Source organism: Caballeronia zhejiangensis (genome assembly GCF_000698575.1).
Classification (GTDB): domain Bacteria; phylum Pseudomonadota; class Gammaproteobacteria; order Burkholderiales; family Burkholderiaceae; genus Caballeronia; species Caballeronia zhejiangensis.
On record NZ_JFHD01000035.1, the window covers coordinates 1 to 57,671 of the forward strand.

The following is a 57,671-nucleotide window of genomic DNA, read 5'->3' on the forward strand; positions in this document are numbered from 1 at the left end:
AAAAAAACACCCCAAATCGTTGAACGGGTGTCCAACTTTTGGGGTGCAGTTCATTTCGGAAGCGGGGCTTTTCGATGATGTCAGCGCCGATCAGTTCGACGACGGTGCCGGCGCCTGGCTCAGCTTGACCTTCGAGCGAGCCTTCAGCGAGTTGAGGTACGCCTCCATGTCGGCCTGCGCGTAGACCTGCGCGACTTGCTGCTGTGCGCCGGCGAGACGATCGGCGGCGACCGGCGCGGCCTTCTCGATGCCGTTCACACGATAAATCGCGTAGCCTTCCGCACCGAGATCGACGCCGACATACGACGGCAGCTTCGATGCATCCGCTTTGAAGATCGCGCTCAACGCGACGGGCGGCAAGCCTTGCGCGTCATTGCGCGAGACGGTGATCGGCGACGTGAAGCCGTCGGTCGACTTCGACTTCTGCAGATCCGCGAGCTTCGCCTCGCCTTCCTTCTTCGCCATCGCCGCAGCCATTTCCGCGACGACCTTCTTGCGCACGTCGTCCTTCACGACGTCGAACGCGGGAACGGTCGAGGCCTTGTAGTCGGTGACGCGCGCGGCGATCAGCGTGTTGTTGCCGACGTCGATTGCCTGCGTGTTGTTGCGGTCCTTCACGGCATCCGGCGCGAACACGGCCGCGAGGAACTTCGGATTGTTGAGCGGATTGTCTTGCGGCAATTGCGGATTCGGCTTCGGACCGACCGTTGCGCTCTGCACCGTCAGCTTGTACTTGTCCGCGGCCGGCTGCAGCGACTTGGCCTTCTCGTAGACGAGATCGGTGAAGCCTTGCGCGTCGTCGGCGAAACCCTTCGTGCCCTGTTGAGCCGCGTAATCCTTCGCGATCGAGTCCTTCACTTCGTCGAACGGCTTCGTGACGGAAGGCTTCACGTCGGTCGCCTGAATGATGTGATAGCCAAAATCCGACTCGACGATATTGCTGACTTCGCCCTTCTTCAGGCCGAATGCGGCGTCGTCGAAAGCCTTGCCGCCCGCGATCTGACCGCGCGCGAAGTAGCCGAGATCGCCGCCCTTGCCTGCAGAGCCGGGATCGTCGGAGTTCTTCTGCGCGATTTGCGCGAACTGATCCGGATGCGCCTTGACTTGCGCGAGCAGGTCTTCGGCCTTCTGCTTGGCCTTCGCCTTGTCGGCCGCGCTCGCGTCCTTCGGTGCGTTCACGAGAATGTGGCTCGCGCGCACTTGCGCTTCGGTGCGATAGCGCTGGATGTTGTCGTCGTAGTACTTCTTGAGATCGGCGTCGCTCGGCTTCGATGCCGCCGCGATCGTCGACGGCGACAGCAGCAGATACTGGATCGTGGCGGTTTCGGGCGTCGCGAAATCGTTGCGATGCGCTTCGTAGTAGGCGGTGAGTTGCGCGTCGGTCGGCTGGACCTTCGCGGTGTAATCGGCCGCGCGCAGCGACAGACCCTGCACCGAGCGCTTCTGTTCCGCGAGTTCGGTCAGGCTTTGCGCGAGCGACTTCGACGTGAACGCCGTGCCTTGAATGCTGCCCGGAATCTGTCCGGTCGCGATCGTGTAGCGCATGCGCTCGTCGTACTGCGCGGGCGTCATGCCCTGCATCGCGAGCAGTTGCTTGTAGCGATCGAGGTCGATGCTGCCGTCGGGCTTCTTGAGCGACGAGATCACCGGATCGTTCAGCAGCGCCCGGCGCACGGCGTCGTCGGAGGCGGTCAGATGCAGACGCTGCGTTTCGTCGGCCATCGCGCGTTGCTGCACGAGACTATCGACCATCGCGGCGCGCGCTTCGGGCGTGTCGAACATCTTGGCGTCGAATTGGGAACCGAGCATCGAGCGGGCGCGGTCCACCTGCTGGCGGAAAGCGCTGTCGAATTCGGCGCGCGTGATCTTGTGGCCATTCACGCTGGCGACGTAGGAACTTTCGTCGAAATAGTTGCTGAAGCCCTGAATCCCGACCATGCCCAGACCGGGCACGATGATCAGGATCAGCAGAGCCATCATCAGGCGCTGGTGATTACGGAAGAAGTCGAGCATGCGTAGCGCTGCGTGGTTATAACAAAACGCTCGATATTACAACAGTGGACGAGGAAAAGGCGAAAGGCGGGCGGGATTTGCACCGCCCGATGTGAAATTCTCGCGTCCCCTTTTCGTAACGGGCGATGTTTCAGTTGAAAGTTCGCTTCCAGCGAGCATTCAATGGCGTGAAGCAATGATTAGCATTCTTAACGAGCACGCGCCAAAACAAAATCCCGCAAGCCGCGAAGCTTACGGGATTTCTTGTCGAATCTGGCGGAGCGGACGGGACTCGAACCCGCGACCCCCGGCGTGACAGGCCGGTATTCTAACCGACTGAACTACCGCTCCGGGTAGCGCGCAATGAACTGTGACCTGGTGGGTGCTGAGAGGCTCGAACTCCCGACCTACGCCTTGTAAGGGCGCCGCTCTACCAACTGAGCTAAGCACCCGGTCCGCAATTCACTCGGTTTGCGCTGCTGCTGGATTCACACTTCGTTTTGCGAAGGTCCGTATCCAGCGAGTCCGCTAGTTTAGCGCATCCTTCAGCGCTTTGCCAGGGCGAAATTTCGGCACTTTCGCGGCCTTGATCTTGATCTCATCGCCCGTGCGCGGATTGCGCCCCGTGCGCGCGGTGCGCTTGCCGACGGCAAACGTGCCGAAGCCGACGAGCGTCACGGTGCCGCCCTTCTTCAGCGTCGCGCTTACGCCGCCGATGACCGCATCGAGCGCGCGGCCGGCGGCGGCCTTGGAGATATCGGCTTGCTGCGCGATATGGTCGATCAATTCCGTCTTGTTCATTGTGATCCCCGAATCAGTATTGGCAAGTTTTAATCGATGTGGTCCGGCATCGAAGCGGATGGCATCTCGATAAGATTGGATGCGGCGCTCATTTAACTTAGCCGAAAGACACGTGTCAACCGGGGTTGAGCCTTATTCGGCGCGGCCTTCGGGCGTTTTAGAAGTTCTCTTCGAAAAGCCGCGCGCAAAAAGAAAACCCGCGGGTGGGTTGCCCGCGGGTTTTTAGCCTCGTTCACGCAACACGGCGTTAAAACCGTGCCGCGACAAGCGTTCAGTGCTTTACGACTTCGCCCGTTGCTGGCGTGTCCTTCTGCTGTTCGGCTGCGACGGGCGTTGCCTTCGCTTCGTCTTCGGGCAACGACTCCGGCGCACGTTCGAGCGCCAGTTCCAGCACCCGATCGATCCAGCGAACCGGCACGATCTCGATGGCGTTCTTCACGTTGTCGGGGATGTCGGCCAGATCCTTCGTGTTTTCTTCAGGAATCAGCACGAGCTTGATGCCGCCGCGATGCGCTGCCAGCAGCTTCTCCTTCAATCCGCCGATCGGCAGCACTTCGCCGCGCAGCGTGATTTCGCCCGTCATCGCGACATCCGCGCGAACCGGAATGCCGGTCAGCACCGAGACCAGCGCCGTGGTCATCGCGATACCGGCGGACGGACCGTCCTTCGGCGTCGCGCCTTCCGGCACGTGGATGTGGATGTCCTTCTTCTCGAACGACTCATCCGTGATGCCAAGCCGGCGCGAACGTGAACGCACGACCGAGCGCGCCGCTTCGACGGATTCCTTCATCACGTCGCCGAGCGAACCCGTGCGGATCACGCCGCCCTTGCCGGGCATCACCGCTGCTTCGATCGTCAGCAGATCGCCGCCCACTTCCGTCCACGCAAGACCCGTCACCTGACCGATCTGGTTTTCCTTCGCGGCCAGACCGAAGTCGTACTTGCGCACGCCGAGGAAGGTGTCGAGGTTGGAGCCGTCGACCTTCACGGCGCCTTCCGCCTTCTTGAGCAGCAGCATCTTCACGACCTTGCGGCAGATCTTCGATACTTCACGCTCGAGCGAACGCACGCCCGCTTCACGCGTGTAGTAGCGAATGATGTCGCGGATCGCTTGCTCCGTGACATCGATCTCGCCGTCCTTCAGGCCGTTGTTGCGCTTCTGCTTCGGCAACAGGTAACGCGTCGCGATGCTGACCTTCTCGTCTTCCGTGTAACCCGACAGGCGGATGACTTCCATCCGGTCGAGCAGCGGCGGCGGAATGTTCAGCGAGTTCGACGTCGCCACGAACATCACGTCGGACAGGTCGAAGTCCACTTCGATGTAGTGGTCCGCGAACGTATGGTTCTGTTCCGGATCGAGCACTTCGAGCAGCGCGGATGCCGGATCGCCGCGGAAATCCATGCCCATCTTGTCGACTTCGTCGAGCAGGAAAAGCGGATTGCGCACGCCGACCTTCGTGAGGCTCTGCAAAATCTTGCCGGGCATCGAACCGATATACGTGCGACGGTGGCCGCGAATTTCGGATTCGTCATGCACGCCGCCGAGCGCCATACGCACGAACTTGCGGTTCGTCGCGCGAGCGATGGACTGCCCGAGCGAGGTCTTGCCGACGCCCGGAGGCCCGACCAGGCACAGAATCGGTGCCTTCACCTTCTCGACGCGTTGTTGCACCGCGAGATACTCGAGAATGCGTTCCTTGACCTTTTCGAGACCGAAATGGTCTTCGTCGAGCACGCGCTCGGCATTCGAAAGGTCGTTGTTGACCTTGCTCTTCTTACGCCATGGCAAGCCGATCAGCGTGTCGATGTAGTTGCGCACGACAGTCGCTTCCGCGGACATCGGCGACATCAGCTTGAGCTTTTTCAGCTCGGCATCGGCCTTCTTCTTGGCTTCCTTCGGCATGCGCGCGGCGGCGATGCGCTTCTCGAGCTCTTCGAGATCCGCGCCCTCTTCACCTTCGCCCAATTCCTTCTGGATCGCCTTGACCTGCTCGTTCAGGTAGTACTCGCGCTGGCTCTTTTCCATCTGGCGCTTCACGCGGCCACGGATGCGCTTCTCGACCTGAAGAATGTCGATTTCGGCTTCGAGCTGGGCGAGCAGATGCTCCAGACGCTCGATCACAGGGAACATCTCGAGGATGTGCTGCTTTTGATCCAGCTTGAGCGGCAGATGCGCGGCGATAGTGTCGGCAAGACGACCCGCCTCGTCGATGCCCGACAGCGACGTCAGGATCTCCGGCGGAATCTTCTTGTTGAGCTTCACGTACTGATCGAACTGCGACACGATCGCGCGGCGCAGCGCTTCGGTTTCGGCGCTGTCGGCGTGATCCGGCTCGAGCGGCATCACATCGCAGGAAAATTGCGTTTCCTGCTCTTCGATCGACAGCGTTTTCGCGCGCTGCAGGCCTTCGACGAGCACTTTCACCGTGCCGTCGGGCAGTTTCAGCATTTGCAGGATGTTGGCGACACACCCTACTTCATACATGTCCTTTTCGGTCGGCTCGTCCTTCGCCGCCGTTTTCTGGGCGACGAGCATGATGTGCTTGCCGCCTTCCATCGCGGCTTCGAGTGCCTTGATCGACTTGGGCCGCCCGACGAAGAGCGGAATCACCATATGCGGGAAAACGACTACGTCGCGCAGCGGGAGCAGCGGCAGCGTAATGCGTTCCTGCGGGAGGAGTTGGGTTCCTGACATTTCATTTCCCCATTAGTGGAATCAGTTCAGTCGTAAATAAGGCCGGTCAGAGCTATTGCAAGCCTTTATCGGAAGGGAAAAGTCGTTAGTCAAAGATCGCGTCAGTAACGTCCACAAGATAAACCGACAAAAATAAAAGGCCGTTCACGTCGCCATGAACGGCCTTTCGCCGACACACAGCCTGCTTCAGTTCGATCCTGCTACTTTCGGTGCGTCTTCGTAGATGAGCAGCGGCTTGCCGTCTCCGTCGATCGTGTTGTCGTCGACGATCACCTTCGAAACGCCCTTCATGGTCGGCAGTTCGTACATTACGTCGAGCAACGCCTGTTCCAGAATCGAACGCAGCCCGCGCGCGCCGGTCTTGCGGCGAATGGCCTTCTGCGCGATGGCCTGAAGCGCAGCCGGACGGATTTCCAGTTCGACGCGCTCCATTGCGAAGAGCTTGTGATACTGCTTCACGAGCGCGTTCTTCGGCTCGATCAGGATCTTCACCAGCGCGGCTTCATCGAGCTTGCCGAGCGTCGCCACGACGGGCAGACGGCCGATCAGCTCCGGAATCAGGCCGAACTTGATCAGGTCTTCCGGCTCGACTTCGCGCAGCACTTCGCCCGCGTCGCGATCCTGCTTGCTCTTCACGCTCGCGCCGAAACCGATGCCGGTCTTCTCGGTGCGATCCGTGATGACCTTTTCCAGTCCGTCGAACGCGCCGCCGCAGACGAACAGGATGTTGGTCGTATCGACCTGGATGAAATCCTGATTCGGGTGCTTGCGTCCGCCTTGCGGCGGCACCGACGCCATCGTGCCTTCGATCAGCTTCAGCAACGCCTGCTGCACGCCCTCGCCCGACACGTCGCGCGTAATGGACGGGTTGTCCGACTTGCGGCTGATCTTGTCGATCTCGTCGATGTACACGATTCCGCGCTGCGCCTTGTCGACTTCGTAATTGCAATTCTGCAGCAGCTTCTGAATGATGTTCTCGACGTCCTCGCCGACATAGCCGGCTTCGGTCAGCGTCGTTGCATCGGCGATCACGAACGGCACATTCAGCATGCGCGCCAATGTCTGCGCGAGCAGCGTCTTGCCCGAGCCGGTCGGCCCGATCAAGAGAATGTTGCTCTTCGACAGCTCGATGTCGTCCTTCTTGTCGAGATGCTTGAGCCGCTTGTAATGGTTGTACACGGCCACCGCGAGAATTTTCTTCGCGCGTTCCTGGCCGATCACGTACTGATTGAGGATATCGCTGATTTCCTGCGGGCTCGGCAGGTCGGACTTGGTCAGCCCGGCCTCCTCCGCCGCACCGGCTGCCTCGTCGCGAATGATCTCGTTGCACAGGTCGATGCATTCATCGCAGATGAACACCGACGGCCCAGCGATGAGCTTCTTCACCTCATGCTGGCTCTTGCCGCAGAACGAGCAATACAGCAGCTTTTCGCTACTGGAACCTTTTTTGTCCGCCATAAATGTGTAAGCCTCCGGACACTCTTGTTACATGATACGCGCTTCGATTCCGCGACGCAGATTCGCACCCGCGAGGACCGCCGGAGCGCGTTTTGGCGTGGCGCCCAATGCGCGACTTCGCACGCTTCGCCGGCTTCGTCTCCGAGCGCCGGCGCGGCGCCGCTCCGGACGCCTCAGGGACGCTTGTGAAGCACCTGGTCGACGAGGCCGTAAGCCTGCGCATCGTCGCCCGACATGAAGTTGTCGCGATCCGTGTCGCGCGCGATGCGCTCGACCGGCTGACCCGTGTGATGCGACAGCAACTGATTCAAACGTTCCTTCAGATACAGGATTTCCCGTGCCTGGATCTCGATGTCCGACGCCTGGCCGCGTGCGCCGCCGAGCGGCTGGTGGATCATCACGCGCGCGTTCGGCAGCGCGACGCGCTTGCCCTTCGCGCCGGCCGCCAGCAGGAATGCGCCCATGCTTGCGGCGAGGCCCATGCACAGCGTCGAAACGTCCGGCTTCACGAACTGCATGGTGTCGTAAATCGCCATGCCGGCCGAGACCGAGCCGCCAGGACTGTTGATGTACAGGCTGATGTCCTTGTCCGGGTTCTCGCTTTCGAGGAACAACAACTGTGCGACGACGAGATTCGCCGACTGGTCGTTCACTTCACCGACGAGAAACACCACGCGCTCCTTGAGGAGACGCGAGTAAATGTCATAGGCACGCTCGCCGCGGCCGCTCGTTTCCACGACCATCGGAACGAGGCCGAGCGCCTGGGCTTCGAAATCCCGCGGTGCGTGGGACGCCAACGTGTCGAGCAATTCAGCGCGAAAGGTCATGCAATTTCCTTGTTCGGAATAAGGGTACTGAACGACAAAGGAACATCCACTAGAACGGCATGCAAACGCCCAACTTTAATGCAAAAAAGGCGTGCGAGCCGTCAGTCCGACGACTCCGCACGCCCCTTGCCTAACGCGTCAGGCTTGCGCCGTTGCGCTGGCCAGTTCCTCGAAGCTGACTTCCTTGTCGGTCACCTTGGCCTTGCCCAAGACGAAATCGACGACGTTGCTTTCGACGACGTACGCTTCCATCTCGGCGAGGCGCTGCTGGTTCGAATAATACCAGCGGACGACTTCCTTCGGGTCTTCGTAGCTCTTGGCGAATTCGTCCACTTCAGCGCGGATCTGCTCGGGCTTCGCCTGCAGTTCGTTGGCCTTCACGAGTTCGGCCAGCACGAGGCCCAGCTTCACGCGACGCTCGGCCTGCTCGGCGAACATTTCGGCCGGGATCGGCGCGTCGGCTGCATTCGGCACGCCGCGTTGTTGCAGGTCCTGGCGAGCCATTTCGACGAGGCGCTGCTGATCCTGTTCGATCAGCGCCTTCGGCACGTCGAGTTCGGAGATCTTCAGGAGCGCGTCCATGACCTGATTCTTCACGATCTGCTGCGTGCGGCGCTTCGCTTCACGCTCCAGATTGTCCTTGATCTCGGCGCGCATCTTCGTGAGGTCGCCGTCTTCGATGCCGAGCGACTTCGCAAAATCGGCGTTGATTTCCGGCAGATGCGGCCATTCGATCTTCTTCACGGTGATCGTGAATTGCGCCGTCTTGCCCGCCACGTCCTTGCCGTGGTAGTCATCCGGGAACTTGAGGTCGAACGTGCGCTCTTCGCCGACCTTCAGGCCCGTCGCGGCTTGCTCGAACTCGGGCAGCATGCGGCCTTCGCCCAGCACGAATGCGAAGTCCTGTGCGCTACCGCCTTCGAACGCGACATCGTCGATCTCGCCGACGAAATCGAGCGTTACGCGGTCGCCTTCCTTGGCTGCCGTGTCCGCGCCGCCGTCGCCGTGCTCGCCGGCTTCGCCGCGGGCGTGGAAATGCACGCGCTGCTTGCGCAGGATGTCCAGCGTGCGATCGACTTCGGCTTCGGAGATGGTCGTGACCGTGCGTTCGATTTCAGCGGTCGCCACGTCGCCGAGGCGCACTTCGGGATAGACCTCGAAGGTCGCGTCGAAGGCGTAGGCGTCCGTTGCGGCTTCCGACTTCGGCGCGAAGCTCGGCTGGCCCGCGACACGCAGGTTCTCGGCGCGCGTGACATCGAAGAATTCCTTGCCGACCTTGTCGCTCAGCACTTCGGCTTCGACCTGGCCGCCATACTGTTGCGTCACCATCTTGAGCGGCACCTTGCCCGGGCGGAAACCCGGCATGCGCACATTCTTGGCCAACTGGCGGATGCGCGAATCCACTTCCTTCTGCACCGTGTCCTTCGGCAGGGAAATCGTCACGCGGCGTTCGAGCTTGCCGAGGTTCTCAACTACGTTAGCCATGGCTGAAATCGTCCTAGAGTAAATCGTAAATTCGGTGTTCGGTTCTTCCGCGGTTCTAAAGGCGCGGGTCCGGATGCGGCCTCTGCCTGAGCCGGCCGAAATCGACGCCTGGCGCCGGAAGACGCCCAGAATAAGCGTCTCGCGGGAGTGCCGGAACGTCGCCCGACACGGTGTCAGTCAACAGAGCCAAGCATTTTAGCAAACTATTCCGCGCGGTCCGTCCGACGATCCTGCAAACACTGCGTTTCGGTCCGATTTGACTCGAAAAGTGCCAGTTTTCGACGCTCATTTCGGCGTAAATCCGCGTTTTGCTGACCGGCTCTCCCGCGCAGAATTCCCGCTATCGGCACGCCGCTATTTTGCGTCGCGCGCCGCGCTGATAAGCTTGCCGGCGCATGATTCGAGCGGCGAAGCGCTCGGGCGCGCAATCCATTGCCGCAAGGCATGAAGCGCATGCGACATTCGCATAGATGGAGCCTCGCCGCGGCTTTTCAATCCTTGCTTCCACATCAGAACATTCGAGACACCATGCCTAACGCCACGTCCGCTGCTCCCGTAGTTGTCATCGCTCCCGATTCGTTCAAGGGCTCGCTCTCCGCGGAAGGCGTCGCGAACGCCATCGCGGAAGGCATCAGGCGCGCGCGGCCGGACGCCGATATCCGTATCCGTCCGATGGCCGACGGCGGCGAAGGCACGCTCGACGCGATGCTCTCGGCAGGCGGCGAGCGGCGCATGCTCAACGTGCGGGGCGCGGCCGCCGCACGCCGCGACGCCGCCACGGGCCTGCTCGACGACGGCAGCGCGATTATCGAGACGGCGGAAGTCGTGGGCATCACGGATGCGGACGGCATGGCCGTGCCCGTCACCGAGCGCAGCACGCTCGGCATGGGCGAGGCGATCCGCGCGCTGCTGGATTCCGGCGCGCGCAGATTCTATGTGGCGCTCGGCGGCAGCAGCACCAACGACGGCGGCGCGGGCCTGCTCGTCGGCCTCGGGCTGAAACTCTTCGACGCAGACGGCAAGGAGCTCCATCCGGTGCCATCGGCGCTCGGGCGAGTCGCGCGCATCGACGCTTCCGGGCTCGACCCGCGCGTGAAGGACGCGGAGTTCGTCGGCATGTCCGATGTCGACAATCCGCTCACCGGCGATCACGGCGCGACGGCGGTCTTCGGGCCGCAGAAAGGCGTGACGCCGGAGCAAGTGCCCACCATCGACGCCGCCCTCGCCCATTTCGCCGATCTGCTCGAACCCGCGATGGGCGTCGCGAAACGCAGCGAACCCGGCGCGGGCGCGGCGGGCGGGCTCGGGTTCGCGCTGCACATGCTCGGCGCGCGTTTCGAGACCGGCGCGGAGGTGGTGGCGCGCGAAATCGGGCTCGACGCCGCGCTCGAAGGCGCGAACTGGCTCATCACGGGCGAAGGCCGTTCAGACGTGCAGACGCTGCATGGCAAGGCGCCGTTCATCGCCTGCAAGCATGCGCGCGATCACGGCGTGCCGGCGTCGTTGCTGTCGGGCGCCGTCGATTCGGCCGCGCTGCCGCGGCTCTCCGAATTTTTCAGCGGCTGCTTCTCGCCGGCGCCCGGCCCGATCACGCTCGAAACGGCGATCCGCGATGCGGCGCGGCTGCTCGCCAACGAAGCCGAGCAGCTCACGCGCCTCAGATTCGGTTCCAAATAAGTCCGAACGAGGCGCGCGGGTTCGTCAGGCAGCCGCGCGCTTGGCCCCGAACGCAAGCCGGTCGAAGCACCAGACGGCGAGCATGGTCGCGCCCATCAAAGGGAAAATCACGCCGAGCAACGTCAGGCTGCCGCGCCAGGCGCGCATCGGCGGGCGCTTCGTGGGCCGCGCCGGCGCGCCGAGTTCGCGCGCGGGCCGGCGTTTCATCCACATGATGAAGCCCGTCACGGACAACGCCGCGAGCCCGAGCGATATCGCCGAGCAGACGATCTGGTTCAGAAGCCCGAAGTAGCGCCCCATATGCAGCGACGTGCCGTACGAGATCACTTTCGCCACGCCGCCGTAGCTTGCGTAATCGATGTCGGACAGCACGCGGCCGCTGTATTGATCGATGTGCAGCGTGCGTTCGGCGCGCGGATCGGCGGGGAAATACGAGACCGTGTAGACGCCCGTCGGCTTGGACGGAAGCGCGATGCCGTAGTCATCCGCGACACCGTTTTTCGCGGCGAGCGCGACCACGTCGTCGATCGACACGCGCGCAGCCGAAGCCGACGCATTCGCGCCTTCCGGCACCGTTGTCGCGCCGACGGCCCACGGCGTCTGATGCAGCGGCAGATCGTCCATCTTCATCTGCATGCCGTGCATCGCGTGTTCGTTGTTCGAGGTCGCTGGGGCCGTCGAATGCACATGCGCCTCGCCCCACGCGCCCTTCGGATATCCGAGCGATGCGGTCGTCGCAAGCGCCTTGAATTGCTTGCCCCACGATCCCGACCACGGCAATCCCGAGAGAACGAAAAAGAGCGCGCCGACCGCGAGCCACACGCCGCCGACCGCATGCAGATCGCGCCACCACGCGCGCCCTTGGAGCGATAGCCGGGGCAGCCACACGCCGCCCTGTCTCGCGTTCGACCGGCTGGGCCACCACAGCGCGATACCCGTGCCGATCATCACGAGCGTCCAGCATCCGGCGAGTTCCATCAGCAGCTCGCCGGTCTTGCCGAGCATCAGGCTGCGATGCAGGTTGCGCACCTGTTTCATCAATCGATGTTCGACGGAAAGCGTGCCGAGCACGGTGCCGTCGTACGGGTTCACGTAGACGCTTTCGCTTTCGCCCGATGGCAGGCGAAAGACGAATTCGGCGCTGCGCGTGCGATCGGTTTCGATTTGCGCGAGCGTCGGTACGGCGCCGCGCGGTTCGCTCGCGGCAGCCTTGGCGAGCAGGATATCGCGGGACAGTTGCGGGGCGTGCGTGTCCGCGACGATCATCCGGTCGCGATACAGCAGCGGCTCGATCTGCGGCTGAAAACAGTAGATCGTGCCGGTGATCGCGAGCACGATGAGGAGCGGCATCACGAAGAGTGCCGCATAGAAATGCCAGCGCCACAGCGTGCGGCGATGCGCGATGACTTCCGCGCTCGGCGTCGCTGGCGCCGCGTTCAGGTCGGGTGCAAGCATGGCGAATCTCGTTGAGTATTTTTGCGATGAGCGCGCATCGGAGGTACCGTCAGTGCCGTGACGATATTCCCGACGAGCGGTCGTACGTTCATCGCGCTCATGTGCGCGACGAACATCGATGCGGTCAGACGAAGGAAGGCTTCAGGAGAGGACGGGCGGCGCGCGCGGGCTCGCGGCGTTGAAGGATTTCGAGGTGACGTCTTCGACGTTCGCGAAGGCAGGCACGCGCGTGACGCGTTCGATCAGCGCGACGTCATGCACGACGCCCGTGACGATCGGCAGATTCTGCGCGAGCAGTCCGCAGTAGGAGCAGGCGTCGACATGACTCCCGGCGTCGTGCTGGCCGGCGTGCGAGTCCGTTGCAGTCGCATCGACCGTGCAAAGCACCGCTTGCGGATTGGCGGCCTGGCGCGCGGCCAGCGTCTGACTGATGACCGGCGCGACGATGGCAAGCCACATGGCGGCGATGCCGAGCCATGCGACGAAGCGATTGCGCGCGTTGCGGTTCATGAGCGGGAATGTCGATGCCGAAGCGGAAGTGTGACGAGATTGTAGGCAGCCGATCTGCGAGCCGCAATCTTCGGGCGCGTATGGCCGGAATCGACGGCCATGCCGGCGATTCTCGCGCCTCGCTTAAGCTCGGGACCGTCGACGCATTTTCGCAGACATCGCCAGATGAATGCGTTAGAATCTCGGGCTTGGCACAGTGGACCGGTGCCGGACACGGCGGCATCGCCGGGCGCGGGTCATCATCCGCAAGAGCCCAGAGCGCCTGCCGTGCTGCGAGGATGGCGAAATTGGTAGACGCACCAGGTTTAGGTCCTGACGCCCGCAAGGGTGTGCGGGTTCGAGTCCCGCTCCTCGCACCACACGAAAACCCCTTTCATCGGCAAAGGGGTTTTTTGTTTTTGCGGCCGGCTGATGCTGCCGCCGCTGCGCAGCGAAGCCGCGCCTCGCCGGATAAAATGAACGCCGCGCGGCCAACCGCACGACCAGAACCGACCCCGCCTCCCCTCGAACTCCCACAAGCTCCGTTCGTGAATTTCGACGATTACTGCCAGCAAAAAGCCGCGCCTGAAGGTTCCGGCACGTACTACGCGCTGCGCCGCGCGCCGGCTGCGAGCCAGCCGCTTCTGACCGCGCTCTATGCGCTTTATCGCGAGCTCGAAGAGACCGTGAAGGAGACGAGCGATCCGACCATCGGCCGCACCAAGCACGCATGGTGGCAAAGCGAACTCGGGCGGCTCGATGGCGGCGAGCCCACGCATCCGGTCACGAAAGCGTTGCAGGCGCACGCGGGCGATGCCGCGCATCCGGTTCTCGACGATGCCGGACGCGCATCGCTTGCCGCGATCGTCGACGGCTTCGGCATGGATCTCGATCAGGCGCGCTACCTCGACTGGCCCGGCTTGCGGCGTTACCTCGATCAGACGGGCGGCGCATTCGCGACGGCCGTTGCACGCGCGAGCGCGCGCGATCCGCAGCAGGCCGCGTCGTGGGCCGCGCCGCTCGGATCCGCGTTGCTGCTGGCCGAGCGCGTTCAGGACATCGGCGGCGATGCGCGCAATGGCCGCATCTATATTCCCATCGACGAGTTGCAGCGATTCAACGTGACGGCCGCGGACATCATCAATCGCAAGTACGGCGATACGTTCACGGACCTCATGCGCTTTCAGACCAGCCGCGCCCGCCAGGCGCTAGACGACGCGCTGGCCGCGATTCCCGCTTCGGAGCGCGCGACGCAACGCGTGCTGCGCGCGCAGGCAGCGCTGTCCTTCGCGCTTTTCGACGAGATCGAACGGGAGAACTTTCGGGTGCTGCATCAACGCATCGCACTCACGCCGATCCGCAAGCTGTGGATCACATGGAAGACGCGTTAGACGCGAAGGATCGGCAATGGCGCGAAGCGCGCGCCGAGAATCGATGACGAATCGATCTGCCCGCATGCGTCGAGCACCGTGGCATAGAGCGTTCTGAAGTCGACGCCGACGGACAAGCCGCCGTCCGCATCGAGTCGATCGAGTCGCGGTGGCATGCCGAAGAGTCCGCCGCGCACGCCTCCGCCCATCATGAAATGCGCCGCGGCCGCGCCGTGGTCGGTGCCGCCCGCGGCGTTCTCGCGCGCGGCGCGTCCGAACTCCGAGCGCGTCATCACGAGCGTGCGGCTCCATGCGCCGGACGCGATCAGCGACGCCCGCAGCGACGCGAGCCGCTCTGCCAGCGTGGCCAGCAGCGCCGCATGCCGGTGCGACTGACGCTCGTGCGTGTCGAAGCCGTGCAAGGTGATGTGCGTCACCTTCAGGTTCACGCGATCGAGCCAGCCGCCGGCGCGATATTCATCGGCATGCGATGCCGTGTCCCAGATCTGTCGCGAGCGGAAATGCGAGCGATTGGGCGCGTCATAGCCGACGCCCTGCACGATCGCCATTTCGTTGGCGCGCCACGCGCTCATCAACGGCAACAGCGACGGATGCAAGGCGGTGCGTTCATCGAGCATCAATGCGCGGTCTTTCGATATCGCGAGTTTCGGCCGCAACACGCGATAGCGCGCATCGGCGATCGGGATGACTGTGTTGAGCGCATCGTTGCCGCCGTCGAGGTCGACGATCACGAGGGAGCGAATCGAAGCAGAGGAAGTGTCGGAATGTGCGATGGCGCACGCATCGCCGATGCTGCAGAGACCTCCCGCGAACGCACCGGCAATCGAGAGAAATTCACGTCGGTCCATCGCGGGCACGCGCCGCTTACCGCTTGTAGAGATCGCGCACCGCTTCTTCGATATGCTGCCGCAAGAGACGGCGCTCGTCGGCGGTCATCACGGTGTGGCGCGGCGGGCGCGCGGGCGGCGCTTGATCTACTTGCTGAATGGGTTACATGGCCGCGGTCTTCGGATCGTGGCTCGACGACCCCGAACCTTTGCCCACGCGCTGCTGCGCGCGAATCATCCTGCCATCGAAACGATTCGGGGAACTCGCGATGCCGCGATCGAAGCCTGCCGGTTGTGCATAGGCGTGAGGCGTGCTCAGTACTGCGTAGAGCGCACTGGCAAGAAGTGTCTTTCTGAGAATGCGCTCGTTGCGCACGGGTCCGCGCTGCCGCGCTCCCTTCATGTTGTTCCCTTCGTTGCTCGACAACCGGACAGCCTCAGTCTTTTCGCGCACGTCTCGAAGCGGCTTGGTCGTGCCGCGCGACGCACTGGTCTAATGGAGTATCTACCGAATGGCGGGCTTAGGTAAAGCAGTGTACGCAGCAAACCCCTAGGCCGTGCCACAGGCCCCGTAAATTTTGTAACGAACTGTTACACTCGCTTTTGTTACAAACTCGGCGTTTGAACAAACGCGCTAAGATGCCGCCATGGAAACCAAGAACCCTTCAAAAATTCTCGTCGTCGACGACGATCCGCGCCTGCGCGATCTGTTGCGCCGATACCTCGGTGAACAGGGCTTCAACGTGTACGTTGCGGAAAACGCCCCGTCGATGAACAAGTTGTGGGTGCGCGAGCGTTTCGATCTGCTCGTCCTCGATCTGATGCTTCCCGGCGAAGACGGTCTTTCCATCTGCCGGCGTCTGCGCGGCAGCAACGATCGCACGCCGATCATCATGCTCACCGCGAAGGGTGAAGATGTCGATCGCATCGTCGGCCTGGAAATGGGCGCGGACGACTATCTGCCGAAGCCTTTCAATCCGCGCGAACTCGTCGCGCGCATTCACGCGGTGCTGCGGCGTCAGACGCCGTCCGAATTGCCGGGCGCGCCGTCAGAAACCACCGAAGTGTTCGAGTTCGGCGAATTTGCACTGAATCTCGCGACGCGCACGCTCACGAAGAACGGCCAGGAAATCCCGCTGACCACCGGCGAATTTTCGGTACTCAAAGTGTTCGCGCGCCATCCGCGCCAGCCGCTTTCGCGCGAAAAGCTGATGGAGCTCGCACGCGGCCGTGAGTACGAAGTGTTCGACCGCAGCCTCGACGTGCAGATATCGCGTCTGCGCAAGCTGATCGAGCCCGATCCCAGCAGTCCGCGTTTCATCCAGACCGTGTGGGGCCTCGGCTACGTGTTCATTCCCGACGGCGCAGCCTGATCGATCCTAAGCGAGTTTCGTCACGCTCTCTCCCCTTCACCGAGCCGAACCCGACAGACTCATGCGAATCGACAGGCGGCTACTGGCGGTCGCGTTCGGCGGCCTGTTCTGGCGAACCTTCGCGCTGATCGCGCTGCTCATCGCAGTCAGTCTCACGGCGTGGTTCCAGAGCTTTCGCGTCATCGAGCGCGAGCCGCGTGCGCAGCGCGTGGCGCTTCAGCTCGTCGCCGTGGTCAAGCTCACGCGCACCGCCCTGCTCTATTCCGACCCCGATTTGCGCCGCGCGCTGCTTCAGGATCTGGAGAGCAACGAAGGCGTGCGCGTGTATCCGCGCGAGACCACCGACAAATACAAACTCCAGCCCGATGAATCGCTCAACCGGCTGATCGAACGTGACGTGCGCGGGCGGCTCGGCAACGAGACGATCATCGCGCAGTCGGTGAACGACATTCCGGGCGTATGGATCAGCTTCAAGATCGACGACGACGATTATTGGGTCGCCCTCGATCGCGATCAGCTCGACACCGTCACCGGCCTGCAATGGGCCGGCTGGGGCGTGTTCGCGCTCGCGCTGTCGCTGTTCGGCGCGGCGTTCATCACGAGTCTCGTGAATCGGCCATTCGCGCGTCTCGCGCTCGCCGCGCGCAAGGTCGGTTCGGGGCAATCGCCCGAACCCTTGCCCGAACGCGGCATGGGCGTTGCTGCCGAAACCAATCGAAGCTTCAACCAGATGGTGCAGGATCTTGAGCAGCTCGAGGCCGACCGTGCGCTGATGCTCGCGGGCATCTCGCACGATCTGCGCACGCCGCTTGCGCGCCTGCGGCTGGAGACGGAGATGAGCCCGTCGGACGAAGCGACCAAGCTCGCGATGATCGACGACATCGAGCAGATGGACATGATCATCGGGCGCTTTCTCGACTATGCGCGGCCGATGCAGCGCATGCCCGAGGCCGTCGACCTGTCGATGATCGCGAGCGAACTCGCCGCCCGCTTCCAGGCCGACGACGGCGTCGTCATGCGGACGGATCTCGCCCAGGGCGCGGTGATCGAAGGCGATCCGACGGATGCGCGCCGCGTGGTCGGCAACCTGCTGGAAAACGCGCGCAAGTACGGCCGCAGCGAACACGACGACATCGCCCGCATTACGCTGCAGACGCGCGTCGCGCACGGCAGGGTCGAGCTCTCCGTGATGGACGAGGGCCGCGGCATCCCCGACGATCAGGTCGCGCTCATCACGCGTCCGTTCTATCGCGTCGATACGGCGCGCACGCAGGCGAACGGCACCGGTCTCGGCATGGCGATCGTGCAGCGCCTCGTCACGCGACAGCGCGGCACGCTGCGTCTGCGCAACCGCACGCCTCTGCCCGGCTTCGAAGTCACCATCGACTTCCCGCCGATGAAAGGCGGCGTGCGCTTCGAAGGCTAGAGCGCGCCCGTTTCGGAAGCTGGAAACGGGCGAAGCACTCTTTTAATTCTGGTTAAGATGAAGCGGTTCAACGCTCGGCGCGGCCTGGCATGAACGTGTCACGCGAGCGTTACGGCGATACGGTAGTTTGGCTGGAGTTTGTCCTTTCAACGATTTCACAGGAGTTTTCCGCATGAAGACCGTTGGCGATAAAGTCGAAGCATTCACTGTCACCGCTGCGAAGCCGGGTTTCAACCATCACGAAGAGAACGGCCAGTCGGCGTTCGAGGAAATCACCGAGCAGTCTTTCCCCGGCAAGTGGAAGATCATCTATTTCTATCCGAAAGATTTCACGTTTGTCTGCCCGACGGAGATCGTCGAATTCGCGAAGCTGGCGGCCGATTTCGAGGACCGCGACGCGGTTCTGCTCGGCGGCAGCGTAGACAACGAGTTCGTCAAGCTGGCATGGCGCCGCGAGCACAAAGACCTGAACAAGCTGAACCATTACTCGTTCGGCGACGTGAAAGGCGAACTGATCGATCAACTCGGCGTGCGCGACAAGGAAGCAGGCGTGGCGTTGCGCGCGACCTTCATCGTCGATCCGGACAACGTCATTCAGCACGTCTCGGTCAATAACCTGAACGTCGGCCGCAGCCCGGAAGAAATCTTGCGCATTCTCGACGGCTTGCAAACGGACGAACTCTGCCCGTGCAACCGTGCCGTCGGCGGCGCGACGCTGTAAGCGTTTCCGGATGCCGCAAAGCCCGCCATCGAGCCGAGTGTTTTCGGCCGATCGGCGGGCTTTTTAATGCCATCGAACAGGAGAAAACAATGGAATTTCTGTCTGCGATCAAGGAACTGGTGCCCGACTACGCGAAGGACATTCGCCTTAACGTCGACGGCACGATCGCGCGTTCATCGCTCGAAGGCAGCGATGCGGCTGGCGTCGCGCTCGCCGCCGCGTTTGCCGCGAAAGCGACGAAGCTCGTCGCCATCATTCGCAACTCGGGCGCGCTGTCGCCCGAAGAGACGAACGCCGTGCTCACCGCGGCCGCGCTGATGGGCATGAACAACGTCTGGTATCCGTACCTGGAAATGGCCGACAACGCCGATCTCAAGACGCAGCCCGCGAACTTGCGCATGAACGCGTATGCGTCGCACGGCGGCGTCGACAAGCGGCGCTTCGAGATGTACGCGCTCGCGGCGTCGATCGTCGGCAAGTGCCATTTCTGCGTGAAATCGCACTACGAGAATCTCGTGGCCGAAGGCATGTCGACGACGCAACTGCGCGACGTCGGCCGCATCGCCGCGGTGATCAACGCCGTCGCGCTGACGATCGAAGCCGAAGGGAAATAGCGCTTCCCGCCGCGCTTTAGCCGTCGATTGACGTCCGGCGCAAAAGCACCGCGGCCTGCGCTTCGATGCCTTCCTTGCGCCCGAGATAGCCGAGCTTCTCGTTCGTCTTGGCCTTGACGTTCACGCGATCCATTGAAAGATCGAGATCAGCGGCGATGTTTTCGCGCATGGCATCGATATGGGAGCTGAGTTTCGGCGCCTGCGCGATGATCGTGCTGTCGACGTTCGCGATCGCGAAACCCGCCTCCGACACGCGCCGGAACGCCTTGCGCAGCAGCACGCGGCTGTCCGCGCCGGCGAATTCGGTCGCCGTGTCCGGGAAATGCCTGCCGATGTCGCCGAGCGACGCCGCGCCGAACAGCGCATCGGTGATCGCGTGCAGCAGCACGTCGGCGTCCGAGTGGCCGAGCAGACCGCGCTCGTAGGGAATCGTCACGCCGCCGATGATGAGCGGGCGGCCTTCGACGAGCTGGTGGACGTCGTACCCTTGTCCGATTCTGAAATCCATCGATCCAAACCTCTGTTGAGTGTGAGTCAGGCGCCGGCCGAAAGCATCGCGCCCGCGAGCGCGAAATCCTCCGGATACGTCACCTTGAAGTTGCGCAGACTGCCCTGAACCAGTTTCGGCGAATGACCGAGCCATTCGATCGCGCTCGCTTCGTCCGTCAGGTCGTGGCCGTCGTGACGCGCACGCTCGATCGCTTCGCGCAGCATGCCGAGCCGGAACATTTGCGGCGTCTGCGCCTGCCAGAGCCCGTCGCGCGATTCCGTGCGCGCGACGCGCACGTCGTCCGTGGGGACATCGGGCATGTTCGGTGCGACGCGTTTCAGCGTGTCCGCGACCGGCAGCGCGAGAATGCCGCCGACCGCATCGTCGCGCAGTTCCGCGACAAGCTTGCGAATCAGCTCCGGGGTGATGCCGGGGCGCGCGGCGTCGTGCACGAGGACCCAGTCGTCTTCGCGCGCGCCGAATTTCGCGAGCGCGACGAGCCCGTTGTACACCGACGCTTGCCGCGAGGCGCCGCCGCAGCGCTCGACCGCGAAGCGCAATCCGGCGAAGCGGCGCGCGTCGAAGTGGTTGTCGTCCGGTGCGAGCACGACGAGCGTCTGCGAGAATTCGGAGCACGCGTCGAACGCCGCGAGCGTGTACGCGAGCATTGGGCGGCCCGCGATCGTCTGGTATTGCTTCGGCATCGGCGCGCCGGAGCGGCTGCCGGTGCCGGCGCAGGGAATCAGTGAGAACAGGCGCGAAGTCACGGGCGAATAGTCGAGCAGATGAGGTGAACAAGTCAAAGTTGAAGCCCGGATTTTATAATAGGTCTTTCGCGACCACGTCCCGCGCACGCCGGTTCGACTCTCCGAACCCGCGTTTGCCGGACGGCTCCATGCACACCTTATGCCTTCCAAAGCCGTCAACGCGCAGTCCAGTTCTCCCATCGCGCTCGTGAAACCGGGTCAGCGCTTCGTTTTCGATGGCGCTTCCGGCTCGTCCGATGCGCTCGCCATCGCGCGTTACTACGCCGCGTATCGCGAGAGCGTGCCGCTCCTGACGGTCGTCACCGCGAGCGCAGTCGATGCGCAGCGTCTCGCCGCCGAAATCCCCTACTTCGCGCCCGATGCGCGCGTGCGCCTTCTGCCCGACTGGGAGACGCTGCCGTACGACACGTTTTCGCCGCACCAGGATCTCGTCTCGGAACGTCTCGCGACGCTGCACGATCTCGGCGAAGGCCGCTGCGACATCCTCATCGTCCCGGCGACGACCGCGCTCTATCGCATGCCGCCCGCGTCGTTTCTCGCGGCTTACACGTTCTCGTTCACGCAGGGCGAGCGGCTCGACGAAGCGAAGCTCAAGGCGCAATTGACGCTCGCGGGTTACGAGCACGTGAGCCAGGTCGTGCGGCCGGGCGAGTATTGCGTGCGCGGCTCGCTCATCGATCTCTATCCGATGGGCTCGGCGCTGCCGTATCGCATCGATCTGTTCGACGACCAGGTGGACTCCATCCGCGCGTTCGATCCGGACACGCAGCGCAGCCTTTATCCGGTGCGCGACGTGCGCCTGCTGCCGGGCCGCGAGTTCCCGTTCGACGAAGCCGCGCGCACCGCCTTTCGCAGCCGCTGGCGAGAGGTCTTCGAGGGCGATCCGAGCCGCTCGCAGATTTACAAGGACATGGGCAATGGCGTGCCCTCGGCGGGCATCGAATACTATCTGCCGCTCTTCTTCGATGAAACCGCGACGCTCTTTCATTACTTGCCGCAAGGCTCGCAGCTCGCGTTTGTCGGCGATATGGACGCCGCGATCAAACGCTTCACGCACGACACGAAGCAGCGCTACGACTTCCTTTCGCACGATCGCGAGCGGCCCTTGCTCGAACCGCGCCGGCTCTTTCTGACAGACGACGATTTCTTCACGTTCGCGAAGCCCTTCGCGCAGTTGAAGTTTCCCGCGACGCCCGAAGGCGGCTGGGCCGTGCCGCTGCCGGGCCTCGCGATCGACCGTCACGCCGACGAGCCTTTGCTCGCGCTGCGTCACTATCTGGAGCAGACGGACAATCGCGTGATGCTCGTCGCGGAATCGGCGGGACGTCGCGAGACGATCCAGCAATTGCTCGCCGACAACGGCCTGCGCGGCGAATTGCGCGACACGTTCCACGAATGGCTGACCGCCGACGGCAAGTTCACGCTCGGCATCGCGCCGCTCGCCAACGGTTTCGCGCTGCCGTTGGAGAAGCTGTCGATCGTCACCGAGACGGAGCTTTACGGACCGCTCGCGCGCCGCGCCGGACGGCGTCGTCAGGAGCAGGCGAGCAACGTCGATTCGATGGTGCGCGATCTCGCCGAACTGAAGGTCGGCGATCCCGTCGTGCATGCGCAGCATGGCATCGGCCGATACATGGGCCTCGTGTCGATGGACCTCGGCGAAGGTGAAACCGAATTCCTGCATCTCGAGTATCAGAACGAGGCGAAGCTGTATGTGCCCGTCGCGCAATTGCATGTGATCTCGCGCTACAGCGGCGCGGACCCGGAAAGCGCGCCGCTGCATACGCTCGGCTCCGGCCAGTGGGAAAAAGCCAAACGCAAGGCCGCGCAGCAGATTCGCGATACGGCCGCCGAGCTGCTCAACCTCTACGCGCGCCGCGCGGCGCGCGAAGGTTATGCGTTCAAGCTCGAGCCGCGCGACTACACCAAGTTCGCGGAGAGCTTCGGCTTCGAGGAAACGCCCGACCAGGCGGCGGCGATCGCAGCCGTCATCGGCGACATGACGAGCGGCAAACCGATGGACCGTCTCGTGTGCGGCGATGTCGGCTTCGGCAAAACGGAAGTCGCGCTGCGCGCCGCGTTCATCGCGGTGATGGCGGGCAAGCAGGTCGCGATTCTTTCGCCGACGACGCTGCTTGCGGAACAGCACACGCAGACCTTCACCGACCGTTTCGCCGACTGGCCGGTGCGCATCGCGGAACTGTCGCGCTTCAAGACCGGCAAGGAAGTTTCGACGGCCGTGCAGCAGATCAACGAAGGCTCGGTCGATATCGTCATCGGCACACACAAGCTCTTGTCGAGCGATGTGAAGTTCAAGCGGCTCGGGCTCGTGATCATCGACGAGGAGCATCGCTTCGGCGTGCGGCAGAAGGAGGCGCTCAAGGCATTGCGCGCCGAGGTCGACGTGCTCACGCTCACCGCGACGCCGATTCCGCGCACGCTCGGCATGGCACTCGAAGGCCTGCGTGATTTTTCCGTGATCGCGACCGCGCCGCAGAAGCGGCTCGCGATCAAGACCTTCGTGCGGCGCGAGGAAGACGGCGTGATCCGCGAGGCGATGCTGCGCGAACTGAAGCGCGGCGGCCAGGTTTACTTCCTGCACAACGAAGTCGAGACGATCGAGAATCGGCGCGCGATGCTCGAAGCGCTGGTGCCCGAGGCGCGCATCGCGGTTGCGCACGGACAGATGCACGAGCGCGAGCTCGAACGCGTGATGCGCGATTTCGTCGGCCAGCGCGCGAACGTGCTGTTGTGCACGACGATCATCGAGACCGGCATCGACGTGCCGAGCGCGAACACGATCCTCATGCATCGTGCGGACAAGTTCGGTCTTGCGCAGTTGCATCAGTTGCGCGGACGTGTCGGGCGTTCGCATCACCAGGCGTATGCGTATTTGCTGGTGCACGATCCGCAATCGCTGACGAAGCAGGCGCAGCGGCGGCTCGAAGCCATTCAGCAGATGGAGGAACTCGGCTCGGGTTTTTATCTCGCGATGCACGACCTGGAGATTCGCGGTACGGGCGAGGTGCTCGGCGACAAGCAATCGGGCGAGATTCACGAGATCGGCTTCCAGCTTTACACCGACATGCTGAACGACGCCGTGCGTGCGCTGCGCGAAGGCCGCGAGCCGGATCTGAACGCCCCGCTTGCGGCAACGACCGAGATCAATCTGCACGCGCCCGCGATTCTGCCCGCCGATTACTGCGCCGATGTGCAGGAGCGTTTGTCGTTGTACAAGCGGCTCGCGAACTGCGAATCGAGCGATGCGATCGATGGCATTCTCGAAGAGCTCGTCGATCGCTTTGGGAAGCTGCCGCCGCAGGCGCATGCGCTCGTGGAGACGCATCGGCTGCGTCTTGCTGCGAAACCGCTCGGCATCTCGAAGATCGACGCGGGCGAGCAGTCGATCTCGCTGCAGTTCGTTCCGAACCCGCCCGTCGATGGCATGAAGATCATCGAGATGGTGCAGAAGCATAAGCACATCAAGCTCGCGGGTCAGGACAAGTTGCGCATCGAGTCGCGGAGTCCCGATCTCTCGGTGCGGATCTCTACTGTCAAGGAGACGTTGCGGGCGTTGGGGGGGCCGGTTCGGAAACCGGCCGCTGTTGTTCGGTGATTTTTTTGTTTTCGCCGGATTCCGATTTGCTTTCGGTCTGTCAGCGTTGCCTCCTGTGCGGGGTGGGGCTCACTTTGCTTACTGTAGTCGCCGGATCCCGGTTTCGTGGCGGTCTATTAGCGTTGCCCCTGTGCGGGGCGGCACTCACTTTCTTTGCTGCTGCAAAGAAAGTAAGCAAAGAAAGCAGCTTTTCAGGCCCGCGGTCACACGCAATTTGGGTAGTTCTCTCGTTCTCGATGGCACTCGCCTAACGAGTGCCCTCATAGGCCCAACCGGGCTTGGCTCGCGCACGGTCTGACGAGCCATTCCCTTTACCGCGCTGGTTCAGCACGAAATAGCTTCGGCACAGCGCTACGCGCTGCCGTTGGGTATGCAAGGGAAACCATAGGTTTGCATGTGCGGTGCGAGAGAGAATTTAGTAGCAAAGCACACGCAGACCCGATTGACCGGTCGGCCGCGAAGCGGGCTGGAGCTATTTGGTGCTGAACCGGTTTGTTGTGTGGTGCGATGTGACAGACCGTGCGCGAGCCAAGCCCGATGGGGCCTATGAGGGCACTCTTTAGGCAGCCCACGATGGACGAGAGGACTACCCAAATTGCGTGTGACCGCGGGCGTATCGGAAGCTGCTTTCTTTGCTTACTTTCTTTGCAGCAGCAAAGAAAGTGACTGCCGCCCCGCACAGGGGCAGTGCTAATAGACCGACGCGAAAACGGGATCCGGCGACAACCCCAAAGCGCCAAAGCTCAAAAGCCCCAAAACTCAAAAGCAAAAAGCCCCCTGCGGCCAGCATCATTCTTTTGGGCTATGATCAAACCCTACCCGCAGGAGCAAAAATATGTCACAGATCGCTGACACGGCGAATCTCGAAGCTCAATCCAGAACCGAAACGCCCATTTCCCTGCCGTGGATCGAACGGCTCGTATCCATCGATACCGTAAGCCGCAATCCGAATCTCGGCCTGATCGAAACGGTACGCGACGAACTGCGAAAAGCGGGCATCGAAGCGACCATCACCAACGATCCGCGCGGCCAGTGGGCGAATCTCTTCGCCACGGTCCCGGCGCACGACGGCCAAACCGACGGCGGCATCGTGCTGTCGGGTCACACCGATGTCGTTCCGGTCGACGGTCAGGACTGGCAGAGCGATCCGTTCAAGCCCGAAGTGCGCGACGGCCTCCTCTACGGCCGCGGCTCGTGTGACATGAAAGGCTTCATCGGCGCCGCGCTCGCCATGCTACCGAAGATGCAGGCGACCAAGCTCGCGAAACCCATCCACTTCGCGCTTTCCTACGACGAAGAAGTCGGCTGCGCCGGCGCGCCGCTGATGATCGCCGACCTGAAAAAGCGCGGCCTCAAACCCGATGGCTGCATCGTCGGCGAACCGACATCGATGCGCCCGATCATCGCGCACAAAGGCATCAACACTTATCACTGCTGCGTGCGCGGCTTCGCGGCGCATTCGTCGCTGACGCCGAAGGGCCTGAACGCGATCGAGTACGCAGCGCGGCTCATCTGCCACATCCGCGATCTCGTCGACGAGTTTCGCGCGCAAGGTCCGTTCGACGAACTCTACGACGTGCCCTTCACCACCGGTCAGACGAGCACGATAAAAGGCGGCAACGCGATCAACACCGTGCCCGCCGAATGCAACTTCGAGTTCGAATTCCGCAATTTGCCGACGATCGATCCCGATCAGATCTTCAAACGCATCCAGTCGTACGCGCATGACACGCTGCTGCCGAAGATGCTGAAGGAACACGGCAACGCGGCGATCGAATTCACGAAGCTCGCGTCCGCGCCCGGCCTCGACGCCACCGAGCAGGCCGCGATCACGCAACTCGTGCGCGCGCTCACGCAAAATCAGGACAAGCACAAGGTCGCCTACGGCACCGAAGCGGGCTTGTTCGCGAACGCGGGCGTGCCGAGCATCGTCTGCGGGCCGGGCAACATCGAACAGGCGCACAAGGCGAACGAGTATGTGTCGCTCGAACAGCTCGTCCAGTGCGAGGCGTTCCTGGGCAAGTTCATCCACAGCATGTCCGTCGAAGCACAGCCCCGTTGACCTCTCCAGATCGACAACACGTCATGTCCACTGCCATGCAGCATTCCGACAATACGATCGACGGCACACCGATTCCGACGCTCGACGAAATCGCCGAGCAGCATATGGCGCTCACGCCGTGGGTGACGCGCACCCCGACCTTCGAGCGCCACGACTTTCCGACGCTCGAAGGCACGCCGGTCACGTTCAAGTTCGAACTCTTGCAGGCAAGCGGCACGTTCAAGGCGCGCGGCGCGTTTTCGAATATCCTCGCGCTCACCGACAGCGAACGTTCGGCGGGCGTCACGTGCGTATCGGCGGGCAATCACGCGGTGGCGGTCGCGTACGCGGCGCAGCGCATGGAAGTGGGCGCGAAGGTCGTCATCATCAAGAGCGCGAGCCCGGCGCGCGTGGCGCTGTGCCGGCGCTACGGCGCGGAAGTCGTGTTCGCGGAGAACGTCGCCGAGGCGTTCGATGTCGTGCGGCGCGTCGAAGCGGAAGAAGGACGCGTGTTCATCCATCCGTTCAACGGCTATCGCACGGTGCTCGGCACGGCGACGCTCGGCTACGAGTGGACGTCGCAGGCGCCCGATCTCGACGCCGTCATCCTGCCGATCGGCGGCGGCGGCCTGGCCGCGGGCGTATCGACGGCGATGCGCCTCGCAAATCCGTCGCTGCATGTCTTCGGCGTGGAACCGGAAGGCTCGGATGCGATGAAACGCAGCTTCGAGGCGAATCACACGGTCAAGATGGGCGCGATGCACGGCATCGCCGATTCTTTGATGGCGCCGCATACCGAGCAGTACAGCTACGAGCTATGCCGGCGGCATATCGACGAGATCGTCACCGTGTCGGACAACGAGCTGCGTCACGGCATGCTGCAGTTGTTCGGTGAACTCAAACTGGCGGTCGAGCCGGCATGCGCCGCCGCCACCGCCGCCCTGCTCGGACCGTTGCGCGAGCGGCTGGAAGGCAATCGTGTCGGCGTGCTGCTGTGCGGCACCAATACCGACCCGACGACCTTCGCGAAGCATCTCGCGCTCGCGCGGGAAGCGTCGGGCGACTGAAGCTTTCGCAAGCAGGCGTTTGCATGTCTTTTCTCGGGGCGCATCGTGCGCCCCGAACTCGTTTTGCGCAAACTTCACGCTGAGATTTTCTCAAAGCGGCGGCAAAGCTTGTCTGCGCACGTGCGCGCTGATAGTGTCGCCAACCAAATGCAGTCGGAAGATCTGTTTCTAAACCTGAGCACTGTTTAATCTTTTTCAATCGCCATTAGCGCCCGTTTCAAAGTTCGCGGAGCTGATTCGGCACGAACAAGAACTCTCTCCGGCAAGTACAGGCAGCAACGATCCATCGTTGCGGGAACACGCACACCTACGAATAGCGATTAAATTCAATTAATGTCAACCGCGATATTTACAAAGCGGATAGATAGACGGATCCATTTATTACGGCGCTTTTGGACGCACCAATTTTTCAAACAATGAGCAAAATAAATCGAATCCCAGAAACGGGAATAATGCAATGCGTTTTATCTGAATTCGGCACGCGTCGCGGACTTACCGCGCGCCGATCAGTTCTGGCGCTGATGCTGGCGGCCTCATCGGCCTGCATTCCCGTTGCTCATGCAACCGAAAGCGCGCTCGGCCGGCCTGTCGCGGGCATGAGCGTCGGCCCGAGCGCGGGCATCGTGCCGCCCGAGCCGATGACCATCGTGAACTTCGAGAACATCTATCTCGACGGCTCGATCGGCGCGAACCGCTCCGTGCCGATCGCCGGCACGGCGACTGCCGGCGTCGACGCGAAGATCGACTTCACGCTCGCTACCCTGATGCGCTCGTGGGGCAGCACGGGCGGATGGAGTTTCGCGTCCGCCATCACGCTGCCCTACGTCTGGACCGACGTGAAAGCAGGCGCGTCCGTCGGACGCCTGAACGGCGCGCGCAGCGACAGCGCCGCGAACTTGTTTGACCTCTACTTCACGCCGATCGTCGCGGGATACCACTTCTCGCGCACCGATCACATCGCGCTCAGCTTCAACGTCTGGGCGCCGACCGGCCGTTACGACCCGAACGCGCTCGCCAACACGAGCCTGAACAACTGGACCTTCGTGCCTCAAGTGGCGTACACGAAGCTCGTTCCGCAGTACGGCCTGGAATTCGACGCCGTCGCGGGACTGCAGTTCTACACGCGCAATCAAGCCACCGAATATCAAAACGCCCCGCTCTTCACGCTCGATCTAATGGGCCTGAAGAAATTCGCCAATGGCGTCGGCGCAGGCCTCGTGATGGGCACCGTTCAGCAGCTCGGCAAGGACTCCGGCCCAGTCGCCGATCGGCTCGACGGCTTCGTCGGACATGACTTCTCGCTCGGTCCCATCGTCACTTACGACACCAAGGTGGGCGGCAAACATCCCGTTTCGGCGAGCTTGCGCTGGGTGCCGAGCATCGCGAGCACGAACCGGCTCAAGAGCACCAACAGTTTCATGGCAAGCGCGACGCTGGCGTTCTGATGCCTGCCCGCATCGCGATATGAATTCAACCCGAAGAAGGAGCAACGCATGAAAAAAACCTCTGTCAGCACGATAACCGCGCTGCTGTTCGCTGCGGGCACCGCGCACGCGCTGGAAGCGAAGCAGCCGCCGCGCAACCCGTTCCTCGCCGCCGAGAAATATTCGATCACGCACTTCGATTCGTCGCAGAGCGATGCGTTTCCGTATGCGGTCAAGCCCGGCTTCTTCAACGTCGATATCAGCAAGGCGCCGCGCGTCGTCGCCGGTCCGGTGAACATCATGACGCTCGCGTCGACGTCGCCGAACTACATGTGGGGCGTGTCCAGCGAAGGCGTGACGTATATCGACGTGTCGAACGGCGGCTTCAAAGAAGTCGCACGCGCCCCGGCGCCCGGCAACAAGGTCATTCCGGCCGCGCTGCACGACAAGGTGCTCGGCGAGCGCTACACGAACATCAAGCAGGCCGAAGACGCAGTGTTCAAGACCTACGGCCTCGACTGGACGCGCGTCGTCAACGGCGTGTACTCGGTGGTGGACAAGGATAATCACGTCTACTACAACGATTCGGACGGCAACATCAGCATGTTCGGTCTCGTGGACGAAAAGAATCCGGCCGCCGGCATCAAGGTCATCAAGACGATCGACATGAAACCGATCGTCGGCAAGGCGCATCTCGTCGGCACGGGTGTCACATACGACGGCAAGTTCGTCGTGGCATCGAACGTGTCGATCAGCGTGTTCGACCGTTCGCTCGAAGGCCAGCCGCAGACGATCCGCTTTGCGCCGGGCGAATTCGTGAGCAACTCGTTCGCGATCGATCAGAAAGGCGGGATCTACATTGCGTCGAATCGCGTGATGCATAAGGTCGTTTGGACCGGCACGAAGCTCTCGGAAGACGAAGCAGACGGCGCATGGAAGGCCGAATACGAGCACGGCGATCAGCCGCCCGCAGTCAAGTTCGGCGACGGCACCGGCTCCACGCCCACGCTCATGGGCTTCGGCGACGACCAGGACAAGCTCGTGGTCATCACGGACGGCGCGAACCGCATGCACCTCGTCGCGTTCTGGCGCGACCAGATGCCCGCGGGCTGGAAGCAGATTCCGGGTACGAAGTCGCCGCGCATCGCCGGTCAGATCGGCATCACGGCCGGACTCAAGCATCCGCCGAAGTTCGTTCAGAGCGAACAGTCGGTGGTCGTGAACGGCTACGGCGCGTTCGTCGTCAACAACGTTGCCGAGAAGGGCCATCCGGACAAGCTCGTCGACGTGCTGTCGCTCGGTCCGGTCAACAAGCCGGCCTCGGGTGCCGAGCGTCTCGAATGGGATCCGAAGAAGCACGCATGGCGCTCGGTCTGGACGCGTGACGACGTCGTTTCCATCAGCATGGTGCCGAGCACGAGTTCGGCGTCGAACATGGTGTTCGTGAACGGCTACTATCCGAAGACGGGTTGGGAAATCACCGGCATGGACTGGAACACCGGCAAGACCGTGCATCGCGTGTCGTTCGGGCAGAGCAATCTGGGCAACGGCGCTTACGCCATCATCCAGTACATGTCCAACGGAGACCTGCTCATGAATAGCATCGGCGGTCCGACGCGCGTCGTTCTGAAGGACGCAGCAGCGAAGTAAGCGGCGCGTCTTGATGCAAGAAGGGCCATCGCGACTGAACATCGCGATGGCCCTTCGGCGTTTACAGCGTCGTGCCGGACGCGCTTTTTGCGTCCGGCCACTTGACGTCACATCACCGTTGCGAGTTTTCTCCGTTCGCTGCGCAGCATGAAGACGTTCGCCGCGATCACGCCGACCGTCACGAGCGCGATGAACAAAGTCGCGAGCGCGTTCATCTCCGGATTCAGGCCAAGACGCACGCGCGAGAACACGACGAGCGGCAATGTCGTCGAACCGGGACCGGACAGGAACGCCGACAGCACGAGATCGTCGATCGAAAGCGTGAACGACAGCAGCCAACCGGCGACGAGCGCCTGCGAGATCAGCGGCAGCGTGATCGAGAAGAACACGCGCAGCGGCGTCGCGCCGAGATCGAGCGCGGCCTCCTCCAGCGAAGGATTCAGCTCCCGCACCCGCGATTCCACGATGATCGCCACATATGAGATGCACAACATGACGTGTCCGATCCAGATCGTGAAGAATCCGCGATCCGGCCATCCGATGAGCTTCGCCATTTCGACGAACAACAGCAGCAGCGAAATGCCCTGAATGACTTCGGGGATCACGAGCGGCGCGTTGATCATGCCCGCGTAGAGCGTGAAGCCCTTGAAGCGCCCCATGCGCGCGAGCACGAAGCCCGCCCACGTGCCGATGACGACCGACGCGCACGCCGTGAAAAACGCGATGCGCAACGACAGCCACGCCGCGTTGATCAGTTCGTCGTCGGTGACGAGCGCGCGATACCACTTGAGCGACGGCTCGGTCCAGACGGTGACGAGCGGCGAATCGTTGAACGAATAGACGATGAGACTCAGGATCGGTATATAGAGGAACGCGAACCCGAGTCCGAGCGCGGTGATTTGCAACGGACGGCTGACCTTGATCATCGCTTTTCCTCCAGTTGCTTCGCCTGGAAGTGCTGGAAAAGCGCCATCGGCACGAGCAGCAAGAGGACCATCGCGCAAGTGACGGCGGAAGCCATCGGCCAGTCGGCGTTGTTGAAGAACTCGTTCCACATGACGCGGCCGATCATCAGCGTATCCGCGCCGCCGAGCAGTTCGGGAATCACGTACTCGCCCACCGCCGGAATGAACACGAGCAGGCAGCCCGCGATGATGCCGTTCTTCGACAGCGGCAACGTGATCTGCACGAACGCCTTCCACGGCTTCGCGCCGAGATCGTAGGCCGCTTCGAGCAAAGTCAGATCCATCTTCACGAGATGCGCGTAAAGCGGCATCACGAGAAACGGCAAATACGAATACACCATGCCGATATATACCGCGATGTTCGTGTGATACAGCTCGATCGGCGAATGCAGCAGGCCGATCGAAATCAGAAAGTTATTGAGCAGGCCGTTGTTCTTCAGAATGCCGATCCACGCGTACACGCGAATGAGGAACGACGTCCAGAACGGCAGCATCACGGCCATCATCAGGATGTTGCGCGTGGCCGGATTCGAACGGGCGATGTAATACGCCATCGGATAGCCGATCAGGAGGCACAGCACCGTCGATACCGCCGCGACCAGCAGCGAGTTCATGTAGGTCGCGAAGTACAGGCTGTCCTTGACAAGGAACGCGTAGTGCGCGAAGTCGAGCGCGATATGCATCACGCCCTCTTCCATCGTCACGAGATCCGTGTACGGCGGAATGCCGAGCTGGCTGTCCGCGAAGCTGATCTTCACGACGAGCAGGAACGGCACGAAGAACAGCAGCAGAAGCCACAGATACGGACCGCCGATGACGAGCGTGCGTCCGGAAACGCCGATGCGCTTGAGCCAGTTCGTCATCATGCGGTCAGCACCACGCCCGCCGACGCGCTCCATCGCACGTAGACTTCGTCGTCGAACGTGGGCGAATCGATCTCGCCGATCGCGAGGCTCGACAGGTTCGCGACCACGACCTTGCCGGAATCGAGCGTCACGTGATAGAGCGTGTAGCCGCCCATGTACGCGATGTTCGTCACCTTGCCGCGGCCCCAGTTGTAGGTGCCTTCGGGCGGCTTGCGCGTGAGCGCGATGCGTTCGGGACGCACGGATATCGTCACCGGCATGCCGAGCGGCCCGGTGATGCCGTGGCTCACATAGAGCCGCACCGGAAGGTCCGGCGATTCGACGAAGATGTGATCCGGCTCGTCCTCGACGACATTGCCGTCGAAGAGATTGGTCGAGCCGATGAACTGCGCGGAGAAGCGGCTATTCGGATACTCATAGACTTCGTGCGGCGTGCCGAGCTGCACGATCTGCCCTTCGCTCATCACGGCGATGCGATTGGCCATCGTCATCGCTTCTTCCTGATCGTGCGTCACCATGATGCAGGTGACGCCCACCGTATCGAGAATATTGACGAGCTCGATCTGCGTGCGCTGGCGAATCTGTTTGTCGAGCGCGGACATCGGCTCGTCGAGCAGAAGCAGCTTAGGTCGCTTGACGAGGCTGCGCGCGAGCGCGACGCGCTGCTGCTGACCACCCGACAACTGGTGCGGCTTGCGCTTGGCGAACTTCGCCATCTGCACGAGTTCGAGCGCGTTGTGGACGCGGTCCTTCAGCTCGCCGCCCTTTACGCCTTCCTGCTTCAGCCCGAACGCGACGTTCGATTCCACGCTCATGTGCGGAAAGAGCGCGTAGGACTGGAACATCATGTTGACCGGCCGGTTGTACGGCGGCATCTTCGCGAGGTCTTCCCCGTCGATCAGAATCTGCCCTTCGGTGACGGATTCGAGTCCGGCGAGCATGCGCAAAAGAGTCGACTTGCCGCAGCCCGAGCTGCCCAGCAGCGCGAACAGCTCGCCCTTCTTCACCGACAGGTTGACGCCCCGCACGGCCGTCGTCTCGCCGAACTTCTTCACGACATCGACGATCTGCACGAAGCTGTCGTCCGTGCTCGAGACCGATGGGAAACTGCCCGGCTCGCGCCGGCCGGAATTAGGCGCTGCCTTCAACGCGCTCGACTGCTCACTCATGATTGCCTGTTCGACTCCTTGCTTCCATGCGTCTTTCGTGACTCGCCCCGCCACGCGATGCGATCACGAACAAAGCCCCCGGAGGTCCAGGGGCTTCGTCGTTTCAAAAGAATAACCGGCTTATCGGATTCATCGGCCGGACTTGAATTCCGTCCAGAGCCGCGTCTGCAGGCGCTGGATTTCCGGCGGCAGCGGCTTCAGCAGGAACAGCGTCTTGATGACATCCTGCGGCGGATACACGGCCGGATCGTTCGCGACGTCCTTGTCCACGTACTTGCGCGCTTCGAGATTTGCGCTCGGGTAGTACACGGCGTTGGTGATCGCGGCGTGAACCTGCGGCGTCTCGATGTAGTTGATCCACTCGTGCGCCGCGTCCTTGTTCTTGGCGTCCTTCGGAATCGCCATCACGTCGAACCACACGGGCGCGCCGCCCTTCGGAATGTAGTACTCGATCTTGAACGGCTTCTTGGCATCGACGGCGCGATGCTTCGCGATCACGACGTCGCCCGACCAGCCGTAGGTGAAGCAGATATCGCCGCCGACCATGTCGTTGATGTAGCCCGACGAGTTGAACTGCGTGATGTACGGACGGATTTTCTTCATCATCGCGAGCGCTTCGCGATAATCGGCCGGGTTCGTGCTCATCGGATCCTTGCCGATGTAATGCAGCGCGGCCGCGAACATCTGGTCCGGCGCGTCGAGCACCGAGACGCCGCACGCCTTCAGCTTCGAGATGTTCTCGGGCTTGAAAAGGATGTCCCAGTTGTTCAGTTCGGCGTTCGCGCCGAGGATCTGCTTCGCCTTGTCGACGTTGTAGCCGAGGCCCGTCGTGCCGTACGCCCAGGGCACCGTGTATTTATTGCCCGGATCCGCGCCCTCGACGAGCTTCATCAGGTCGGGATCGAGATATTTGAGGTTCGGCAGCTTCGACTTGTCGAGCGGCGCGAAGATGTTCGCGGCGATCTGCTTGCCGGCGTAATTGCTGGTCGGCACGACGATGTCATAGCCGGAACGGCCGGTCAGGAGCTTGGCCTGCAGGGTGTCGTCGCTGTCGTAGTTGTCGTACTTCACCTTGATGCCGGTCTGCTTGGTGAAGTTGGGAATCGTGTCCTTCGCGATATAGTCCGACCAGTTGTACACGTTCAACTGCGTGTCTTTCGCGAAGGCCGCGAGCGGAGTCAACATCGCGGCGCATGCCAGGGCGCCCGCCAGCTTGGCCGTGCGGCTCGCCAGTTTCTCGTTCATTTCGATTCTCCCTTGTTCCGACTTGTCACGACGTCGTGCCGCCCGGACCCGGCGCATTTTCGCATCGCCGAGCGACCCGCGACTCCCCTAAAACCCCGAAAACTACCATTAAACGCGGACGCGACAAAAAATATCCGCCGCTTGTCGCGCAAAATGTACACGCCCTTGCGCCACGCGGCGACGGTCTTGCCGCGCGGGGCTCTGCCCGGCTTAGCGCCGCGCGCCGACAGCCGGAAAGAGCGCGCATTTTAGCCCCTAATCCGCTGCCGCGGCACGTGATAAACCCACACTCGTCAAAGTGACACGCAGGCGTAAGCCCGATGCAATGTCATTATTCGTGGTCGGTCGCCTGCGTCCCCTTGCGCCCGCCGTTTTGCGAGTCGTTTCTTCGTCGTTTCGTTGACTCGCACAAGCGCGGCCGACACGGGACAAGCCTGACGAATAGCCAGCGGAACAGTTGTTGCGAGCCAATTCGACGTGCGCCGCGAAAAGCGGCGTCTTCTGAACCGGCAACGCGCACCGTTGCAACGCTATTCGAGGCCGCCTCCCGCATGAATACCAATCCCTCCGCGCTCGCCCGGCCGTCAGCCGCGAAATCCGACGCGCAGTCGCCCGTGGCGACCCGTGAAGATCGGGAGCGCGCGCCGCGCCCGCGCAGACACTGGTATTCGTTCGCCGGCGCGGGCGCGCTCGTCGCTGTCGGCTACATGGATCCCGGCAACTGGGCGACGGCGCTCGCGAGCGGCGCGCGCTACGGTTACTCGCTGCTTTTCGTCGTCCTGCTCGCGAGCCTGATGGGGATGCTGCTGCAATGGGTCGCGTCGCGCGTGGGCGTCGTGACCGGGCGCGACCTCGCGCAACTGTGCCGCGAACGCTACAGCCGCCGTACGACGCTTGTCCTGTGGATCGCGTGCGAAATCGCGATCATCGCGTGCGACGTCGCGGAAGTCGTCGGCAGCGCGGTTGCGCTGCAAATGCTCTTCGGCCTCTCGCTCACGGCCGGCGTGCTGGTTTCGGCGGTCGGAACCTTCGCGATGCTCGCGCTGCAAAACCGCGGCAAGCGGTCCCTGCAGCGGGCGGTATCGACGCTCATCTTTCTCGTGAGTTTGTGCTTCGTCATCGAACTCGCGCTGGCGCATCCGGTCTGGGGCGATGCGCTGCGCGGGCTCGCGCCGTCGCGCGAACTCGTCCGCGATGCCGGCATGCTCTGGCTCGCCGCCGGCGTGCTCGGCGCGACCGTGATGCCGCACAACCTTTACCTGCACTCCGCGCTCGTCAAGGAGCACGCGAGCGCCCGCGACGACGCGACCATGGGGCGCGCGCTTCGTGGCGTGAACATCGATACGTTCGGCTCGCTCGGGCTTGCGTTCATCGTCAACGCGTCGTTACTGATCGTCGCGGCCGCCGTCTTCCACGCGAACGGCCACACCGGTGTGAACGATCTCGCCGACGCCCACCGTCTCATTGCGCCGCTCGTCGGCAGTCATTGGGCGGGCGTCGTGTTCGCCGCCGCGCTGCTCGCGTGCGGCCTGAACGCGACGGTCACGGGCACGCTCGCCGGCCAGGCGGTGATGGAAGGCTTCCTGCGCCTCAAGATGGCGCGCTGGGCGCGGGCGCTCCTGACGCGCGGGCTCGCGATCGGTCCGGCGCTCGTCGCGGTCGGAAGTTTCGGCCAGCATGGTTCGAACGCGCTCCTCGTCGCGACGCAAGTCGTCTTGAGCCTGCAATTGCCGCTCGCCGTGATTCCACTCGTGCGCTTCGCCTCCGATGCCGCGCTGATGGGCCGCTGGCGCGTCGCGCGCGTGCCGCTGGCGCTGGCGTGGATGTGCGCGGGCGTGATCGTCGCGCTGAACGGCGCGATGCTCTGGCAGGCGGTGTTTTCGGCCTGACGCACCGGTTTCGATGCCATTTCGTCTGGAATGTCGGGATCGCGGCGCGGCTCGCGCTGTCAGACTGTCCTGATGCCCGCCCCGCCCCAACAGGACACGAACTACATGGCCCACGGCCCACGATCGATTTCGCTGAAAAATTCCCGCCGCTCTGCCGGCCGCGCACGCATGTTCGCGCTTCTTCTTGCCGGCCTTTGCACAAGCGGCGCTACGCACGCGACCGTCGCGGTGCTGCAACCCGCGCGCGAAGCCGCCGCCTCGCAACCGCTCGAACTGACGCTCCTCTATACCGACGATGACGCGAAATCCCTGACCGTCGATGTCCCGAAGCAACTGACCGTGAATCTGACCAATGGCGATTTGCCGCCGGCGCCGCTCACGCTCGAACGCGATCCGACAGTGCCGGACCGTCTGCGCCTTGCGCCCGGCCAGTATCGCCGCGTGCGTTTTTCGGCGCCGTGGCCCGATTCGGCGCGCGGGACGGTGAAGATCGATCCGGTCGGCTTCGATGCTTCGCCGATGCTCGTCACGCTCAATCGCAGCGATACGCAGACCGAGGTCGCCGCCGCGGAGAAGGCCGAGTCGCAAGCGACGACGCCCGGCCAACTCGCCGTCGCGACGGCCGCGGCGAATACCGCCGTCCAACCGGCGTCCAGCACGGACACGTTGCTCTCGGGCCGCTTCTCGACGTTCGAGCCGATCTATTTCGCGGATGGCAAAAACGGCGACAATCTCGCGAAATTCCAGTTCAGCTTCAAATATCGCCTGCATCTGCCTGACGATCCCCGCTCGCGCGGCTTCCTCGACAACCTCTATTTCGGCTACACGCAGACGGCCATATGGAATCTCTCGGCCGAATCGGTGCCGTTTCGCGACATCAGCTTTCAGCCGCAACTGTTCTATTACGTGGAGGACACCGGCTGGAAAAGCGCGCTCTTCACGCGCATGGGCGTCGCGGCGGGCATCGGGCATGAATCGAACGGCAAGAGCGGCGACGAATCGCGCTCGATCAACATCGCGTTCGTGCGCCCGACATGGGATTTCGGCGATCTGAACGGCAATCACCTGACGCTCTCGCCGAAGTTCTATTACTACCTGTCGAAGGCGGGCAACGAGGACATCGCGGATTATCGCGGCTACGTCGATTTCCTCGTGAAATACGGCAGCCCGGACGGCTGGCAACTCGCGACGACATTACGCAAAGGCTCGAAGCACTGGTACGGCAGCGTGGAATCGCAGTTGACCTATCCGCTCGCGAAGCTGATCGGCAGCGCGTGGGGCGGCTATCTGTTCGTGAGCTACTTCAACGGGTACGGCGAGGACATCCTCGATTACAACCAGCGGCATCACTGGATCGCGCGGATAGGCTACAGTATCGCGCGTTGAGTTTTTTTACGATTTTGAATGCCGCGTTGCCGCCCTTTTTGTTCGGCGCCGATGCGGTCACGAGCTAGCCCAATGTCTTCGAATCTTCACGATCTGCCTGATAGCCCCTGCATCGGCGTGTGCTCCACGCTCTTCGACGACGTCTGCAAAGGCTGCGGCCGCACGGCCGGCGAAGTGTCCAACTGGGTGTTTCTGAACGACGACGAAAAACGCGCGATCTGGGAGCGCATTACGCGCGAAGGAACGGCGATGCGGTTTCGCAACGACAGGCTTTGACCGGAATGTAAAAACGGCCCGCTCTTTCGAGGCGGGCCGCTTGTTTCAGCGCGAGCGCGAAGCCGGTGATTACTGAATCCCCTGGCTCGCCAGAAAATCTTCGTAATTCCCGCCGAAGTCGCGCAGCGTGCCATCCGTCTTCACTTCGATGATGCGATTCGCCAGCCCGCTTACGAACTCGCGGTCGTGCGACACGAAGATCAGCGTGCCTTCGAACTTCTCCAGCGCGATCTGCAGCGACTCGATCGACTCCATGTCCATGTGGTTGGTCGGCTCGTCCATCAGCAGAACGTTGTGGCGGCCGAGCATCAGCTTGCCCCAAATCATGCGGCCCTTTTCGCCGCCCGACAGCACCTTCACGTTCTTCTTGATATCGTCCGCGTTGAAGAGCAGACGGCCGAGCGTGCCGCGCATCATCTGCTCGTCGTCGCCCTCCTTGCGATACTGGTCGATCCACTCGGTCAGCGTCTCGTCCTTCGGAAACTCTTCGTACGTGTCCTGCGGCATATAGCCGACGTTGGCGTTTTCCGCCCACTTCACCGTGCCGTGATCGAGTTCGAGCGCGCCCTTGAGCGACTTGAGCAGCGTCGTCTTGCCCGCGCCGTTCTCGCCGATGATCGCGATACGCTCGCCCGGCTGCACCGAGAGCGAAAAGTTCTGGAAGATCGTGCGGTCGTACTTCTTCGTGATTTCCTCCGCGACCACCGCGATGTTGTGCAGCTTCTTCTCGTACTCGAAGCGGATGAACGGATTCTGACGCGACGACGGCTTGAATTCCTCGATCTTGATCTTGTCGATCATCTTCAGACGGCTGGTCGCCTGACGCGCCTTCGACTTGTTCGCCGAGAAGCGGCGCACGAAGTCCTGCAGGTCGGCCACGCGCTCCTTCGCCTTCTGGTTCGCGGCCTGCTGACGCTCGCGCGCCTGCGTCGACGCCAGCATGTAGTCGTCGTAATTGCCCGGCCAGACCTTCAACGTGCCGTAGTCCATGTCCGCCATGTGCGTGCAGACCTGGTTCAGAAAGTGCCGATCGTGGGAGATGATGATCATCGTCGAGTTGTACTGGTTCAGCACGTCTTCCAGCCAACGGATCGAGTTGATGTCGAGGTTGTTGGTCGGCTCGTCGAGCAGCAGCACGTCGGGCTTCGAGAACAGCGCCTGCGCGAGCAGCACGCGCAGCTTCCAGCCCGGCGCGACGTTGCTCATCGGGCCATTGTGATCGTTGATGTTGATGCCGATGCCGAGCAGCAGTTCGCCCGCGCGCGCTTCGGCCGTGTAGCCGTCGTATTCGGCGAACTTGGCTTCGAGGTCGGCGGCGCGCATGTAGTCGTCGTCGGTGGCGTCGGGGTTGGCGTAGATCGCGTCGCGCTCGGTCATCGCGGCCCACATTTCGGTGTGACCCATCATGACGACGTCGAGTACGCGCATGTCTTCGTACGCGAACTGGTCCTGGCGCAATTTGCCGAGACGCACGTTCGGCTCCAGCATGACGTTGCCCGAGGACGGCTCGAGATCGCCGCCCAGGATCTTCATGAAGGTCGACTTGCCGCAGCCGTTGGCGCCGATCAAGCCATAGCGGTTGCCTTCGCCGAACTTGACCGAGATGTTCTCGAAGAGGGGCTTGGGCCCGAATTGCATGGTGATATTGGCGGTAGACAGCACGGCGCGTCCTTTTGAATGGGGTACGACGAAAAACCTGAGATTTTAACAGCTTTTGGCGGGCTTTTGCCCGCGAGCGGCGATTCTGCGAAGCTGGCTCCGGCGGCAGATTTCGTGCCGCATCATGAAAAACGGGGCGCGGCCGTGCAGCCGCGCCCCGTCCATCCCGATGACGATCCTGTTACGTGCGCTCGGCGATGAACGCCTTCACGACGCCAGCATCGGCAGGAACGATATCGAACCTTTGTGGCAGTTTTTCAAGTCCGACGAACGCAGCCGGCCGCTCGGGCTCGCGATTGAGCGCCTCGCGGATCGTCTCGCCGAATTTGATCGGCTGCGCGGTTTCGAGGACGATCATCGGCACGCCGGGCTTCAGATTTTCGCGCGCGACCTTCACGCCGTCGGCGGTGTGCGTGTCGATCATCGTGTGATAGCGCTCGAATACGTCGCGGATCGTCTTCACGCGGTCGTCGTGGCCACTCTTGCCCGACACGAATCCGAATTCCTTCACGCGCGCGAAATCGCCGCTCACCGCGAGGTCGAAGCCGCCCTTCTCTTCGACGTCGCGGAACAGTTGCAGCACGCGCGCCGGATCGCGTCCGAGCAGGTCGTACACGAAACGCTCGAAGTTCGACGCCTTCGAGATATCCATGCTCGGGCTCGTCGTGTGATACGTCTCCGCCGCGCCGCGCACGCGATACACGCCGGTCTTGAAGAACTCGTCGAGCACGTCGTTTTCGTTGGTCGCGACGACGAGTTGATCGATCGGCAGGCCCATCATGCGCGCGATGTGCCCCGCGCACACATTGCCGAAATTGCCCGAGGGCACCGTGAACGACACGCGTTCGTCGTTGCTCTTCGTCGCGGCGAAATAGCCTTTGAAGTAGTACACGACCTGCGCGACGACGCGCGCCCAGTTGATCGAATTGACCGTGCCGATCTTGTGCTTCGCCTTGTACGCGTGATCGTTCGACACGGCCTTGACGATGTCCTGGCAATTATCGAAGTTGCCTTCGACCGCCAGATTGAAGATGTTCGGATCCTGCAGCGAGAACATCTGCGCGGTCTGGAACGCGCTCATCTTCTTGTGCGGCGAGAGCATGAACACGCGCACGCCGGTCTTGCCGCGCATCGCGTATTCGGCGGCGCTGCCGGTGTCGCCCGAGGTCGCACCGAGGATGTTCAATTCATCGCCCTGCTTGGCCAGTGCGTACTCGAACAGATTGCCGAGCAGTTGCATCGCCATGTCCTTGAAGGCGAGCGTCGGGCCGTTCGAGAGTTCCAGCAGCGACAGCGTCGTGCCGTTTTCCTCGCCGAGCGTCTTCAAAGGCGTGATCTGAACCGCGCTCTCTTCGTGGCGCACGTTGCTGTACACCTGCGCGGTGTACGTCTTGCGCGTAAGCGAGCGCAGGTCGTCGGAAGGAATGTCGTCGTTGAACTTCGACAGCACTTCGAATGCGAGATCCGCGTACGACAGCGTGCGCCAGCGCGCGAGTTCGTCGGCGCTGACTTTCGGATACTCCGCCGGCAGATACAGGCCGCCGTCTTTGGCGAGGCCGCCCAGCAGAATGTCGGAGAACGTGTGGCGTTCGTCGGTGCCGGCGCCGCGCGTCGAAATGTAGTTCATCGTGCTTGCCTTTAGTTGAGCGCTTCCATGCGCAGCTTCGTCACCTTGGAGACGACCGTGGACAGCGCCTCGATCTGCGCGATCGCCGCGTTCACGTTCTTTTCGAGCGTCTCGTGCGTGATGAGGATGATGTCGGTCTCGCCCTTGTTCGCGCCGTCGACTTCTTCCGATTCCTTCTGCAGCAGCGCGTCGATGGAGATGCCCTTGTCCGCGAGAATGCGCGTGATGTTCGCGAGCACGCCCGTCACGTCCGCGACGCGCAGGCGCAAGTAGTAGCCGCTCGTCACTTCGTCGATCGGCAGGATTGGCGTGTTCGACAGGCTGTCCGGCTGGAACGCCAGATGCGGCACGCGATGCTCGGGATCGGCCGTATGCAGGCGCGTCACGTCGACGAGATCGGCGACCACGGCGGACGCCGTCGGCTCCGCGCCCGCGCCCTTGCCGTAGTAGAGCGTCGTGCCGACCGCGTCGCCGTGCACGACGACCGCGTTCATCGCGCCTTCCACATTGGCGAGCAGGCGCTTGGCCGGAACGAGCGTCGGATGCGTGCGCAGCTCGATGCCCTTCTCCGAGCGCCGCGCGATGCCGAGCAGCTTGATGCGATAGCCGAGATCTTCCGCGTAGCGAATGTCGATCGCGGCCAGTTTGCTGATGCCTTCCACATACGCGCGATCGAACTGCACCGGCACGCCGAACGCGATTGCGCTCATGATCGTGACCTTGTGCGCGGCATCGACGCCTTCGATGTCGAAAGTCGGATCGGCTTCGGCGTAACCCAGTTCCTGCGCGGCCTTCAATGCGGTCGCGAAGTCGAGCCCGCGGTCACGCATTTCCGAAAGAATGTAGTTCGTCGTGCCGTTGATGATGCCCGCGATGTACTCGATGCGGTTCGCCGTCAGCCCTTCGCGCAGCGCCTTGATGATCGGAATGCCGCCCGCCACCGCGGCCTCGAACGCGACCATCACGCCCTTCGCGCGCGCGGCCTCGAAAATTTCCGTGCCGTGCACCGCGAGCAGCGCCTTGTTGGCCGTCACGACATGCTTGCCGTTCGCGATCGCGCGCAGCACCAGTTCGCGCGCGAAGCCCGTGCCGCCGATCATTTCGCACACGATGGCGATGGAAGGATCGTCGACGACCGCGTTGAAGTCGTCCGTCACCGCGATGCCTTCCTGCTTCGCCGCTTCGGCCTTCGCCGTCGTACGCACGGCGACACGCGAAATTTCGATGCCGCGTCCCGCGCGTCGTTTGATTTCTTCCTGGTTACGGCGCAGCACCGTGAAGGTGCCGCTGCCGACCGTGCCGAAGCCCAAGAGTCCTACTTTGATCGGTTCCATGCAGCGCGAGTCTTTAAAAGAGAGATTAAGCGGAATGTCGTTTGCGATAGCCGTCGAGGAAGCGCGCGATGCGGTTGATCGAATCCGCGAGATCGTCGACGTTCGGCAGGAAAACCACGCGGAAGTGATCCGGCGTCGGCCAGTTGAAGCCGGTGCCTTGCACGAGCAGCACGCGCTCCTCGAGCAGCAGATCCGTGATGAACTGCTGGTCGTCCTGGATCGGATACATCTTCGGATCGAGCTTCGGGAACATGTAGAGCGCGGCTTGCGGCTTCACGCACGTGACGCCCGGAATCGCCGTGAGCATGTCGTACGCGAGTTCGCGCTGCTTGAAGAGGCGCCCGCTCGGGACGATCAGGTCGTTGATGCTCTGATAGCCGCCGAGCGCCGTCTGGATCGCATACTGGCCGGGTACGTTCGGGCACAGGCGCATCGACGCGAGAATGCCGAGGCCTTCGAGATAATCCTTCGCGCGGCGGCGGTTCTCTTCGATCAGCCCGGAGATCGCCATCCAGCCCGCGCGATACCCGCACGAGCGGTAACTTTTCGAAAGGCTGTTGAACGTGACCGTGACGACGTCTTCGGAGAGCGCGGCCATCGACGTGTGCGTCTTGCCGTCGTAGACGATCTTGTCGTAGACCTCGTCCGCGAAAATGATGAGACCGTGCTCGCGCGCGATCGCGATCAGTTCACGCAGCAGTTCGTCGGAGTACAGCGCGCCTGTGGGGTTGTTCGGGTTGATGACGACGAGCGCCTTCGTGTTCGGCGTGATTTTCGCGCGGATGTCGTCGAGATCGGGCATCCAGCCGTTGCTCTCGTCGCACATGTAGTGGCGCGGCGTGCCCGACGACAGGCTCACCGCGGCCGTCCATAGCGGATAGTCCGGCGCCGGAAGGAGCACTTCGTCGCCGTCGTTGAGAAGCGCCTGCATCGCCATGACGATCAGTTCCGACGCGCCATTGCCGATGTAGATATCGTCCAGTTCGACGCCCGTCACACCCTTTTGCTGCGTGTAATGCATGATCGCCTTGCGCGCGGCGAACACGCCCTTCGAATCCGAATAGCCCGACGAACCCGGCAGATTGCGGATCATGTCCTGAATGATCTCGTCCGGCGCCTCGAAGCCGAACGGCGCCAGATTGCCGATATTCAGCTTGATGATGCGATGGCCTTCTTCTTCGAGGCGCTTCGCGTGTTCGAGCACGGGCCCGCGAATGTCGTAGCAGACGTTTTGCAGCTTGTTGGATTTGAGAATCGGTTTCACGGCTGGCGCTCTGGGTCTGATGTGAATGCGGACGGGTTCTGGTGATGTCGGTCGCGTGCGGCTCGGAATTCGGGGCAGCCAGCCTCGCGCGCGGCGGACGGGCGTTGCAATAAATACCGAGGTGAAAGCCGATGGCGGCTCGCCCGGACGGCTCGCTTTTCCCGAGCGCCGAACGATGCATTTTAGACGCCGCGCCAGGTAAGGCATGGGCGATGCGGACCGGATTGCGTGTCGAAGGCGGCTTGTGGCGGCACGCGAGCGCAACGGGTGGCGCACGAGCGAGCCCGGCAGCCAAAAAGTTATAATTTACTGATTATGGCCCAGTTCCGCAATGCACCAATCGAATGCGCCGGAACCGGCGCAAACGGCGCTGCGCGCGCCCGCCGGGCCTCTCTCCTTTTCCTTGCCGGATCATTGTTTTGAAACTCCACCAGGATTCCACCAGCGCGCTCAATACCATCACGAGCTACGGAGACGGTTTCGTGGCGATCAATCTCGAAAGGCACGAAGGCAGCGTGATCGTCATGCCGCAGACGCCCGTCGCGGCGTGGCCGGTGTCGTCGTTCGATGCGCTCAAGCCCGAGGATTTCGATGCGCTCGTCGAGGCCGCGCCGGAAGTCGTCATTTTCGGCAGCGGGTCGCGGCTGCGCTTTCCGCATCCGCGCCTCACCGCGCAACTGGCGAAACACCGCATCGGCGTCGAAACGATGGATTTCGGCGCGGCCTGCCGCACCTACAACATACTGATGTCCGAAGGCCGGCGCGTGGCCGCCGCACTGCTGATCGAAGCCTGAGGGGATCGCTAAGGCGGCGCTAAGGAAGCGTTGGCAGACTCCCGCCGCCCGTCCGATATCGGCAGCAGCCGTCGCTTGCCAGTCGTCAATTTTGACGGATGCCGGTCGGCCGTGCGCTACACTCCCGCCCGGCATCGTCGTTACGCCGGGCGTTTCGACGTCGGACAAGTGCGCAGCGCGCGCTCGAACGTGCGAACTCGCATCGACAATGCGTGCCTGAGCATGCACGAGTTGCATCCTCGCGCGGCGCGCATTCATCGCTCAATTCGTTTCATTAGCGCCGCGCATCGCGGCATCGGACAGGTCGACTTCATGAACGATACGCCTACCCGGCTACCGCTCACGCGTCTTTCGCTCATTCTTCTGGTACTCGCACTCGCGATCATCTGGTTCGCGCCGCTCGGGTTTCGTCATCTCGTGCCCAGCGACGAAGGCCGCTATGCCGAAATGGCGCGCGAGATGTTCGTGACCGGCGACTGGATCACGCCGCGCTACAACGGCTACAAGTATTTCGAAAAGCCGCCCCTGCAAACGTGGGCGAATGCCCTTACCTTTGCGTGGTTCGGCATCGGCGAATGGCAGGCGCGCCTTTACACGGCGCTCACGGGCTTTCTGGGCGTGCTGCTCGTCGGCTATACCGGCACGCGCGTATTCAACGCGATGACGGGCTTCGCCGCCGCGGTCATCCTCGCGACGTGCCCGTACTGGAACCTGATGGGCCACTTCAACGCGCTCGACATGGGCCTGTCGTTCTGGATGGAGCTGACCCTCTGCGCGCTCCTGCTCGCCCAGCGCCCCGGACTGTCGACCCGCGAAGTGCGTCTCTGGATGTGGCTCTGCTGGGCCGGCATGGGCGCCGCGGTGCTGTCGAAGGGTCTCGTCGGCCTGATCCTGCCGGGCGCCGTGCTCGTTCTGTATTCACTCGTGTCGCGCGACTGGGCGCTCTGGAAGCGGCTCTATATCGGCAGTGGGCTGATCGTGTTCCTGATCGTGACCGGCCCGTGGTTCGCGCTCGTGCAGATGAAGAACCCGGAGTTCTTCGACTTCTTCTTCATCGTCCAGCAGTTCAAGCGCTATCTGACGCCCGAGCAGAACCGCCCCGGCGCGTTCTATTACTTCGTGCCGGTTCTGATCGTGGGTTTTCTGCCGTGGCTGTCGATCGCCTTTCAGAGTGTGCGCCACGGCTTGAAGACGCCACGCCAGCCCAACGGCTTCGCGCCGGTCACGATGCTGCTGATCTGGTCCGCGTTCATTTTCCTGTTTTTCAGCGCGTCGCATTCGAAGCTCATTTCGTACGTGCTGCCGATCGCGCCGGCGCTCGCGCTCGTCATCGGGCTGTATTTGCCCTCGCTGACGAAATCGCAGTACCGCATGCATCTGATCGGCTATGCGGTATTTCTGATCGCCGCGGCCTTCGGAGCGATTTTCCTCGGCCGCGCGGGCAGCGCCAACACGCCTAACGCGCTCTATCGCGAGTTCCAGATCTGGGTGTACGCGGGCCTCGCCGTCGCTTTCGTCGTGACGATATTCGCGCTCTGGCTGAACCGGCGCAGCGTGCTCGCGGGCGCGACGGGACTAGGCGCGGCCTGGCTGCTGCTGGGCACGATCGCGGGCTCCGGTCACGATGTCTTCGGCACGCAGAGTTCCGGCGTGCGGCTCGTGCCGGCCGTGAAGGCCGCGATGGCCAAGCTCCCGCCCGACACGCCGTTTTACTCGATCGCGAAGCTCGACCACACGATGCCCTTCTACCTCGGCCACACGATGATCATGGTCGGCGAAGCCGACGAGCTGACCTTCGGCGTCCAGACCGAGCCGCAAAAATGGGTGCCGAGCGTCGACGAATGGGTCAGGCTGTGGGATTCGGAGCGCTACGCGTTCGCGCTGATGCCGCCCGCACGCTACGACGAGCTCATGGCACGCCACGTGCCCATGCAGGTGATCGCCCGCGACGAGCGCCGCGTGATCGTGGAGAAACCGCAGCCGTGAGCGCGCGTTTTCCTCCCGGTCGCGATGCTGCGCTGCACGATCGTTCGGCATTTCGCGATGAACCGAGTATCCTTGTTCCGCATTTGAAAAACGCGCGATGAACCCGATCTCCTTTATTTGCATCGTCATCGGCGTATCGTTGAACGCATGCGCCCAGCTCCTGCTCAAAGCCGGCGTGAACGCGGTGGGCCATTTCGACATGACGCCCGCCAACATTCTGCCGGTCGGCATCAAGATCGCGACGCAGTGGCCGATCATCGGCGGGCTTGCCTGTTATGTGCTGAGCGTCGTCGTGTGGATCGTCGGGCTGTCGCGCGTGGACGTGTCGATCGCCTATCCGATGCTCTCGCTCGGCTACGTCGTCAACGCGTTCGCCGCGTGGTACCTGTTCGGCGAAGTGCTGTCGATGCAGCGGCTCATCGGCATCGGCATCATTCTGGTCGGCGTCGTGGTGCTCGCGCGCGGCTAGTTGCCGGACCGAAGCGTCCGCCGGATCAATTCATTTTTTAAACGCATAGTCCATGACTCAAACAACGCGGCCGTTCCTGCCCTTCGTGAAGCCCGATATCGACGAAGAAACCATTCAGGGCGTCGTCGACGTGCTGCGCTCGGGCTGGATCACGACCGGCCCGCAGAATCAGCAGTTCGAGGCGGAGTTGTCGGCGTACGTGGGCGGCCGCCCGGTGCGCGCCTTCAACTCGGGCACCTGCACGATGGAAATCGGCTTGCGCATCGCGGGCGTCGGCCCCGGCGACGAAGTCATCACCACGCCGATGACCTGGGTGTCGACCGCGAACGTGATCCTCGAAGTCGGCGCGACGCCGGTGTTCGTCGATATCGATCCGGTCACGCGCAACATCGACCTGAATCTGCTCGAACGCGCAATCACGCCGCGCACCAAGGCGCTGATGCCCGTCTATCTGGCCGGCCTGCCCGTCGACATGGACAAGCTCTACGAGATCGCGCGCGCCCACAAGCTGCGCGTGATCGAAGACGCCGCGCAGGCGTTCGGTTCGACGTGGAAAGGCCAGCGCATCGGCGCGATCGGCGACATCGTGTCGTTCAGCTTCCACGCGAACAAGAATGTGACGTCGATCGAAGGCGGCGCGCTCGTAATGAATAACGAGGACGAAGCGGAACTCGCGCGCAAGTACCGTCTGCAAGGCATTACGCGCACGGGCTTCGACGGCATGGATTGCGACGTGCTCGGCGGCAAGTACAACCTGACGGACGTGGCGGCGCGCGTCGGCCTCGGCTCGTTGCGGCGCGTCGAAACCCTCACGCAGCAGCGCCGCGAACTGGCGCGCCTCTATTTCGATGCCTTCAAAGGCGGCGCGGCGGTCGAGCTCGGCGTGGGTCTGCCGGTCGAGAACTTCACGGACCACAACTGGCACATGTTCCAGATCGCGCTGCCGCTCGAAAGGCTCAAGCTCACGCGCGCGGAATTCATGGCGCAACTGAAGGAGCGCAACGTCGGAAGCGGCGTGCATTACCCGGCGCTGCACTTGTTCACGCTGTATCGCGCGCGTGGTTACAAGGAAGGCATGTACCCGCATTCGGAGCGTTACGGCGCGTCGAACGTGACGCTGCCGCTCTTCCCGGGCATGACCGCCGACGACGTGACGCATGTCGTCCGGTCCATCGACGAAATCTGCGAGCAGTTCGGACACAACGGGTAACACGGACCATCAAGGACAATCAGCGCAACATGAGTCATTTCGATTTTCCGGCGACGTCCCCCGAGCTTTCGGTGATCATCCCGGTGTACAACGAAGCGGACGGCCTCGCCGCGCTTTTCCAGCGCCTCTATCCGGCGCTCGATGCGCTCGGCACGTCGTACGAGGTGATCTTCATCAACGACGGCAGCCGCGACAAGTCGGCCGCGCTGCTCGCGCAGCAGTTCCACGTGCGGCCCGACACGACGCGCGTCATTCTGCTCAACGGCAATTACGGCCAGCACATGGCGATCCTCGCGGGCTTCGAACAGTCGCGCGGCGAGATCGTCGTCACGCTCGATGCCGACCTGCAGAATCCGCCCGAGGAAATCGGCAAGCTCGTCGCGAAGATGCGCGAGGGCTACGATTACGTCGGCACGATTCGCCAGCAGCGGCAGGACAGCCTGTGGCGCAAGAAGGCGTCGCGCGCGATGAACCGCCTGCGCGAGCGCATCACGAAGATCAAGATGACGGACCAGGGCTGCATGCTGCGCGCGTACAGCCGCCATATCATTGATACGATCAATCGCTGCGGCGAGATCAACACGTTCATTCCGGCGCTCGCGTACACCTTCGCGCAAAACCCGATCGAAGTCGATGTCGCACACGAGGAGCGGTTCGCGGGCGAGTCGAAGTATTCGCTCTATAGCCTCATCCGCCTGAACTTCGATCTCGTTACCGGCTTTTCGGTCGTGCCGCTGCAATGGCTGTCGTTCATCGGCGTGATTCTGTCGGTCGGCTCGGCGGGCCTGTTCCTGCTGCTGTTGATTCGCCGCTTCATGTTCGGCGCGGAAGTCCAGGGTGTGTTCACCCTCTTCGCCATCACGTTCTTCATGCTCGGCGTCATCATCTTCGCGCTCGGGCTGCTCGGCGAGTACATCGGGCGCATCTATCAGCAGGTGCGCGCGCGGCCGCGCTATCTCGTGCAGACGATTCTCGAACAGCGCGACGGCGTATCGGTCGCCGCCAAGCCGTTGCAGGACGCCGTGCAGCAAGTGGTCGCCGTCACGCGCGAGGAAGACGACCGATGAAGCCGCGCGCAGTCGTCTTCGCGTATCACAACGTCGGCGTGCGCTGTCTGCAGGTGCTGCTCGCGCGCGGCGTCGATGTTGCGCTCGTCGTCACGCACGAAGACAGCGCAAGCGAGAACATCTGGTTCGGCAGCGTCGCGCAGGTCGCGGCGGAACATGGCATCGACACGATCACGCCTGCCGATCCAAAGTCGCCCGAGCTTTTCGGCGCGGTGGAGAAAATCGCGCCGGACTTCGTCTTCTCGTTCTACTACCGGCACATGCTGCCCGTCTCGCTGCTTTCGCTCGCAAAGCGCGGCGCGTACAACATGCACGGCTCGCTTCTGCCCAAGTATCGCGGCCGCGTGCCGACGAACTGGGCCGTCATCAACGGCGAAACCGAGGCCGGCGCGACGCTGCATGAAATGCTCGCGAAACCCGATGCAGGCGCGATCCTCGCGCAAACGCCGGTGCCCATCCTGCCCGACGACACAGCAGCGCAAGTCTTCGACAAGACCGTCGTTGCCGCCGAACAGACGCTCTGGCGCGTGCTGCCCGCCTTGCTCGCCGGCGAAGCGCCGCATCTGCCGAACGATCTCGCGGCGGGCAGCTATTACGGCGGACGCAAGCCGGAAGACGGCCGCATCGACTGGTCGCAGCCGGCGCAGCGTGTCTACAACCTGATTCGCGCGGTCGCACCGCCGTATCCGGGCGCGTTCACGGATATCGGCGCCGATCGTTTCATCGTCGCGCGGGCGCGGCTCGTGCCCGAAACGGGCGCGCCGGGCGTTTCACCCGAAAGACTCCGTGAGCTGCGGGGTTTGCCCCCGGGCCTGACCGTGGCGGATAATGCGCTGTTTGGCGTCTGCGGCGATGGCCGCGTCATCGCCATCCACGAATTGCGTCACCGGCCCCTGAACGCCGACGCGCAACCGTCGGGCGAAGAACGCACCGTCGATCCTTCCGAATTCGGCCGAATCATTCAATCCTCTCGTCATTCATGAAAAAAGTTCTGATCCTGGGTGTCAATGGCTTCATCGGCCATCACCTGTCCAAGCGCATCCTCGAAACCACCGACTGGGAAGTCTTCGGGATGGACATGCAAACCGATCGCCTGGGCGACCTCGCGAATCACGAGCGGATGCATTTCTTCGAGGGCGACATCACGATCAACAAGGAGTGGGTCGAGTATCACGTGAAGAAGTGCGACGTGATCCTGCCGCTCGTCGCGATCGCCACGCCCGCCACGTACGTGAAGCAGCCGCTGCGCGTGTTCGAGCTCGACTTCGAGGCGAATCTGCCGATCGTGCGTTCGGCCGTGAAGTACGGCAAGCATCTGGTGTTTCCGTCGACGTCCGAGGTGTATGGCATGTGCACCGACGAGCAGTTCGATCCGGAAAACTCCGTGCTTTCCTACGGCCCGATCAACAAGCCGCGCTGGATCTACGCGTGCTCGAAGCAGCTCATGGACCGCGTGATCTGGGGCTATGGCATGGAGGGTCTCAACTTCACCCTCTTCCGTCCGTTCAACTGGATCGGCCCGGGCCTCGACTCGATCTACACGCCGAAGGAAGGTTCGTCGCGCGTCGTGACGCAGTTCCTCGGGCATATCGTGCGCGGCGAGAACATCAGTCTCGTCGACGGCGGCGCGCAAAAACGCGCGTTCACCGACATCGACGACGGCATCGGCGCGCTGATGAAGATCATCGAAAACAAGGGCGGCGTGGCGTCGGGCAAGATCTACAACATCGGCAATCCGACGAACAACTTCTCGGTCCGCGAACTCGCGAACAAGATGCTCGCGCTCGCAAACGAATTCCCCGAGTACTCGGACAGCGCGAAGCAGGTGCAACTGGTCGAGACGTCGTCGGGCGCGTACTACGGCAACGGCTATCAGGACGTGCAGAACCGCGTGCCGAAGATCGACAACACGATGCAGGAACTCGGCTGGGCGCCGCAAGCGTCGATGGACGACGCGCTGCGCAAGATCTTCGAAGCGTACCGCGGCCACGTGGGCGAGGCCCGCAAGCTGGTGGAACAGGCGTAAGGCGCGCGCGTGGCTCGCATCGTTCTGAAAATCGACGTCGATACGCTGCGCGGCACGCGCGAAGGCGTGCCGAACCTCGGGCGGCTCCTCGACAAGTACAGCGCCCGCGCGACGTTCCTCTTCAGTCTCGGCCCGGATCACACCGGCTGGGCGCTGCGGCGGGTCTTCCGGCCCGGCTTTCTGAAGAAGGTGTCGCGCACGTCGGTGGTCGAGCATTACGGCGTGAAGACGCTCATGTACGGCGTGCTGCTGCCGGGGCCGGATATCGGCCGCGAAGCGGTGTCGGAAATGCGTGCGATCCACGAGGCCGGCTTCGAATGCGGCATCCATACGTGGGATCACGTCTACTGGCAGGACAACGTGCGCGGGCGTGATCGCGACTGGACCGTCGCGCAGATGCAGCAGAGCCACGCGCGCTTCATCGAGATTTTCGGCGGACCGCCCGTCACGCACGGCGCCGCCGGCTGGCAGATGAACGGCTACGCGTTCGAGCAGATCGACGCGTGGGGCATGCGCTACGCATCCGACGGGCGCGGCCACACGCCGTATATTCCCGTGCTCGACGGCCGCACGCTGAATCACATCCAGATGCCGACCACGCTGCCGACGCTCGACGAAGTGCTCGGCGTCGACGGCGTCGACGAAAGCAATGTCGCGGCGCACGTGCTGCGTCATACGGCGAACAATCCGCACGATCAGGTGTTCACGCTGCACGCCGAACTCGAAGGCCAGAAGCTCGCGCCGGTGTTCGAGCAACTGCTCGCCGGCTGGCGCGCGCAGGGACACAGCTTTGCCACGATGGGCGATTACCATGCGGCGCTGGACCGCGCGTCGCTGCCCACGTACCCTGTGACGTGGGGCGAGATTCCGGGCCGCGCGGGCGAACTGATCGTCCAGCCGGGCTGAAGCGGCGCGTGGCCGCTTTCTCCCCGCCTCGCTTTTCTCACCGATAAACCAGAACGACCGGAGAAACCTACGTGTCAGTTGCAGTCGACCAGCCCGTTCCCGACTTCACCGCACCCGCGACGGGTGGCGAGTTCACCCTGTCCTCCTTGCGCGGCAGAAAGGTCGTGCTCTTCTTTTATCCGAAGGACAACACGCCCGGCTGCACCACCGAAAGCCTGCAATTTCGCGACCACTACGATCAGTTCAAGGCGGCCGGCGCGGAAGTGATCGGCATCTCGCGCGACAGCGTGAAATCGCACGACAACTTCAAGGCGAAGCTCGAGCTGCCTTACACGCTGGTTTCGGACGCTGACGAAGCGATCTGCACGCTCTTCGATGTCATCAAAATGAAGAAGATGTATGGCAAGGAAGTGCGCGGCGTGGAGCGCTCGACCTTCCTCGTCGACGCAAACGGCGTGCTGCGACGCGAGTTTCGCGGTGTCAAGGTGCCGGGCCACGTAGAGGCGATCGTCGAGGCTGTACAAGCGATTTGAGGCACGTTATATTGGTTCGCAATGAGCGCCTGCCTTCCCCATTTCCTTCGTTCCAGTGCAAGCCGCCGTGTGCCTGTGGGTACGGTGGGCATGGACCCGGGCTATGTGGATCCGGCAAGGGAAAGGCGCTCTGAAGCTGAAGTCAGCCGCTGGTTCCGGTAGTCGGAACGGCGGCTTTTTCATTTGGCGTCGCACGAAAGCCACGCTTCATCGGCTCGGGCGCGGCGTGTTGCACGCAACCTCCAAGGAGCAGATCGAAACTTAGGCGAACCGGCGATTTCGACAACGAAGCGCGCCTCCGGGCGCAAACTGCAGGATTCGTATCGCTTCGAGGGCGTACGAGCAGGATGCGACAGGCGGCGCACGATACACGACCCGATTCCTTTCGAGGGAACATCATGCCTTTGCCTACCGCCCCGGCCAAGCTCGGCCATCTCCTTCCGGCTGAAGAATACAAGGCCAAAGCCCGGCCTTCGAAGCAGTCGAAAAAACAAGCCGCGGCGAGCGATGACGACGCCTATGGCGCGGTCGAGACCGTCGCCGCCGAGCGTCCCGCCACGAACGCCGCGCACACGCTGCGCTCGATCGCGAACGAAGTGCTGACCCAGATTCCGGCCGAGCCGCACGTCGAAGCCGTCGTGCCGCCGCCCGCACCGGGCACCGTCCCTACGCGCGGCCGAAAATCGAAGCAGACCGCCGCGCTCCTGCAGCCGACGCCCGGCGCCCGCGCCACGCCGGATGCAGTCGAAGCGCGCACGGAGCGCGCCGAAACGCCCGTCGCGACCGAAGCACCTGTCTCGGCCACGGCGCGCGATACGCGCGCGCAGAACAAACGTCGCAAGGGCACGGCTGCCGAAGCCGAATTGCGCAAGCTCTTCGTGCTCGACACCAACGTGCTGATGCACGACCCGAGTTCGCTCTTCCGCTTCGAGGAACACGACGTCTATCTGCCGATGATGACGTTGGAAGAACTCGACAACCACAAGAAGGGCATGTCGGAAGTGGCGCGCAACGCGCGTCAGGTGAGCCGGACGCTCGATGCGCTCGTCGCGCACGCGGGCAACGCCAGCAAGATGGCCGAAGGGCTTCCGCTCGCTGCGCAAGGCAATCGCGACGCGCTCGGCCGCCTCTACTTCCAGACGACGCTCACGGACATCGAGCCGGTCGAAGGCCTGCCCGTCGGCAAGGCGGACAACCAGATTCTGGGCGTCGTGCGCGCGCTGCAGAAGGAGCGGCCGGATCGCCAGGTCGTGCTGGTGTCGAAAGACATCAACATGCGCATCAAGGCGCACGCGCTCGGTCTGCCTGCCGAAGACTACTTCAACGATCAGGTTCTCGAAGACAAGGATCTGCTCTACTCCGGCGTGCGCGCACTGCCGCAGGATTTCTGGACCAAGCACGCGAAGGGCATGGAGAGCTGGCAGGACACCAAGACCGGCACCACGTATTACCGCGTGACCGGGCCGCTGTGCCCTTCGATGCTCGTCAACGAGTTCGTCTATCTCGAGCCGCAGAACGGCGAGCCGTCGTTCCATGCGGTCGTGCGCGAGCTCAACGGCAAGACCGCGCTCCTGCAGACGCTGCGCGACTACGGTCATCACAAGAACAACGTGTGGGGCATCACTGCGCGCAACCGCGAGCAGAACTTCGCGCTGAATCTGCTGATGAACCCGGAAGTCGATTTCGTCACGCTGCTGGGTCAGGCCGGCACCGGCAAGACGCTGATGGCGCTCGCCGCGGGCCTTGCGCAAGTGCTCGACGACAAGCGCTACAACGAGATCATCGTGACGCGTGCGACGGTTCCGGTCGGCGAGGACATCGGCTTTCTGCCCGGCACCGAGGAAGAGAAGATGCAGCCGTGGATGGGCGCATTCGACGACAACCTCGAAGTCCTCCAGAAGACCGATGACGCCGCCGGCGAATGGGGCCGCGCCGCGACGCAGGAGCTCATCCGTTCGCGTCTCAAGGTGAAGAGCATGAACTTCATGCGCGGACGCACGTTCGTCGACAAGTACGTGATCATCGACGAGGCGCAGAATCTCACGCCGAAGCAGATGAAAACGCTCGTCACGCGCGCGGGCCCCGGCACGAAGATCGTGTGCCTCGGCAACATCGCGCAGATCGACACGCCGTACCTGACCGAAGGCAGTTCGGGTCTCACGTATGTCGTCGATCGCTTCAAAGGCTGGACGCACAGCGGTCACGTGACCCTCGCGCGCGGCGAGCGTTCGCGCCTCGCCGATTACGCGTCCGACATTCTGTAAGCGCGCGGCTTTCAACGCGATGAAACGGCCCGGCGGAGCGATCCTGCCGGGCCGTTTCCTTTCGTCCTAACGTTCCGCACTTGCAACACTTACGGCACAGACTTCATGTAAATCCTCAAGACATCTTGCCGCACGGCCGTGCGGCGGATTAGTATCGGCACACTGTCCTTCCTGGCGGGTTGCCGCTCGCCTTTTGCAATGCGTCGAATCTGCCTGCCGCTACTTGTTACCGTCATGCTCGCCGCGTGTGGATCCGCGCCGCAGCAGACGGCACGCAAGCCTGCGGCCAGCACGAGCGCCAACCGCACTTATAGTCCGCCGCCCGGTTTTCCGAAGTTCGTCGATCACAGTGTCGGGCGCGAGGAAATCTCCATTCAGGCGATGTCGCTCGTCGGCGTGCCGTATCGCTGGGGCGGCAACACGCCCGATGCGGGCTTCGATTGCAGCGGGCTCGTGCGGTATGTCGTCGACCGCGCGGCGTCCGTGAATCTGCCGCGCACGACCGCCGACATGAGCTCGCGCGGCGAATCGGTCGAACCCGACGAGATCGCGCCGGGCGATCTGATCTTCTTCAACACGACCGGACGGCCGCATTCGCACGTGGGCATCTATGTCGGCAAGCTGCGCTTCGTGAATGCGCCATCGACGGGCGGCACGGTGCGCCTCGACTATCTGACGAACCCGTACTGGGCGAAACGATTCGACGGCATTCGCCGCGTCGCGCCGCCGAAGACCGCGCCTACCCCGTTCGATGCGCCGACTTACATCGCGTCGCCTGCGCCCGTGCAAGCGCCTGCTCCGTCATCCGCCGACGCTTTCGAGCCCCCGCCCTCGACGCTCAACGCGGCGCAACGCCAGGCTCGCGCCGCTAGCGCTACGACGCCTGGCGTCGCGACGATCAACGCTTCATCGGATCCGATTCAGGCCGCCGCCGACGCCTTCGAACCGCCGCCGCCGACATCGACCGCCGCGCGTCAGCAGGCGCGCTCCGCACAAGCCGCTGCCGATCCCTACGATTCCGCCGAGCCGCCCGTGCGCGTGATGCGCGCCTCCACCGGCTCGCTCGCCGCACCCCGCCCCGCACAGAACGACGATCCCATCGCCCGCTTCGCCACTGGCACGAACTGACGCGCGCTGCGCGTCTCTGCTATCGTGTTCCGATCATTCGTCGACGGAGCGCAACACCATGGACCTGGGACTCGCGGGCAAGGTTGTCCTGATTACGGGCGGCAGCAAGGGGATCGGATTTGCATGCGCCAGAGCGTTCGCGAGCGAAGGCGCGAAGGTCGCGATTGTTTCGCGCGACGCTGCGAATCTGGCCCGCGCCCGGGAGCAACTCGCGAGCGACGGGTATCACGTGCATCTCGCGCGCGCCGACCTGCACGAGGCCCACAGCGCCGAGGATGTCGTCGAGGAAGCGAGCACCGCGCTCGGGCCGATCGACATTCTTATCAACAGCGCCGGCGCCGCGCGCCGCTACGATCCGGACACGCTCGACGCCGCGGCCTACAGAGCGGCGATGGACGCCAAATACTTCTCCTATGTCTATCCGCAGCAGGTCGTTCTCAAGCGCATGGCGGAGCGCCTGCGTAACGATCCGAAAGCCGAGCCTGGCGCGATCGTCAACATCGTGGGAGTGGGCGGCAAGATCGCGACGGACATCCACATCGCAGGCGGCGCGGCCAATGCGGCGCTGATGCTCAACACCGTCGGGCTCGCGCATCACTACGCGAAGCTCGGCATCCGCATCAACGCGATCAATCCAGGCGCGACGCTCACGGAACGCGTCGAGGAAGCGCTCGATCTGGAGGCGAAGCGGCAAGGCGTGACGCGCGATCAGGTGCTCGCCGACAGTCAGGCGAAAGTGCCGCTCGGACGCTATGCGAAGCCGGAGGAAATCGCCGACGTTGCGCTCTTTCTGGCGAGCCGCCGCGCGAGTTACGTGTCGGGCGCAATCATTCCGATGGACGGAGTGTCGTCGCCGATCATCTGACGCGCTGCGGGCCCGATGAGAGCCCGCAGGCGGAACGAATCAAAGGAAGCGGTGGCCGATCCACCAGCCGGCCGCCGCGAGCGCGGCGGACGCGGGAATGGTCAGAATCCACGCCCACACGATATTGCCCGCGACGCCCCAACGCACGGCGCTGAATTTCTGCGTCGCGCCGACGCCGACGATCGCGCCGGTGATCGTATGGGTCGTCGATACGGGAATGCCGAGGAACGACGCGACGAAGAGCGTGATCGCCCCGCCCGTCTCCGCGCAGAATCCGCCGACCGGCTTCAGCTTCGTGATCTTCTGACCCATGGTCCGCACGATGCGCCAGCCGCCGAAGAGCGTGCCGAGACCCATCGACAGGTAGCACAGGCCGATTACCCAGACGGGCGGCGCTTCGGCTGTTGCGGAGGCGTAGCCGGTCGCGATCAGCAACATCCAGATGATGCCGATGGTT

Annotated in this window: 47 protein-coding genes and 3 tRNA genes (1 of these 50 running past the window's edge); 27 read left to right on the forward strand and 23 right to left on the reverse strand. The window is 63.0% G+C overall.

Annotated features, from left to right (window positions below; genetic code table 11):
- Positions 1-90: 90 nt before the first annotated feature.
- The 8 genes from BG60_RS28965 to tig all read right to left on the reverse strand — a co-directional run bounded on the left by BG60_RS28965 (position 91) and on the right by tig (position 9,258).
- Complete coding sequence (locus tag BG60_RS28965; protein ID WP_008349745.1) at positions 91-2,013, reverse strand: SurA N-terminal domain-containing protein; 1,923 nt, start codon at positions 2,011-2,013, stop codon at positions 91-93.
- A 253-nt stretch (positions 2,014-2,266) separates the two neighbouring features.
- Positions 2,267-2,343 (reverse strand) — tRNA-Asp (locus BG60_RS28970).
- Positions 2,344-2,368: 25 nt separating this feature from the next.
- A tRNA-Val gene (locus BG60_RS28975) sits at positions 2,369-2,444 on the reverse strand.
- Between the two features lie 76 nt (positions 2,445-2,520).
- A complete protein-coding gene (locus BG60_RS28980; RefSeq protein ID WP_268811674.1) occupies positions 2,521-2,853 on the reverse strand; it encodes an HU family DNA-binding protein in 333 nt (110 codons plus the stop codon).
- Between the two features lie 211 nt (positions 2,854-3,064).
- A complete protein-coding gene (lon, locus tag BG60_RS28985; protein ID WP_008349749.1) occupies positions 3,065-5,488 on the reverse strand; it encodes an endopeptidase La in 2,424 nt (807 codons plus the stop codon).
- A 186-nt stretch (positions 5,489-5,674) separates the two neighbouring features.
- A complete protein-coding gene (gene clpX / locus BG60_RS28990; protein WP_008349753.1) occupies positions 5,675-6,946 on the reverse strand; it encodes an ATP-dependent Clp protease ATP-binding subunit ClpX in 1,272 nt (423 codons plus the stop codon).
- Between the two features lie 173 nt (positions 6,947-7,119).
- A complete protein-coding gene (clpP, locus tag BG60_RS28995) occupies positions 7,120-7,773 on the reverse strand; it encodes an ATP-dependent Clp endopeptidase proteolytic subunit ClpP (protein ID WP_008349755.1) in 654 nt (217 codons plus the stop codon).
- A gap of 138 nt (positions 7,774-7,911) precedes the next feature.
- Positions 7,912-9,258: a trigger factor gene (gene tig / locus BG60_RS29000; RefSeq protein ID WP_034473666.1), complete on the reverse strand. Its 1,347-nt coding sequence runs from the start codon at positions 9,256-9,258 to the stop codon at positions 7,912-7,914.
- Positions 9,259-9,786: 528 nt separating this feature from the next.
- On the opposite strand from tig, the gene BG60_RS29005 reads away from it, so the two are divergent.
- Positions 9,787-10,935 (forward strand): glycerate kinase family protein, encoded by a 1,149-nt coding sequence (locus tag BG60_RS29005; protein ID WP_008349758.1) that lies wholly within the window; start codon positions 9,787-9,789, stop codon positions 10,933-10,935.
- A gap of 24 nt (positions 10,936-10,959) precedes the next feature.
- Here the strand turns inward: BG60_RS29005 and BG60_RS29010 are convergent, their stop codons facing one another.
- Both BG60_RS29010 and BG60_RS29015 read right to left on the reverse strand, forming a co-directional pair.
- The gene (locus BG60_RS29010) at positions 10,960-12,390 is read right to left on the reverse strand and encodes a PepSY-associated TM helix domain-containing protein (RefSeq protein WP_008349761.1); all 1,431 of its coding nucleotides are present in this window, start codon (positions 12,388-12,390) and stop codon (positions 10,960-10,962) included.
- 141 nt (positions 12,391-12,531) lie between these two features.
- Positions 12,532-12,900, reverse strand: coding sequence for a DUF2946 domain-containing protein (locus BG60_RS29015; protein ID WP_008349763.1), 369 nt, complete (start codon positions 12,898-12,900; stop codon positions 12,532-12,534).
- Positions 12,901-13,172: 272 nt separating this feature from the next.
- Here BG60_RS29015 and BG60_RS29020 point away from each other — a divergent pair.
- Positions 13,173-13,259 (forward strand) — tRNA-Leu (locus BG60_RS29020).
- Between the two features lie 168 nt (positions 13,260-13,427).
- Complete coding sequence (locus BG60_RS29025) at positions 13,428-14,270, forward strand: squalene/phytoene synthase family protein (protein WP_008349765.1); 843 nt, start codon at positions 13,428-13,430, stop codon at positions 14,268-14,270.
- Here BG60_RS29025 and BG60_RS29030 read toward each other — a convergent pair.
- Positions 14,267-15,118 carry a DUF1501 domain-containing protein gene (locus BG60_RS29030; protein ID WP_008349767.1) on the reverse strand — a complete coding sequence of 284 codons (852 nt, stop codon included), beginning with the start codon at positions 15,116-15,118 and terminating at the stop codon, positions 14,267-14,269. The genes BG60_RS29025 and BG60_RS29030 overlap by 4 nt on opposite strands.
- 142 nt (positions 15,119-15,260) lie before the next feature.
- Entirely contained in the window at positions 15,261-15,500 is a 240-nt protein-coding gene (locus BG60_RS29035) for a hypothetical protein (protein WP_241484906.1), read from the reverse strand.
- A gap of 244 nt (positions 15,501-15,744) precedes the next feature.
- Between BG60_RS29035 and ompR the strand changes: the two genes are divergently transcribed.
- The 4 genes from ompR (at position 15,745) to BG60_RS29055 (ending at position 19,231) form a co-directional block, all read left to right on the forward strand.
- Positions 15,745-16,470, forward strand: a complete 726-nt coding sequence (gene ompR, locus BG60_RS29040) for an osmolarity response regulator transcription factor OmpR (RefSeq protein ID WP_008349770.1) — start codon at positions 15,745-15,747, stop codon at positions 16,468-16,470.
- A gap of 61 nt (positions 16,471-16,531) precedes the next feature.
- Entirely contained in the window at positions 16,532-17,896 is a 1,365-nt protein-coding gene (locus BG60_RS29045) for an ATP-binding protein (protein ID WP_034473669.1), read from the forward strand.
- 172 nt (positions 17,897-18,068) lie between these two features.
- Complete coding sequence (locus tag BG60_RS29050) at positions 18,069-18,617, forward strand: peroxiredoxin (RefSeq protein WP_008349775.1); 549 nt, start codon at positions 18,069-18,071, stop codon at positions 18,615-18,617.
- A gap of 89 nt (positions 18,618-18,706) precedes the next feature.
- On the forward strand, positions 18,707-19,231 hold the full coding sequence (locus BG60_RS29055) for a carboxymuconolactone decarboxylase family protein (RefSeq protein WP_008349777.1): 525 nt from the start codon (positions 18,707-18,709) through the stop codon (positions 19,229-19,231).
- Positions 19,232-19,247: 16 nt separating this feature from the next.
- On the opposite strand, the gene ispF is transcribed toward BG60_RS29055, so the two are convergent.
- Positions 19,248-19,739, reverse strand: coding sequence for a 2-C-methyl-D-erythritol 2,4-cyclodiphosphate synthase (gene ispF, locus BG60_RS29060; RefSeq protein ID WP_034473671.1), 492 nt, complete (start codon positions 19,737-19,739; stop codon positions 19,248-19,250).
- A 26-nt stretch (positions 19,740-19,765) separates the two neighbouring features.
- On the reverse strand, positions 19,766-20,488 hold the full coding sequence (gene ispD, locus BG60_RS29065; protein ID WP_008349782.1) for a 2-C-methyl-D-erythritol 4-phosphate cytidylyltransferase: 723 nt from the start codon (positions 20,486-20,488) through the stop codon (positions 19,766-19,768).
- Between the two features lie 139 nt (positions 20,489-20,627).
- On the opposite strand from ispD, the gene mfd reads away from it, so the two are divergent.
- From mfd to BG60_RS29090, 5 genes are all read left to right on the forward strand, one after another.
- Positions 20,628-24,104 (forward strand): transcription-repair coupling factor, encoded by a 3,477-nt coding sequence (gene mfd / locus BG60_RS29070; protein WP_008349786.1) that lies wholly within the window; start codon positions 20,628-20,630, stop codon positions 24,102-24,104.
- Positions 24,105-24,939: 835 nt separating this feature from the next.
- Positions 24,940-26,166 carry an acetylornithine deacetylase gene (gene argE, locus BG60_RS29075; RefSeq protein ID WP_008349787.1) on the forward strand — a complete coding sequence of 409 codons (1,227 nt, stop codon included), beginning with the start codon at positions 24,940-24,942 and terminating at the stop codon, positions 26,164-26,166.
- Between the two features lie 23 nt (positions 26,167-26,189).
- Positions 26,190-27,212 (forward strand): threonine/serine dehydratase family protein, encoded by a 1,023-nt coding sequence (locus BG60_RS29080; RefSeq protein ID WP_033536116.1) that lies wholly within the window; start codon positions 26,190-26,192, stop codon positions 27,210-27,212.
- Positions 27,213-27,733: 521 nt separating this feature from the next.
- The gene (locus BG60_RS29085) at positions 27,734-28,657 is read left to right on the forward strand and encodes a SphA family protein (RefSeq protein ID WP_033536120.1); all 924 of its coding nucleotides are present in this window, start codon (positions 27,734-27,736) and stop codon (positions 28,655-28,657) included.
- A gap of 48 nt (positions 28,658-28,705) precedes the next feature.
- A complete protein-coding gene (locus BG60_RS29090; protein WP_008349794.1) occupies positions 28,706-30,286 on the forward strand; it encodes an NHL repeat-containing protein in 1,581 nt (526 codons plus the stop codon).
- Positions 30,287-30,393: 107 nt separating this feature from the next.
- Here BG60_RS29090 and BG60_RS29095 read toward each other — a convergent pair whose 3' ends face one another.
- The 4 genes from BG60_RS29095 to BG60_RS29110 form a co-directional block, all read right to left on the reverse strand.
- Positions 30,394-31,209 (reverse strand): ABC transporter permease subunit, encoded by an 816-nt coding sequence (locus BG60_RS29095; RefSeq protein ID WP_033536119.1) that lies wholly within the window; start codon positions 31,207-31,209, stop codon positions 30,394-30,396.
- Entirely contained in the window at positions 31,209-32,117 is a 909-nt protein-coding gene (locus tag BG60_RS29100; protein WP_033536118.1) for an ABC transporter permease subunit, read from the reverse strand. The genes BG60_RS29095 and BG60_RS29100 overlap by 1 nt, the downstream gene beginning before the upstream one ends.
- Complete coding sequence (locus BG60_RS29105; RefSeq protein ID WP_008349801.1) at positions 32,114-33,286, reverse strand: ABC transporter ATP-binding protein; 1,173 nt, start codon at positions 33,284-33,286, stop codon at positions 32,114-32,116. Before BG60_RS29105 ends, BG60_RS29100 begins: the two co-directional genes overlap by 4 nt.
- Before the next feature lie 129 nt (positions 33,287-33,415).
- Positions 33,416-34,531 carry a polyamine ABC transporter substrate-binding protein gene (locus tag BG60_RS29110; protein ID WP_008349802.1) on the reverse strand — a complete coding sequence of 372 codons (1,116 nt, stop codon included), beginning with the start codon at positions 34,529-34,531 and terminating at the stop codon, positions 33,416-33,418.
- 551 nt (positions 34,532-35,082) lie between these two features.
- On the opposite strand from BG60_RS29110, the gene BG60_RS29115 reads away from it, so the two are divergent.
- The 3 genes from BG60_RS29115 (at position 35,083) to BG60_RS29125 (ending at position 38,082) form a co-directional block, all read left to right on the forward strand.
- Complete coding sequence (locus BG60_RS29115) at positions 35,083-36,420, forward strand: Nramp family divalent metal transporter (protein WP_008349805.1); 1,338 nt, start codon at positions 35,083-35,085, stop codon at positions 36,418-36,420.
- Positions 36,421-36,588: 168 nt separating this feature from the next.
- Positions 36,589-37,806 (forward strand): phospholipase A, encoded by a 1,218-nt coding sequence (locus BG60_RS29120; RefSeq protein WP_008349807.1) that lies wholly within the window; start codon positions 36,589-36,591, stop codon positions 37,804-37,806.
- Between the two features lie 72 nt (positions 37,807-37,878).
- On the forward strand, positions 37,879-38,082 hold the full coding sequence (locus BG60_RS29125; protein WP_008349809.1) for a DUF1289 domain-containing protein: 204 nt from the start codon (positions 37,879-37,881) through the stop codon (positions 38,080-38,082).
- Between the two features lie 69 nt (positions 38,083-38,151).
- Here BG60_RS29125 and BG60_RS29130 read toward each other — a convergent pair whose 3' ends face one another.
- From BG60_RS29130 to BG60_RS29145, 4 genes are all read right to left on the reverse strand, one after another.
- Complete coding sequence (locus BG60_RS29130) at positions 38,152-39,744, reverse strand: ABC-F family ATPase (RefSeq protein WP_008349811.1); 1,593 nt, start codon at positions 39,742-39,744, stop codon at positions 38,152-38,154.
- Positions 39,745-39,922: 178 nt separating this feature from the next.
- Positions 39,923-41,368, reverse strand: a complete 1,446-nt coding sequence (gene thrC, locus BG60_RS29135; protein WP_008349812.1) for a threonine synthase — start codon at positions 41,366-41,368, stop codon at positions 39,923-39,925.
- Between the two features lie 11 nt (positions 41,369-41,379).
- Complete coding sequence (locus BG60_RS29140) at positions 41,380-42,702, reverse strand: homoserine dehydrogenase (protein ID WP_008349813.1); 1,323 nt, start codon at positions 42,700-42,702, stop codon at positions 41,380-41,382.
- A 25-nt stretch (positions 42,703-42,727) separates the two neighbouring features.
- On the reverse strand, positions 42,728-43,966 hold the full coding sequence (locus tag BG60_RS29145; protein ID WP_008349814.1) for a pyridoxal phosphate-dependent aminotransferase: 1,239 nt from the start codon (positions 43,964-43,966) through the stop codon (positions 42,728-42,730).
- 419 nt (positions 43,967-44,385) lie between these two features.
- On the opposite strand from BG60_RS29145, the gene BG60_RS29150 reads away from it, so the two are divergent.
- The 12 genes from BG60_RS29150 (at position 44,386) to BG60_RS29205 (ending at position 57,214) form a co-directional block, all read left to right on the forward strand.
- Positions 44,386-44,760, forward strand: a complete 375-nt coding sequence (locus BG60_RS29150; protein ID WP_008349815.1) for an Mth938-like domain-containing protein — start codon at positions 44,386-44,388, stop codon at positions 44,758-44,760.
- Between the two features lie 312 nt (positions 44,761-45,072).
- Positions 45,073-46,746 carry a glycosyltransferase family 39 protein gene (locus BG60_RS29155; protein ID WP_034473677.1) on the forward strand — a complete coding sequence of 558 codons (1,674 nt, stop codon included), beginning with the start codon at positions 45,073-45,075 and terminating at the stop codon, positions 46,744-46,746.
- A 97-nt stretch (positions 46,747-46,843) separates the two neighbouring features.
- Complete coding sequence (locus BG60_RS29160; protein ID WP_008349817.1) at positions 46,844-47,215, forward strand: SMR family transporter; 372 nt, start codon at positions 46,844-46,846, stop codon at positions 47,213-47,215.
- A gap of 52 nt (positions 47,216-47,267) precedes the next feature.
- Positions 47,268-48,425: a DegT/DnrJ/EryC1/StrS family aminotransferase gene (locus tag BG60_RS29165; RefSeq protein WP_034473674.1), complete on the forward strand. Its 1,158-nt coding sequence runs from the start codon at positions 47,268-47,270 to the stop codon at positions 48,423-48,425.
- Between the two features lie 29 nt (positions 48,426-48,454).
- A complete protein-coding gene (locus BG60_RS29170) occupies positions 48,455-49,492 on the forward strand; it encodes a glycosyltransferase (protein ID WP_008349819.1) in 1,038 nt (345 codons plus the stop codon).
- Positions 49,489-50,475, forward strand: a complete 987-nt coding sequence (locus tag BG60_RS29175) for a formyltransferase (RefSeq protein ID WP_008349821.1) — start codon at positions 49,489-49,491, stop codon at positions 50,473-50,475. Before BG60_RS29170 ends, BG60_RS29175 begins: the two co-directional genes overlap by 4 nt.
- A complete protein-coding gene (locus BG60_RS29180; RefSeq protein ID WP_008349823.1) occupies positions 50,472-51,518 on the forward strand; it encodes a bifunctional UDP-4-keto-pentose/UDP-xylose synthase in 1,047 nt (348 codons plus the stop codon). Before BG60_RS29175 ends, BG60_RS29180 begins: the two co-directional genes overlap by 4 nt.
- A gap of 9 nt (positions 51,519-51,527) precedes the next feature.
- The gene (locus tag BG60_RS29185) at positions 51,528-52,424 is read left to right on the forward strand and encodes a polysaccharide deacetylase family protein (protein ID WP_008349825.1); all 897 of its coding nucleotides are present in this window, start codon (positions 51,528-51,530) and stop codon (positions 52,422-52,424) included.
- Between the two features lie 71 nt (positions 52,425-52,495).
- Positions 52,496-52,957 (forward strand): peroxiredoxin, encoded by a 462-nt coding sequence (locus tag BG60_RS29190; RefSeq protein ID WP_008349827.1) that lies wholly within the window; start codon positions 52,496-52,498, stop codon positions 52,955-52,957.
- A 398-nt stretch (positions 52,958-53,355) separates the two neighbouring features.
- Positions 53,356-55,221 carry a PhoH family protein gene (locus BG60_RS29195; RefSeq protein WP_008349829.1) on the forward strand — a complete coding sequence of 622 codons (1,866 nt, stop codon included), beginning with the start codon at positions 53,356-53,358 and terminating at the stop codon, positions 55,219-55,221.
- A gap of 198 nt (positions 55,222-55,419) precedes the next feature.
- On the forward strand, positions 55,420-56,349 hold the full coding sequence (locus BG60_RS29200; RefSeq protein WP_033536115.1) for a C40 family peptidase: 930 nt from the start codon (positions 55,420-55,422) through the stop codon (positions 56,347-56,349).
- Between the two features lie 58 nt (positions 56,350-56,407).
- Positions 56,408-57,214 (forward strand): SDR family oxidoreductase, encoded by an 807-nt coding sequence (locus tag BG60_RS29205; RefSeq protein WP_008349832.1) that lies wholly within the window; start codon positions 56,408-56,410, stop codon positions 57,212-57,214.
- Positions 57,215-57,253: 39 nt separating this feature from the next.
- Here the strand turns inward: BG60_RS29205 and BG60_RS29210 are convergent, their stop codons facing one another.
- Positions 57,254-57,671, reverse strand: the final stretch of a protein-coding gene (locus BG60_RS29210) for an inorganic phosphate transporter (protein ID WP_008349834.1). 593 nt of this gene lie beyond the right edge of the window; 418 of the gene's 1,011 nt are visible here — the last part of the coding sequence; the start codon falls outside the window, past its right edge; its stop codon occupies positions 57,254-57,256.

Excerpts from the sequence above, each read along its gene's own strand:
- BG60_RS28965 (WP_008349745.1), bottom strand. The coding sequence starts at position 2,013 with ATGCTCGACTTCTTCCGTAATCACCAGCGCCTGATGATGGCTCTGCTG.
- lon (WP_008349749.1), bottom strand. The coding sequence starts at position 5,488 with ATGTCAGGAACCCAACTCCTCCCGCAGGAACGCATTACGCTGCCGCTG.
- clpX (WP_008349753.1), bottom strand. The coding sequence starts at position 6,946 with ATGGCGGACAAAAAAGGTTCCAGTAGCGAAAAGCTGCTGTATTGCTCG.
- clpP (WP_008349755.1), bottom strand. The coding sequence starts at position 7,773 with ATGACCTTTCGCGCTGAATTGCTCGACACGTTGGCGTCCCACGCACCG.
- tig (WP_034473666.1), bottom strand. The coding sequence starts at position 9,258 with ATGGCTAACGTAGTTGAGAACCTCGGCAAGCTCGAACGCCGCGTGACG.
- BG60_RS29005 (WP_008349758.1), top strand. The coding sequence starts at position 9,787 with ATGCCTAACGCCACGTCCGCTGCTCCCGTAGTTGTCATCGCTCCCGAT.
- BG60_RS29010 (WP_008349761.1), bottom strand. The coding sequence starts at position 12,390 with ATGCTTGCACCCGACCTGAACGCGGCGCCAGCGACGCCGAGCGCGGAA.
- BG60_RS29015 (WP_008349763.1), bottom strand. The coding sequence starts at position 12,900 with ATGAACCGCAACGCGCGCAATCGCTTCGTCGCATGGCTCGGCATCGCC.
- BG60_RS29030 (WP_008349767.1), bottom strand. The coding sequence starts at position 15,118 with ATGGACCGACGTGAATTTCTCTCGATTGCCGGTGCGTTCGCGGGAGGT.
- BG60_RS29035 (WP_241484906.1), bottom strand. The coding sequence starts at position 15,500 with ATGAAGGGAGCGCGGCAGCGCGGACCCGTGCGCAACGAGCGCATTCTC.
- ompR (WP_008349770.1), top strand. The coding sequence starts at position 15,745 with ATGGAAACCAAGAACCCTTCAAAAATTCTCGTCGTCGACGACGATCCG.
- BG60_RS29045 (WP_034473669.1), top strand. The coding sequence starts at position 16,532 with ATGCGAATCGACAGGCGGCTACTGGCGGTCGCGTTCGGCGGCCTGTTC.
- BG60_RS29050 (WP_008349775.1), top strand. The coding sequence starts at position 18,069 with ATGAAGACCGTTGGCGATAAAGTCGAAGCATTCACTGTCACCGCTGCG.
- BG60_RS29055 (WP_008349777.1), top strand. The coding sequence starts at position 18,707 with ATGGAATTTCTGTCTGCGATCAAGGAACTGGTGCCCGACTACGCGAAG.
- ispF (WP_034473671.1), bottom strand. The coding sequence starts at position 19,739 with ATGGATTTCAGAATCGGACAAGGGTACGACGTCCACCAGCTCGTCGAA.
- mfd (WP_008349786.1), top strand. The coding sequence starts at position 20,628 with ATGCCTTCCAAAGCCGTCAACGCGCAGTCCAGTTCTCCCATCGCGCTC.
- argE (WP_008349787.1), top strand. The coding sequence starts at position 24,940 with ATGTCACAGATCGCTGACACGGCGAATCTCGAAGCTCAATCCAGAACC.
- BG60_RS29080 (WP_033536116.1), top strand. The coding sequence starts at position 26,190 with ATGTCCACTGCCATGCAGCATTCCGACAATACGATCGACGGCACACCG.
- BG60_RS29085 (WP_033536120.1), top strand. The coding sequence starts at position 27,734 with ATGCTGGCGGCCTCATCGGCCTGCATTCCCGTTGCTCATGCAACCGAA.
- BG60_RS29090 (WP_008349794.1), top strand. The coding sequence starts at position 28,706 with ATGAAAAAAACCTCTGTCAGCACGATAACCGCGCTGCTGTTCGCTGCG.
- BG60_RS29100 (WP_033536118.1), bottom strand. The coding sequence starts at position 32,117 with ATGATGACGAACTGGCTCAAGCGCATCGGCGTTTCCGGACGCACGCTC.
- BG60_RS29105 (WP_008349801.1), bottom strand. The coding sequence starts at position 33,286 with ATGAGTGAGCAGTCGAGCGCGTTGAAGGCAGCGCCTAATTCCGGCCGG.
- BG60_RS29110 (WP_008349802.1), bottom strand. The coding sequence starts at position 34,531 with ATGAACGAGAAACTGGCGAGCCGCACGGCCAAGCTGGCGGGCGCCCTG.
- BG60_RS29115 (WP_008349805.1), top strand. The coding sequence starts at position 35,083 with ATGAATACCAATCCCTCCGCGCTCGCCCGGCCGTCAGCCGCGAAATCC.
- BG60_RS29120 (WP_008349807.1), top strand. The coding sequence starts at position 36,589 with ATGTTCGCGCTTCTTCTTGCCGGCCTTTGCACAAGCGGCGCTACGCAC.
- BG60_RS29125 (WP_008349809.1), top strand. The coding sequence starts at position 37,879 with ATGTCTTCGAATCTTCACGATCTGCCTGATAGCCCCTGCATCGGCGTG.
- thrC (WP_008349812.1), bottom strand. The coding sequence starts at position 41,368 with ATGAACTACATTTCGACGCGCGGCGCCGGCACCGACGAACGCCACACG.
- BG60_RS29140 (WP_008349813.1), bottom strand. The coding sequence starts at position 42,702 with ATGGAACCGATCAAAGTAGGACTCTTGGGCTTCGGCACGGTCGGCAGC.
- BG60_RS29155 (WP_034473677.1), top strand. The coding sequence starts at position 45,073 with ATGAACGATACGCCTACCCGGCTACCGCTCACGCGTCTTTCGCTCATT.
- BG60_RS29160 (WP_008349817.1), top strand. The coding sequence starts at position 46,844 with ATGAACCCGATCTCCTTTATTTGCATCGTCATCGGCGTATCGTTGAAC.
- BG60_RS29165 (WP_034473674.1), top strand. The coding sequence starts at position 47,268 with ATGACTCAAACAACGCGGCCGTTCCTGCCCTTCGTGAAGCCCGATATC.
- BG60_RS29170 (WP_008349819.1), top strand. The coding sequence starts at position 48,455 with ATGAGTCATTTCGATTTTCCGGCGACGTCCCCCGAGCTTTCGGTGATC.
- BG60_RS29175 (WP_008349821.1), top strand. The coding sequence starts at position 49,489 with ATGAAGCCGCGCGCAGTCGTCTTCGCGTATCACAACGTCGGCGTGCGC.
- BG60_RS29180 (WP_008349823.1), top strand. The coding sequence starts at position 50,472 with ATGAAAAAAGTTCTGATCCTGGGTGTCAATGGCTTCATCGGCCATCAC.
- BG60_RS29195 (WP_008349829.1), top strand. The coding sequence starts at position 53,356 with ATGCCTTTGCCTACCGCCCCGGCCAAGCTCGGCCATCTCCTTCCGGCT.
- BG60_RS29200 (WP_033536115.1), top strand. The coding sequence starts at position 55,420 with ATGCGTCGAATCTGCCTGCCGCTACTTGTTACCGTCATGCTCGCCGCG.
- BG60_RS29205 (WP_008349832.1), top strand. The coding sequence starts at position 56,408 with ATGGACCTGGGACTCGCGGGCAAGGTTGTCCTGATTACGGGCGGCAGC.